Annotated in this window: 42 protein-coding genes (2 of these 42 cut by a window edge); 22 read left to right on the forward strand and 20 right to left on the reverse strand. The window is 60.6% G+C overall.

Going from position 1 to position 57,671, the window contains the following annotated elements:
* Positions 1-425, reverse strand: the beginning of a protein-coding gene (locus B3C38_RS06205) for a glycoside hydrolase family 2 TIM barrel-domain containing protein (RefSeq protein ID WP_286726327.1). Its footprint begins 2,629 nt before the window's first position; only the first 425 of its 3,054 coding nucleotides appear in the window; the start codon lies at positions 423-425; the stop codon falls past the left edge of the window.
* Between the two features lie 21 nt (positions 426-446).
* Positions 447-2,261: a peptidase U32 family protein gene (locus B3C38_RS06210; protein ID WP_087401308.1), complete on the reverse strand. Its 1,815-nt coding sequence runs from the start codon at positions 2,259-2,261 to the stop codon at positions 447-449.
* Positions 2,262-2,465: 204 nt separating this feature from the next.
* On the opposite strand from B3C38_RS06210, the gene serS reads away from it, so the two are divergent.
* The 4 genes from serS to B3C38_RS06230 all read left to right on the forward strand — a co-directional run bounded on the left by serS (position 2,466) and on the right by B3C38_RS06230 (position 5,678).
* The gene (gene serS, locus B3C38_RS06215) at positions 2,466-3,737 is read left to right on the forward strand and encodes a serine--tRNA ligase (protein WP_276655902.1); all 1,272 of its coding nucleotides are present in this window, start codon (positions 2,466-2,468) and stop codon (positions 3,735-3,737) included.
* A 52-nt stretch (positions 3,738-3,789) separates the two neighbouring features.
* Positions 3,790-3,957 carry a DUF362 domain-containing protein gene (locus B3C38_RS06220; RefSeq protein ID WP_018694847.1) on the forward strand — a complete coding sequence of 56 codons (168 nt, stop codon included), beginning with the start codon at positions 3,790-3,792 and terminating at the stop codon, positions 3,955-3,957.
* 67 nt (positions 3,958-4,024) lie between these two features.
* Positions 4,025-4,903, forward strand: a complete 879-nt coding sequence (gene bla / locus B3C38_RS06225) for a class A beta-lactamase (RefSeq protein WP_286726265.1) — start codon at positions 4,025-4,027, stop codon at positions 4,901-4,903.
* A gap of 193 nt (positions 4,904-5,096) precedes the next feature.
* Positions 5,097-5,678 carry a sugar O-acetyltransferase gene (locus B3C38_RS06230; RefSeq protein ID WP_022332910.1) on the forward strand — a complete coding sequence of 194 codons (582 nt, stop codon included), beginning with the start codon at positions 5,097-5,099 and terminating at the stop codon, positions 5,676-5,678.
* 387 nt (positions 5,679-6,065) lie between these two features.
* Here B3C38_RS06230 and B3C38_RS06235 read toward each other — a convergent pair whose 3' ends face one another.
* From B3C38_RS06235 to cysS, 5 genes are all read right to left on the reverse strand, one after another.
* Positions 6,066-7,283: an exo-beta-N-acetylmuramidase NamZ family protein gene (locus tag B3C38_RS06235; protein ID WP_286726267.1), complete on the reverse strand. Its 1,218-nt coding sequence runs from the start codon at positions 7,281-7,283 to the stop codon at positions 6,066-6,068.
* A gap of 243 nt (positions 7,284-7,526) precedes the next feature.
* Positions 7,527-8,639 carry a peptide chain release factor 2 gene (gene prfB, locus B3C38_RS06240; RefSeq protein ID WP_022332908.1) on the reverse strand — a complete coding sequence of 371 codons (1,113 nt, stop codon included), beginning with the start codon at positions 8,637-8,639 and terminating at the stop codon, positions 7,527-7,529.
* 19 nt (positions 8,640-8,658) lie between these two features.
* A complete protein-coding gene (locus tag B3C38_RS06245; protein ID WP_022332907.1) occupies positions 8,659-9,303 on the reverse strand; it encodes an AAA family ATPase in 645 nt (214 codons plus the stop codon).
* Between the two features lie 8 nt (positions 9,304-9,311).
* Entirely contained in the window at positions 9,312-10,715 is a 1,404-nt protein-coding gene (locus B3C38_RS06250) for an MATE family efflux transporter (RefSeq protein ID WP_055210970.1), read from the reverse strand.
* A 202-nt stretch (positions 10,716-10,917) separates the two neighbouring features.
* Entirely contained in the window at positions 10,918-12,393 is a 1,476-nt protein-coding gene (cysS, locus tag B3C38_RS06255) for a cysteine--tRNA ligase (protein ID WP_286726269.1), read from the reverse strand.
* A gap of 182 nt (positions 12,394-12,575) precedes the next feature.
* Here cysS and B3C38_RS06260 point away from each other — a divergent pair, with 182 nt between their 5' ends.
* The 3 genes from B3C38_RS06260 (at position 12,576) to B3C38_RS06270 (ending at position 18,319) form a co-directional block, all read left to right on the forward strand.
* On the forward strand, positions 12,576-14,183 hold the full coding sequence (locus B3C38_RS06260; RefSeq protein WP_286726271.1) for a DEAD/DEAH box helicase: 1,608 nt from the start codon (positions 12,576-12,578) through the stop codon (positions 14,181-14,183).
* A 309-nt stretch (positions 14,184-14,492) separates the two neighbouring features.
* The gene (locus B3C38_RS06265) at positions 14,493-17,726 is read left to right on the forward strand and encodes a DUF2723 domain-containing protein (RefSeq protein ID WP_286726272.1); all 3,234 of its coding nucleotides are present in this window, start codon (positions 14,493-14,495) and stop codon (positions 17,724-17,726) included.
* Between the two features lie 350 nt (positions 17,727-18,076).
* Entirely contained in the window at positions 18,077-18,319 is a 243-nt protein-coding gene (locus B3C38_RS06270) for a helix-turn-helix domain-containing protein (RefSeq protein ID WP_055203540.1), read from the forward strand.
* A 30-nt stretch (positions 18,320-18,349) separates the two neighbouring features.
* Here the strand turns inward: B3C38_RS06270 and B3C38_RS06275 are convergent, their stop codons facing one another.
* Positions 18,350-20,029: an AMP-binding protein gene (locus B3C38_RS06275; protein ID WP_055210967.1), complete on the reverse strand. Its 1,680-nt coding sequence runs from the start codon at positions 20,027-20,029 to the stop codon at positions 18,350-18,352.
* Between the two features lie 99 nt (positions 20,030-20,128).
* On the opposite strand from B3C38_RS06275, the gene queG reads away from it, so the two are divergent.
* On the forward strand, positions 20,129-21,037 hold the full coding sequence (gene queG, locus B3C38_RS06280; protein ID WP_286726329.1) for a tRNA epoxyqueuosine(34) reductase QueG: 909 nt from the start codon (positions 20,129-20,131) through the stop codon (positions 21,035-21,037).
* Between the two features lie 83 nt (positions 21,038-21,120).
* On the opposite strand, the gene B3C38_RS06285 is transcribed toward queG, so the two are convergent.
* The 4 genes from B3C38_RS06285 to B3C38_RS06300 form a co-directional block, all read right to left on the reverse strand.
* Positions 21,121-23,262: a fimbrillin family protein gene (locus tag B3C38_RS06285; protein WP_286726275.1), complete on the reverse strand. Its 2,142-nt coding sequence runs from the start codon at positions 23,260-23,262 to the stop codon at positions 21,121-21,123.
* Positions 23,255-23,377: a hypothetical protein gene (locus B3C38_RS06290; protein WP_022332898.1), complete on the reverse strand. Its 123-nt coding sequence runs from the start codon at positions 23,375-23,377 to the stop codon at positions 23,255-23,257. The genes B3C38_RS06285 and B3C38_RS06290 overlap by 8 nt, the downstream gene beginning before the upstream one ends.
* A gap of 93 nt (positions 23,378-23,470) precedes the next feature.
* The gene (locus B3C38_RS06295) at positions 23,471-24,430 is read right to left on the reverse strand and encodes a hypothetical protein (protein WP_117507025.1); all 960 of its coding nucleotides are present in this window, start codon (positions 24,428-24,430) and stop codon (positions 23,471-23,473) included.
* Positions 24,431-24,527: 97 nt separating this feature from the next.
* Positions 24,528-24,977: a nucleoside deaminase gene (locus B3C38_RS06300; protein ID WP_018694832.1), complete on the reverse strand. Its 450-nt coding sequence runs from the start codon at positions 24,975-24,977 to the stop codon at positions 24,528-24,530.
* 189 nt (positions 24,978-25,166) lie between these two features.
* On the opposite strand from B3C38_RS06300, the gene aspS reads away from it, so the two are divergent.
* From aspS to B3C38_RS06315, 3 genes are all read left to right on the forward strand, one after another.
* Positions 25,167-26,921, forward strand: coding sequence for an aspartate--tRNA ligase (gene aspS, locus B3C38_RS06305; protein WP_018694831.1), 1,755 nt, complete (start codon positions 25,167-25,169; stop codon positions 26,919-26,921).
* A gap of 130 nt (positions 26,922-27,051) precedes the next feature.
* Positions 27,052-28,326: a replication-associated recombination protein A gene (locus B3C38_RS06310; protein WP_022332896.1), complete on the forward strand. Its 1,275-nt coding sequence runs from the start codon at positions 27,052-27,054 to the stop codon at positions 28,324-28,326.
* Positions 28,327-28,401: 75 nt separating this feature from the next.
* Positions 28,402-28,896, forward strand: coding sequence for a metallophosphoesterase family protein (locus B3C38_RS06315; RefSeq protein ID WP_022332895.1), 495 nt, complete (start codon positions 28,402-28,404; stop codon positions 28,894-28,896).
* Between the two features lie 126 nt (positions 28,897-29,022).
* Here B3C38_RS06315 and B3C38_RS06320 read toward each other — a convergent pair whose 3' ends face one another.
* Complete coding sequence (locus tag B3C38_RS06320) at positions 29,023-32,631, reverse strand: glycosyl hydrolase (protein ID WP_286726276.1); 3,609 nt, start codon at positions 32,629-32,631, stop codon at positions 29,023-29,025.
* 692 nt (positions 32,632-33,323) lie between these two features.
* Between B3C38_RS06320 and B3C38_RS06325 the strand changes: the two genes are divergently transcribed.
* The 8 genes from B3C38_RS06325 to B3C38_RS06360 all read left to right on the forward strand — a co-directional run bounded on the left by B3C38_RS06325 (position 33,324) and on the right by B3C38_RS06360 (position 46,093).
* Positions 33,324-35,777 (forward strand): ATP-dependent Clp protease ATP-binding subunit, encoded by a 2,454-nt coding sequence (locus tag B3C38_RS06325; protein WP_117507029.1) that lies wholly within the window; start codon positions 33,324-33,326, stop codon positions 35,775-35,777.
* Positions 35,778-36,027: 250 nt separating this feature from the next.
* Positions 36,028-37,983 (forward strand): tetratricopeptide repeat-containing sensor histidine kinase, encoded by a 1,956-nt coding sequence (locus B3C38_RS06330; protein WP_286726277.1) that lies wholly within the window; start codon positions 36,028-36,030, stop codon positions 37,981-37,983.
* Positions 37,984-38,093: 110 nt separating this feature from the next.
* Positions 38,094-39,452 (forward strand): MATE family efflux transporter, encoded by a 1,359-nt coding sequence (locus B3C38_RS06335; RefSeq protein WP_286726278.1) that lies wholly within the window; start codon positions 38,094-38,096, stop codon positions 39,450-39,452.
* Positions 39,453-39,522: 70 nt separating this feature from the next.
* Positions 39,523-41,034: a PSP1 domain-containing protein gene (locus B3C38_RS06340; protein ID WP_286726280.1), complete on the forward strand. Its 1,512-nt coding sequence runs from the start codon at positions 39,523-39,525 to the stop codon at positions 41,032-41,034.
* A gap of 264 nt (positions 41,035-41,298) precedes the next feature.
* A complete protein-coding gene (locus tag B3C38_RS06345; RefSeq protein WP_051087669.1) occupies positions 41,299-41,676 on the forward strand; it encodes a hypothetical protein in 378 nt (125 codons plus the stop codon).
* 9 nt (positions 41,677-41,685) lie between these two features.
* Positions 41,686-42,432, forward strand: coding sequence for a tRNA (guanosine(46)-N7)-methyltransferase TrmB (trmB, locus tag B3C38_RS06350; RefSeq protein WP_286726282.1), 747 nt, complete (start codon positions 41,686-41,688; stop codon positions 42,430-42,432).
* A gap of 682 nt (positions 42,433-43,114) precedes the next feature.
* Positions 43,115-43,489: a BlaI/MecI/CopY family transcriptional regulator gene (locus B3C38_RS06355; protein WP_018694820.1), complete on the forward strand. Its 375-nt coding sequence runs from the start codon at positions 43,115-43,117 to the stop codon at positions 43,487-43,489.
* Between the two features lie 30 nt (positions 43,490-43,519).
* A complete protein-coding gene (locus B3C38_RS06360) occupies positions 43,520-46,093 on the forward strand; it encodes a M56 family metallopeptidase (RefSeq protein WP_286726286.1) in 2,574 nt (857 codons plus the stop codon).
* Between the two features lie 233 nt (positions 46,094-46,326).
* Here the strand turns inward: B3C38_RS06360 and B3C38_RS06365 are convergent, their stop codons facing one another.
* On the reverse strand, positions 46,327-47,421 hold the full coding sequence (locus B3C38_RS06365; protein WP_286726288.1) for an alkaline phosphatase: 1,095 nt from the start codon (positions 47,419-47,421) through the stop codon (positions 46,327-46,329).
* A 71-nt stretch (positions 47,422-47,492) separates the two neighbouring features.
* Here B3C38_RS06365 and ung point away from each other — a divergent pair, with 71 nt between their 5' ends.
* Both ung and B3C38_RS06375 read left to right on the forward strand, forming a co-directional pair.
* Positions 47,493-48,155: a uracil-DNA glycosylase gene (ung, locus tag B3C38_RS06370; protein ID WP_286726290.1), complete on the forward strand. Its 663-nt coding sequence runs from the start codon at positions 47,493-47,495 to the stop codon at positions 48,153-48,155.
* 34 nt (positions 48,156-48,189) lie between these two features.
* Positions 48,190-49,086, forward strand: coding sequence for a 1,4-dihydroxy-2-naphthoate polyprenyltransferase (locus tag B3C38_RS06375; protein ID WP_286726291.1), 897 nt, complete (start codon positions 48,190-48,192; stop codon positions 49,084-49,086).
* Positions 49,087-49,157: 71 nt separating this feature from the next.
* Here the strand turns inward: B3C38_RS06375 and B3C38_RS06380 are convergent, their stop codons facing one another.
* The 3 genes from B3C38_RS06380 to metK form a co-directional block, all read right to left on the reverse strand.
* Entirely contained in the window at positions 49,158-50,018 is an 861-nt protein-coding gene (locus B3C38_RS06380; RefSeq protein WP_010266169.1) for a sigma-70 family RNA polymerase sigma factor, read from the reverse strand.
* 60 nt (positions 50,019-50,078) lie between these two features.
* On the reverse strand, positions 50,079-51,551 hold the full coding sequence (locus tag B3C38_RS06385; protein WP_022332881.1) for a Do family serine endopeptidase: 1,473 nt from the start codon (positions 51,549-51,551) through the stop codon (positions 50,079-50,081).
* 164 nt (positions 51,552-51,715) lie between these two features.
* Entirely contained in the window at positions 51,716-53,020 is a 1,305-nt protein-coding gene (metK, locus tag B3C38_RS06390) for a methionine adenosyltransferase (protein WP_022332880.1), read from the reverse strand.
* 215 nt (positions 53,021-53,235) lie between these two features.
* Here metK and B3C38_RS06395 point away from each other — a divergent pair, with 215 nt between their 5' ends.
* Positions 53,236-53,631, forward strand: coding sequence for a hypothetical protein (locus B3C38_RS06395; RefSeq protein WP_286726294.1), 396 nt, complete (start codon positions 53,236-53,238; stop codon positions 53,629-53,631).
* A 178-nt stretch (positions 53,632-53,809) separates the two neighbouring features.
* On the opposite strand, the gene B3C38_RS06400 is transcribed toward B3C38_RS06395, so the two are convergent.
* The 3 genes from B3C38_RS06400 to clpP form a co-directional block, all read right to left on the reverse strand.
* Positions 53,810-55,843 (reverse strand): transketolase family protein, encoded by a 2,034-nt coding sequence (locus tag B3C38_RS06400; RefSeq protein WP_286726295.1) that lies wholly within the window; start codon positions 55,841-55,843, stop codon positions 53,810-53,812.
* 62 nt (positions 55,844-55,905) lie between these two features.
* Positions 55,906-57,183, reverse strand: a complete 1,278-nt coding sequence (gene clpX, locus B3C38_RS06405) for an ATP-dependent Clp protease ATP-binding subunit ClpX (RefSeq protein WP_286726296.1) — start codon at positions 57,181-57,183, stop codon at positions 55,906-55,908.
* Positions 57,183-57,671, reverse strand: the 3' portion of a protein-coding gene (gene clpP, locus B3C38_RS06410; protein WP_117507043.1) for an ATP-dependent Clp endopeptidase proteolytic subunit ClpP. The gene runs 180 nt beyond the window's last position; the window shows 489 of its 669 coding nt (coding positions 181-669); its start codon lies beyond the right edge, outside the window; it ends in the stop codon at positions 57,183-57,185. Before clpP ends, clpX begins: the two co-directional genes overlap by 1 nt.

Consider the following 57,671-nt stretch of genomic DNA (forward strand, 5'->3'; position numbering starts at 1 on the left):
ATGTCCTTGCCGCCCCACGATGCCGGGATGTCGAACGTGCGGCGGTAGGAACCCACATGGTTCTCGGCATCGGGCACATAGGGCGGATCGTTCCTGAAATTACCGCGCCAGGCATAGCCGATATTCACATAGACGGGCTCGCCGTAACCGTTCAGCTCCCACATCCCCGGCACGGGCATGCTGCCCCACGCCGCATCGTCGTAGTCGACGGCCCCGATGCCGGACGGACGCTCCGAAGCGTTGCGTACCCAGTGGAATTTCCATACGCCGTCGAGCGACAGGCGCTCGCCCGCGGCGAACGACGAGCGCATCGGCAGGCGGTTGATTTCATTGACGGCAGGATCCTGCCATTCACGCCCGGTCTGGGCGCCGGCAGCCAACACGCCCGAAAGCGCTGCCGCAAGGATCAAAAGAGTTTTTTTCATCATGGAGTTATCGTTTAGGTTTCATAATTTCGTCTTGGTACAGTCCACCAGGCTCATCTCGCACCGATCGCAGTCGAACTCCAGCCGATAGCGCGAACCGCCGCGTTCGAGCCACAGTTCGCCCCGCAGGCGGGGATGCTCCTTCAGGCACTCGCCGATCTCGCGGCGGATGCAGTAGGCCGAACGCATCACGCGGCGCCCCGCCGTCGAAGCCGCGAGATCCAGCCCCCGTTCGATCCGCCCGACCCCGTGGTCGCGGTAAAACGCCTCAGCGAGGCGGTTGGTGACATTTTCCTCCGCCGAAAGGCATTCCGCTGGATATTCCGCCCTGCCTTCGGGCAATATCCGGTGTCCGATGCCGCGCTCCGACCGGGCCTTCGACAATGCATCGAGCCCCTCGCGGCGCAACTCCGCGGCCAGCGACGCCGGGACGAACCAGTCGCCGCCCCGCACTTCGGCCCCGCGCACGGCAAAAACCGTATCGCCGCCCTTCACCGCCTGCGTCCGCAATGCCGCGGTATTGGCCGCGGCATTTTTAGCCCTTTCCAGGGCGACGCTGCGTGCGGCCGAAGCCGTCACCCCCTCACAGTCGGTATAGCTGAACCTGACACCCCCTGCCGTCGCTTCGACCAGCACCGAGGCGGGGATCACGCGGCGCGTACGGCTGCGGGCGAGGAGCTGGTTGAAACGGTGGTCGTAATTGCGGTAGACCTCCGTCCCGGGCACAATACCTTCCATGCGGTTGGGCGTCACACAGTCGCCGTCGGCGGCGTTGACATTGGTGCCTGCGAACCCCCGGTCGGTGAGGAAACAGATGCCGTCGCCCGCGGCGAGCAAACCGCCCCGATCGAGACGGAACCTGTTCTTTTCGACCCGCACCACACGGCCCACATACTCGCCCACCGCCTTCGGCGTATCGAACGACGCCACGCCCGGCCGCTTGCCCGCGAAGAAATATTCCGACTCCCCGCGCGTGAAGCTCTTGGCCGTATCGGGCGTGAAATCCGGGATGCTCTCCCCGGCTGAAGCCCGCCGCAGATGCGGCCTTACGGCCAGCGCCGCGTCGACCTCGCGACGGTAGTAGGCCACAATGTTCTTTATATAACCGACATCCTTGAGCCGCCCTTCGATCTTGAACGAAGTGACGCCCGCGTCGAGCAACTCGCCGATATGCGCCGAAAGGTTCAGGTCGCGCACCGACAACAGGTGTTTCCCGGCAATATAGGTACGTCCCCGGCCGTCGGTCAGGTCGTAAGTCAGGCGGCACGGCTGGCTGCACGCCCCGCGGTTGCCGCTGCGGTCGGACACCGACCGCGAGAGGAAACAGCGGCCGCTGTAACCAACACAGATCGCCCCGTGGACGAAACATTCCACCTCGGCCGCGGTCGCAGCGCAGATGTCCCGTATTTCGCCGAGCGAAAGCGCCCGTTCGAGGATCACCCGGGCGAACCCACACTCGCCCAGGAAACGCGCCTGGGCAGGTGTCATATTGCACATCTGCGTCGAAGCATGCAACTCGACCGGCAGGTTCATGCGCCGCAGCGCCATGTCCTGCACGATCAGCGCATCGACCCCGGCCGCGATCAGTTCGCGGGCCTGCCGCCCGGCGGCCTCCAGCTCGTCGTCGTAGATCAGCGTGTTGAGCGTGGCATGCACCCGCACTCCGTAGCGATGGGCATATTCCACCACACGGGCGATCTCGCCGGCGCTATTGCCTGCCGCATAACGGGCTCCGAACTTCGCCCCGCCGATATACACGGCATCGGCACCGTAGTCCACGGCGGCGACGGCCGACTGAAAATCTTTGGCGGGAGCGAGTAGTTCGACGGATTTCAACGCATTATTTTTTGCAAAATTAACAAAATCCGCGACAAATGCGGACTTGTGACCCCGGAAAAATGTCATCCGGGCTCCCGCACGCGGTGAAACTCCGTTTTTTTATGAAACAGACAAAAAACGGAGCGACAGGAGTGCAAGTTGGCGTGTTTTTTATAATTTTGCAATTTGTAAACACGAATACACACAAAAACACAGGATACCATGCTTACGATAAAGCAAATCCGCGATGACAAGCAGGCCGCGATCCGCAAGCTCGCCAAGAAGGGAGTGGACGCCGCACCGGTCATCGCCAGGATCGAAACGCTGGACGACCGCCGCAAGGCCATCCAGACCGAACTGGACAATACGCTGGCAGCGCAGAACAAAGCCGCCAAGGAGATCGGGGCGCTGATGGGACAGGGCCGCCGCGACGAAGCCGAGGAGCGCAAGCGCTTCGTCGCCGACCTCAAGGAAAAATCCAACCGCCTGCAGGCCGAATCGCACAACGTGCAGGAGGAGTTGCAAGCAGCGATCGTCTCGCTGCCCAATTTCCCGGCCGACATCGTGCCCGAAGGCAAGACCGCCGAGGACAACCTCGTCGTAAAACTGGTCGAAAACTACACCCAACTACCTGAAAACCCGCTGCCCCACTGGGAGCTGGCGCGCAAATACGACATCATCGACTTCGACCTGGGCGTCAAGCTCACGGGCGCAGGATTCCCCGTCTACAAAGGCAAGGGAGCCCGTCTGCAGCGTGCGCTGATCAACTATTTCCTCGACTGCAACACCCGGGCCGGCTACCTCGAAGTGGAACCGCCGATCATGGTCAACGAAGCCTCGGGCTTCGGCACGGGCCAGCTGCCCGACAAGGAAGGGCAGATGTACCACGCCACGGCCGACAATTTCTACATGATCCCGACGGCCGAAGTACCTGTGACGAACATCTACCGCGACGTGATCCTCGACGAAAAGGACTTCCCGGTGAAGATGACCGCCTATACCCCCTGCTTCCGCCGCGAAGCCGGCTCGTACGGCAAGGACGTGCGCGGACTGAACCGCCTGCACCAGTTCGACAAGGTCGAAATCGTGCAGCTGAGCCTGCCCGAAGCGTCGTACGAAGCGCTCGACGGCATGGTGGCCCACGTGGAGTCTATCGTCAGGTCGCTGGGGCTGCCCTACCGCATTCTGCGCCTGTGCGGCGGCGACATGTCGTTCACCTCGGCGCTGACCTACGATTTCGAGGTCTACTCCGAGGCGCAGAAACGCTGGCTGGAGGTCTCGTCGGTTTCCAACTTCGAGTCGTTCCAGGCCAACCGCCTGAAGCTCCGCTACCGTGATGCCGACAAGAAAACACAGCTGGCACATACGCTCAACGGCTCGTCGCTGGCGCTGCCGCGTATCGTGGCCGCCCTGCTGGAGAATTTCCAGACCCCCGACGGCATCCGGATTCCCGAGGCGCTGATCCCCTATACGGGTTTTGATATTATCAAATAAGTTTCTATATTTGCTGACACAACACAACTTTTAACAATAAATTTCAACAAAAATGGCTTACAAAATCACTGATTCCTGCGTTGCCTGCGGCACCTGCATCGGCGAGTGCCCGACCGAAGCGATCTCGGCCGGCGATATCTATGTCATCGATCCCGATAAGTGCATCGACTGCGGTACCTGCGCCGGCGTTTGCCCGAGCGAGGCTATCATCGAAGGATAAGCAACACGGAAAAATCCGAAAAAAAGCACACCCCGAAAAGGTGTGCTTTTTTCTCCTCTGCCAGCTTATGAAAAAACTCCTGCTCCTATGCCTGTCGGTTCTCACAGCGTCTTGCGATACGGCGACACGACAATTCGAATCCCGGCTGGACGAAATCGTGTCGGAGCACAAAGCCTTCGTCGGGGTCGCCGTCCGCACGCCCGGCGGGGAAACAATTGCGCGCAACAACACCCTGTTACCGATGATGAGCGTTTTTAAATTTCCCGTGGCACTGGCCGTGCTCGACCGCATGCAGCGCGAAGGCATACCGCTCACGCAGCCGATCAGCATCACGCCCGACCTGCTCCTACCCGGCACATACAGCCCGATGCGCGATTCGCTGCCCGCAGGCGGCGGCACGCTGACGCTCGGGCAGTTGCTCCGCTACATGGTGTCGGAGAGCGACAACATCGCCTGCGACATTCTGCTGCGGGAAGCAGGCGGCCCCGAAGCCGTAGAGGCCTACGTCCGTTCGCTGGGGATCGGCGGCATCCGCATCGCCGCCAGCGAGGAGGAGATGCACCACGGCATCGGGAACCAGCGGGTCAACAAGGCACGCCCTTCGTCCGTCTGTACACTGTTCGACCTGTTCCTGCAGGGCAGGCTGCTCAAAGGGGAGTACAACGCTCTCCTGCAACGGTTGTTGTGCGGAACGACCACGGGCGCAAACAAACTGAAGGCCGGGCTGCCAGCCGAAATCGTGATCGGACACAAGACCGGCTCATCCGACCGCACGGCCGAAGGCATCCGCATCGCGGACAACGATGCCGGCTATGTGCTCCTGCCCGACGGACGCCGCTACTGCATCGCGGTATTCGTCACCGAATCGGAAGAAAACGACGCCGCAAATGCTGCCATCGCCGCTGCGGTCTCCAGGGCGGCATACGAATATTTCAGCTCGGAATGAGCGGATTATACAACGCGACATAGCAGGAATCCCCGGCCCGGATTTTCGCTTCCGCCCGCTGTTGCCCACCGCCTGTGGCCGCATTGGCAAGCCTGCCCTCCCCTTCCCGGAGGAGAGTTAGCCACGCGGCACGGCAAACCCGGGAAATGCGTCCGACAGGGCATAGAAATAAACAACTACGAAAAATAAAATTATGGACGACCTTGAAAAGATGAAAACCGGCATGTGGCTCTACGCCCGCAAGCCGCAGATCAGGAAGGCACTGCAACGCTGCGAAGAACTGGTCTTCCGGTTCAACAGCCTGCCCTCGAGCCGCGAGGAGGAACGCAATGCGATCATCCGGCAGTTGTTCGGCCGCACGGGCGGCACATTCTGCATCCACAGCCCGTTCCACTGCGATTTCGGGTCGCAGATTTCAATCGGGGAGGACTTTACGGGGAATTTCAACCTCACGATCCTCGACGAAGCACCCGTGACCATCGGCAACCACGTATTCATCGGCCCCAACGTGGGCATCTACACCGTGACGCACGCCCTGCTGCCCGACCAGCGCAACGCGGGCGTCATGCGTTCGCTTCCGGTCACCATCGGCGACAACGTCTGGATCGGCGGCAACTGCGTGGTCATGCAGGGCGTGACGATAGGCGACGGTACGGTTATCGGCGCCGGCAGCGTCGTAACGCGCGACATCCCGGCCGGGGTCATCGCCTTCGGCAACCCGTGCCGGGTCATCCGGCCCGTCACTGAGGACGACCGGATCACGGAGGTCATTTAACGAAAAAGCGTCCCTTTTGGGACGCTTTTATTCGGCCGACCCGACACCCCTGAAAAACTCCTCGCGGGAAATTCCGTAATAATCACAAAGACCGGAAAGCATAGAAACCGAAATATTTTGTCTGCCGGTTTCCGCCCTCGCCACATGGATGTCCGTGTTGCAAGGCAGGCGGCGTGCTCGGGCATGGGAAATTTTTCCGGACAGGCGTTGCAAGACCTACGGGGGAAAGAGTACCCGCACCCTTTCCCCCGTAAAGGGGAGGGCTGGCGGCGATCCGGCGGGGCGGCTGCAACGAAGCAGGCGTCACTATTTCCACGCCAAATCAAGCACCGGCCATCCCGCTTTCATCTGACAACCGCCCCGGAATCATCCGGGGCGGTTGTCAGATTATTCGTAAAGCAGGTAACGCCCGCGCAGCTTCCGGAAGCGCCGCACGTCGTCCGCCCAGCGGGCACGGATTTCGGCCTCCGAAGCTCCGGCAAGGATCATTTCACGGACATACCCCACGCCGATGAGCTTTTCGAACATCGGCGTAAAAAACTTATCGCCCAGTCCCAGGTTGCGGCAGGCTTCGATCACATATTTCAGGGTCAGGCCCTCCGCCCGGGCTTCGCCGAGCGGCATCCGGCTCAAATCGACGCCGTGGCAGCGCCTGCCTTCGAGCGGCGGATGTTTGGCTCCCGCAGTCGGACGGGGCGTAAACGAAAACAGGCAGCCGGTCATGTCGGGATGTCCGTAAACCTCGAACGGTTTATCCGTACCGCGCCCGAGGCTCACGACCGTACCTTCGAAGAGGCACACCGAGGGATAGAGGTAGACGGCCCGTTGCGTCGGCAGGTTGGGCGACGGGGCGACGGGCAACTCGTACGGAGTGTCGTGCGTATAATTGCGGCAACGCACGACTTGCAGGTCGCAGCTTGCGGCCCAGCCTTCGCCGACGGCCATCCGGGCGATTTCGCCCATCGTCAGGCCATGCAGCACGGGGATCGGCAACGCCCCTACGCCCGATTTGTATTTCATGTCCAGCACGGGGCCGTCGACGTGGTGCCCGTTGGGGTTGGGACGGTCGAGCACGATGACGCTGCGGCCGGATTCGGCACAGGCGTCCATCATGCGGAGCATCGTGATATAGTAGGTATAGAACCGCAGACCAACGTCCTGCATGTCGACCACCAGTACGTCGAACGACCGCATGGCTTCGTCCGAAGGGCGCTTCGTATTCCCGTCGTAGAGCGAGCGGATCGGGATCCCGGTCGCAGCATCCACCGAACTTGCGACATGCTCGCCCGCGTCGGCCGTACCGCGAAACCCGTGCTCGGGGGAGAAAATGCCGGTCACGTCGAAGCCCCGACCGTGCAGCAGGTCGACCAGGTGTATCGTCCCGTCGGACGCCGCCCCCGGCAGCCGAACCGCAGTGTCCGCCGCAGCTCCCGGCGCACCGGCGCAGAACCGCGCGACGGCCGTATGGTTGGCCAGCACCGCCACGCGCCGCCCTTCCAGCTGCGGGAAATAAGCCGTCGTGTCGGTCATACCGACCAATACCTGCGCCGTGGCCGCAGCGCAAAGGAAGATAACGGACAACAGGGAGATGACAAATTTCTTCATACGGCAAAGATAACAATTTATAACGCCCGGGCTTCCTGCCCGCCGGATATCGCCCCCCCGGCAGGGAATCCTCCGGCAGCCTGCCCTGCCTCCGCCCGGCAGCGGGTGCGGCGGGACACAAGGGCCGGCGGCACGGCAGAAGTGGACTGGGCAATAAGAACCGGGCACCCGATACAATACGGATCGTCCGACGGGAAATACCGGCCGTACGCGAACCGGTTGTCGGAACCGACCGCGGAGGAGCTACGCCTCGGCGCCGTATTCCATCAGGTAGGCCTTGATGAAGGCATCCAGGTCGCCGTCCATCACCGCCTCGACAGCCGAAGTCTGCACGCCCGTGCGATGGTCTTTCACACGCCGGTCGTCGAAGACATAGGAGCGGATCTGCGATCCCCACTCGATCTTCTTCTTCGAAGCCTCGAGCGCCTGCTGCGTGGCCATGCGTTTATCCAGTTCCCGCTGGTAGAGCTTCGAACGGAGGATGCGCATGGCATTCTCGCGGTTCATCAGCTGCGAACGGGTTTCCATATTCTCGATCAGGAACTCCACCGGCTCGCCCGTATCGGCGTCCTTGCCGTGGTAGCGCAGGCGCACGGCTGTCTCGACCTTGTTGACATTCTGCCCCCCGGCGCCGCTCGAACGGAACGTATCCCACTCGATGTCCGACGGGTTGACCGTAACCTCGATCGTATCGTCCACGGCAGGCGACACGAACACCGAGGCGAAAGTCGTCTGGCGTTTGTTATTGGCATTGAAAGGCGAAAGGCGCACCATGCGGTGCACGCCGTTTTCGCTCTTGAGGTACCCGTAGGCATACTCGCCCTCGAACTCCAGCGTACAGGATTTCACGCCCACCTCGTCGCCGGCCTGGTAGTCGAGCACCTTGACCTTGTAACCGTGCGCCTCGCCCCAGCGGGTGTACATGCGCAGGAGCATCGACGCCCAATCGAGCGCCTCGGTGCCCCCGGCCCCGGCGTTGATGTCCATGATCGCCCCAAGCTTGTCCTCTTCGCGGCGCAGCATGTTGCGCATTTCGAGCGTTTCGATGCGCTCGAGCGTCTGTGCGTAATGGTCGTCCAACTCCACCTCGCTCATGACCCCTTCCTTCACGAAATCGGGCATCAGCCCCAGGTCTTCGACATCCTTGGCCACGGCATCGTAGTCGTCGACCCATGCCTTGATGGCGGCGACCTTGCGCAACTGCTCGCGCGCCTTGTCGGGGGTGTCCCAGAAATCGGGTTCCTGGGTCTTTTCCTCCTCGTTGCGCAGGTCGATGCGTTTCTGGTCGATACCCAGGCATCGTTCCAAAGCCTCGCGGCGCTGCTCCAACTCCTTTATCTGATCTGCAAGTATCATAAGTTTACCGTATTGACAATTAAATCGCCCCGGGCTTCACACCCAGTTTGCGCTCCACGAACTCCAGCACGAAATCCACCGTGCCGTCGATCCCCAGCACGGACGAATCGACGCAGAGGTGGTAGGTCGAAGCCATGCCCCACGTACCGCTGCTGTAATAGTTGTAGTACGCCGCGCGCCGCGCATCCTCCCGATCCATCCGGGCCTCGGCCTCCCCGGGCGTAATGCCGCACTGGCGGCAGAGCCGCTCGCAACGGTCGGCACGGTCGGCCGCGACAAAGACATTCACCGCCCGCGGATGGTCGCGCAGGATGTAGTCGGCACAGCGGCCGACGAAAACACATGACTCGCGCGCGGCGATGTCGCGGATCACGTCGCTCTGGATCTTGAACAGGGCGTCGTTGCTGAGCACGTTGCTCCCGGCATATTCGCTTCCCACGAACGGCGAGCGCAGGTAAGCGACGAGCGTCGAAAAGAGGTTGCGCGACTCTTTTTCGTCGACCCGTTCGAACACCTCGGGACACAGGCCGCTCTGCTCGGCAGCCAGGTTGATGAGCTGCTTGTCGTAGACCCCGATCCCGAGCCTGCGTGCCACGGCCTCGCCGACGGCTTTGCCGCCGCTGCCCAGCTGGCGCCCGATGTTGATGACGAATTTATCTTCCATAATCGGCATTATTGGAGGTTCGTTGAACGGGCCGCATCCATCTGCGCCCGGAATTTTCGCAACTGGTATACCAGCATGAAGAAGGCTACGACCGACGCCATCAGGTCGGACAGCGGCATCGCGCACCATACGCCCCAACTGCCGTCCCAACGGGTATGGACGTCGAAGATATGGGGCAGGAAAATCAGTCCCGGCATCAGGAACAACAGCTGGCGCGAAAGCGACAGGAAGATCGCCTTGCCGGCCATGCCGATGCTCATGAAGAAATTGGTCGCCACCATCTGGAACCCGATGATCGGGAAACAGACGAAGACGATGCGCATTCCCTCGACCGCCAGCCGGATCAGTTCGGGGTCGTTCGTGAAGGCCGACACCGCCAGCCGGGGCGCCAGTTCGCCCATCAGGAACCCGGCGCCCGTGACGCACGTGGCGCCGATGACCGTCAGCCGCAGCACGCGCAGCACACGGTCGTACTGCCGCGCACCGAAGTTATAACCCGCAATGGGCTGCATCCCCTGGTTGATGCCCATGACGATCATCACGAAGAAGAACGCCAGACGGTTGACGATGCCGTAGGCCCCGATCATCAGGTCTCCGCCATATTGCTTGAGCCCCTTGTTTATCAGGATGACGATGAAACACGCCGCCAGGTTCATCAGGAACGGCGACATGCCGATGGCCAGGATGTCGCGCACGATCTTGCGGCGCAGGCGGTAAATGCCGCGCCGGAAATGGAGCAGTTCGCTCTTGTCCGAAAGGATGTGGAACTGCCAGATGAGCGCGATAATCTGCGCCAGCACCGTGGCGATGGCCGCGCCGCGGATACCCCACCCGAAGCCATAGATGAACAGCGGGTCGAGCGCCGCGTTGATGACCACCGTATAGATGGTAGCGTACATCGACTTGCGCGGATGCCCCGAAGCCCGCAGCACGGAGTTCAGGCCCAGATACATGTGCGTGATGACGTTCCCCATGAGGATGATCGACATGTAGTCGCGGGCATAACCGATCGTCGCCTCGCTCGCCCCGAAAAAGTAGAGGATCGGATCGAGCAGCAGCAGCGTTATGAAACCGAATGCCAGGCCAATGATGAGGTTCAGCACCACGACGTTGCCCAGGATGTTCTGCGCCGTTTGGTAGTCTCGCTGCCCGAGGCGCATGGACACCAGCGTCGCAGCACCCACACCCACCAGCGAACCGAAAGCCGCGGCGAGGTTCATCAGCGGGAAGGTCAGCGCAAGGCCCGAAATGGCCAACGGCCCTACCCCGTGGCCGATGAAGATACTGTCGACCATGTTGTAGAGCGAAGAAGCCGTCATGGCGATGATCGCCGGCACGGCATATTGCATGAGCAGCTTGCGGATACGCTCCGTCCCAAGCTCCGTCGCCGCCCCTTTTATCGTTGCAGACATATCATATATTATCAACTCTGCCCGAGCGAAAGCCGGACAAACTACCTATTATTCCTTGATTACGGCGCACAGCGCCTCCGAAACGGGAGCGGAGACACGCCCGGCATATTGCACAAGGCCATCCCGCCACAGCGTCACACCCGCAGGGCGCCCGCCCTGCCCGTCCAGTTCCGCCCGGGATCCGGATCTTCCCTTTTTCCGCTTATTCCAGTTCCCAGTCGCTGCCGTCCTTGCGGTCTTTGACACGGATACCGGCTGCGGCCAGCCCGTCGCGGATGCGGTCGGAAGCCGCCCAGTCCTTTGCGGCACGGGCTTTCAGGCGCTCGTCGAGCAGCATCTCGACCAGCGGGGTCACATAATCGCGCCCCGAAGCCGCACCTGCGGCCTTCTCGTCGCGCAGGCCGAGGATATCGAACGTGTAACGGTAAACCGTGGCTTTCAACTCTTCGAGGTCGGCGGCCGTGATGCTTTGCTGCCCGTCGACCAGCTGGTTGATGATGCGCACCCAGTCGAACAGCGCCGAAATGGCCATCGGCGAGTTCAGGTCATCGTCCATCGCCGCGCGGCAACGGTTTTCCAACTCGGAAGGATCGATAGTCGACGTTTCGGCGGGCTTGACCTTCCCGAGCGCTTCGACGCCCTTCATCAGGCGGTCGAACCCCTTCTCGGCGGCCTGCAAGGCCTCGTTCGAGAAATCGAGCGTCGAGCGGTACTGCGCCTGCAACACGAAGAAGCGGATGGTCATCGGCGAATAGGCCTGCGCCAGCAATTTATGGCTGCCCGTGAAGAGCTCCTCAAGGGTGATGAAGTTGCCCAGCGACTTGCCCATCTTCTGGCCGTTGATCGTGATCATGTTGTTGTGCACCCAGTAACGTGCCGAATCGTGCCCCAGCGCGGCGGTCGACTGCGCGATCTCGCACTCGTGGTGCGGGAACATCAGATCCATGCCGCCTCCGTGGATGTCGAAGCGTTCGCCCAGGTAACGGGTACTCATCGCCGAGCACTCCATATGCCAGCCGGGGAACCCCTCTCCCCACGGCGAAGGCCAGCGCATGATATGCTCGGGCGACGCCTTCTTCCACAGGGCGAAGTCATAGGAGTGGCGCTTGTCGCCCTGCCCGTCCAGCTCGCGCGTGTTGGCGATGATGTCGTCGAGGTTACGCCCCGACAGACGTCCGTAATTATATTTGGCATTGTACTTCTCCACGTCGAAATAGACCGAACCATTCGACTCGTAGGCAAAGCCGTCGGCGAGGATCTTCTTGACGAACTCGATCTGCTCGATGATATGCCCCGAGGCATAGGGTTCGATCGACGGGGTCTCGACGTTGAGCGCATCCATCGCACGATGGTAACGCTCCGTATAGTAGTGCGCCACCTCCATCGGCTCCAGCTGCTCGAGGCGCGCCTTCTTGGCGATCTTGTCCTCCCCCTCGTCGGCGTCGTGCTCCAGGTGCCCCACATCCGTTATGTTACGCACGTAACGCACCTTGTAGCCGCAGGACTTCAGGTAGCGGAACATCAAGTCGAACGTCACGGCCGGCCGGGCGTGTCCCAGGTGCGGGTCGCCGTAGACCGTGGGGCCGCAGACATACATGCCCACGCGGCCGGGAGTCAGCGGTTCGAACACCTCCTTGCGGCGGGTGAGCGTATTGTAAAGTACGAGTTTCGATTCCATAAATTGCGAAAAATTATTGTGCAAAAATAAGAAATTTAATCGAGATGCACCAGAATCGCGGAATTAATCGTACCTTTGTGCCAATAATAGTGCGCGTTGGTCTGACGCTTCCCGTTTTTCCCTCCGTATATTATCAACACCGAATTATCCGGCACACGACGCCGGGACAAAACCGATATGCAATGACATTCCAGGAACTGAACCTGATAGAACCTCTCAAGCGTGCCGTGGCCGAAAAAGGCTACACGACCCCCACTCCGATCCAGCAGCAGGCCATCCCGCCCGCACTCGAAGGCCGAGACCTGCTGGGCTGCGCCCAGACCGGGACGGGCAAGACGGCGGCCTTCACGCTGCCGATCCTCCAGCTGCTCTCGGCCGAGCCGCGCACCAAAGGGCGGCGCACGATCAAGGCACTGGTGCTTACGCCGACGCGCGAACTGGCGATCCAGATCGACGAATGCTGCCGCGACTATGCCCGCTACACGGACATCCGCCACTGCGTGATCTTCGGCGGCGTCAACCAGCGGCCGCAGGTCGATGCGCTGCAACGCGGCATCGACCTGCTGGTAGCCACGCCGGGACGCCTGCTCGACCTGATCGGCCAGGGTTACGTCTCGCTGTCCGACATCCGCTTCTTCGTCCTCGACGAAGCCGACCGGATGCTCGACATGGGTTTCATCCACGACATCCGGCGAATCCTCCCGCTGCTGCCCCGCGAACGGCAAACGCTCTTCTTCTCGGCGACGATGCCCGACGACATCGTAAAACTGGCCAATACGATGCTCCGCAACCCGGCGCACGTCACCGTGACGCCCCCGGCCTCGGTGGTCGAGACCATCCGCCAGAGCGTCCTGTTCGCCGAAAAGGCCGAAAAACGGACGCTGCTGGCCTCCCTGCTGCGCGAACGCCTCGAGAGCTCGGTGCTGGTATTTTCGCGCACCAAGCACGGCGCCGACCGCATCGCCCGTATCCTCACCAAAGCGGGCATCGAAGGACGCGCCATTCACGGAGACAAGTCACAGGGCGCCCGCGAACGGGCCATGAACGACTTTCGCTCGGGGGCCTGCCGGGTGCTGATCGCCACCGACATCGCCGCGCGGGGAATCGACATCAGCGAACTGCCGCTGGTAATCAACTACGACCTGCCGGAAGTGCCCGAGACCTATGTCCACCGCATCGGCCGCACGGGACGCGCCGGGCGCGACGGACAGGCCATCGCCTTCTGCTCGGAGGAGGAACGCCCGCTGCTGAAAGACATCCTCAAACTGACCGGGCTGGAACTCGACCCGGATTCCGGGGAACTGGCTCCCGCACAAAACAGCCGGAAAAAGCCCGCCGGGAAAAAACCGGATACAGCACAAACCGGAGGGCAGAAGCAAGCGGAGGAAAAGCGAGCCGCACAAAAACAGCCCGCACAAAGTCAGGCCGGACAGAGGCCGGGCAGGCGCAAGCCGCAGGGACAGGCTCCCGGCGATCCGAAACCGCAGGGGCAACGAACTGGCGGCAAGCAGACCCCGGACGGGCAACAGCCGCAGGACAAGGACGCCGCGGCACGCCCGGCACGCCGCCGCAACCGTAACCGGGGCAGGCAAAAACCGGACAGGCAAAACGCAGCGGCCGCAAACACGGAACGGAGACAGGATGACCGAAAATCCGGAAGTCAGAAATCCGCCCGGGACAAACGGGAAGCGGTAAGCCCCGAGGCACCCCGAAAAGCGCAGGCGCCGGAGAAGAAAAAATCCGGCATGGGCAGCTGGCTGTCCGGCATCCTCAGGCCGGGCCGCAAATAACCACCGGGCAGCGTGCCCGCCAGCCACACCACCATCTGGAAATGCCGGAGCGTCGCTCCGGCATTTCACATTTTTGCACATCGCGGCCCACCACCTTGTCCTGGCCAGCCATTCGAAAACGGCCACGCCACAAACCCGCACCGGCGTCAGCAGACGCTACGGCAACCGGACGGCAGAACAGGGAAATCCGGCCCGGCTCCGAAAAGCCTTAAAAATAGCAACTTTCCGCCTTCGGCAGGTAATATTGATTGGATTTCGCCGTTAAATGATTACTTTTGCAGGACATAAAGCGAAACATACCGAAAAAATATGACATCCTTCAAACGCTGGAACAACATCGTCGGCTGGGCGGTCTTTGCCATCGCCGCACTGGTATACCTGATGACGATGGAACCGGTTTCGAGCCTCTGGGACTGCTCGGAATTCATTGCAACCTCCTATAAACTCGAAGTCGGGCATCCTCCCGGAGCCCCGCTGTTCATGATGCTGGCGCGCCTGGCGACGCTCTTCGCCGCCGGCAACCCGGACTTTGTGGGCATGGCGGTGAACGGCATGAACTCCATCGCCAGCGCATTCTGCATCCTGTTCCTGTTCTGGACGATCACCCACCTGGCGCGGCGCCTCGTGACCCGCGACGGCAGCCAGCTCACCCGAGCCAACGTGTGGGCCATCCTGGGTGCAGGCATCGTGGGTGCCCTGGCCTACACCTTCACCGATACGTTCTGGTTCTCGGCCATCGAGGGTGAGGTCTACGCCCTCTCGTCGATGTTCACGGCGCTGGTCGTATGGCTGATGCTCAAATGGGAGGAGGAGGCCGACCAGCCCCACTCGTCGCGCTGGATCGTACTGATCGCCTACATGATGGGACTGTCGATCGGCGTGCACATCCTCAACCTGCTGACCATCCCGGCGCTGGTGTTCATCTACTACTTCCGCAAGACGGAGAAGGTGACTTTCAAGGGCATCGTCTACGCCACGCTGATCGCGGGCGCCATCCTGATCTTCGTCAACAACATCATCATCCCCTACACGGTCTACGTCGGGGCGATGATCGACCTTTTCTTCGTCAACACGCTGAGGCTGCCCGTCAACTCGGGCATGGTGCTCTTCGCACTGGCGCTGATCGGCGGCATGGGCTGGGCTTCGTGGTACACACACCGCAAAGGCAAGGTCGTGTGGAACATCATCCTGCTCTCGACGACCATGATCCTCATCGGGTTCTCGTCCTACGCTTCGGTGACGATCCGTGCCGCCGCCAACCCGCCGATGAACAGCAACAACCCCAACAACCCCCACGCACTGATGTCGGTGCTCAACCGCGACCAGTACGGCGACCGGCCGCTGCTGTTCGGCGCTTACTACTCGGCCCCGCCCGAAGGGTACAAGGAAAAGCATTTCTACTACCTCGACGAGGACGGCAAGTACAAGCCCGCATCGGTCATCACGGGATATACCCACGCCCCGGAATTCATCCACTTCTTCCCCCGCATGTGGGATGCGCGCAAAGGAGAGAAGGAGTACAAGCAATGGGCCGCCTACCGCACCAAAACCGAGATCATGCGCGACGAAAAGGGCGAAATCGTCCGCGACTCGCAGGGACGCCCCATGCAGGGCGAAGTGCTCGACTTCGGCACCAAGAAGGTATACGACGACGGGTACGAACCGCGCACGATCGTCGAGCCGACGTTCCTCGAGAACCTCAACTATTTCTTCAACTACCAGCTCTCGTACATGTACTGGCGCTATTTCCTGTGGAATTTCGTAGGGCGCCAAAGCGACATACAGCCCACCCGCGTGACGATCACCGACGGCAACTGGCTGTCGGGCATCAAGTGGATCGACGAGAAATACCTCGGGCCGCAGGACGGCCTGCCGCGCGAGATCGCCGACAACAAAGGCCGCAACACCTACTATTTCCTGCCGTTCCTGCTGGGGCTGATCGGACTGATCTACCAGCTCAACCGCGACCAGCGGAATTTCTCGATCGTCATGTGGCTCTTCATCATGACGGGTATCGCGCTGGTTTTCTATTTCAACACTTCGCCGGGCGAACCGCGTGAACGCGACTACGTCTACGCGGGGTCGTTCTACGCATTCTGCATATGGATCGGGTTCGGCGTACTGGCCATCCGCGACCTGGTCGCATGGCTCACCAGGCGCAACAACGTCACGGCCGCCGTGGCGGCGACGGTGGTCTGCATGGGCGTGCCGACGATCCTCGCGGCGCAGAACTGGGACGACCACGACCGTTCGCACCGCTACATGGCGCGCGATATCGGCTGGAACTACCTGATGTCGACGCTGCCCAACTCGATCATCCTCAACTACGGCGACAACGACACGTTCCCGCTCTGGAACAACCAGGAGATCTACGGCGTACGCCCCGACGTGCGTATCATGAACACCTCCTACCTGGGCGGCGAATGGTACATCGACGAGATGAAAACCAAGGCCAACGACGCCCCGGGCGTACCCTTCTCGCTGCCCAAGAGCAAGTATACCTTCACCAACGACTGGGTGCCGGTGGACAACCGCTTCGACCGCGCGGTGGACATCAAGGACGTGATCGAATTCGTGCGCAGCGAAGACCCGCGCAGCAAGATCAAGCTCTCGGACGGGACGATGACCGACTACATCCCGACCAAACGCATCGCACTACCGGTGAACAAGGAGAACGCCATCGCCTCGGGCATCGTCGCCGAAAAAGACCGCGCCCAGATGGTCGACACGGTCTACATCAACCTGCGGAAGAACTCGATCGACAAGACGCAGCTGATGATCCTCGACATGCTGGCCAACTTCGACTGGAAGCGCCCGCTCTACATGACGCAGGTCTACATATTGCAGGATTTCGGACTGATGGATTACCTCCAGTTCGACGGCTACGCCTACCGTTTCGTGCCGATCCTCACTCCCGTGCAAAACCCCTGGGAAATCGGGCGCATCGACGCGGATTATGCGGCGCCGCTGCTCAGGGAGACATTCCGCTACGGGAATCTCGCCGACCCGAGGGTATATGCCGATTACTTCATCCAATACAACCTGAGCGCCTCGCACGCCCGCGATGCCTTTGCCCGCGTGGCAAAGGAACTGCTGCGGCAGGATCGCGCGCAGGAAGCCGTCGAACTGCTCGACATGGGGCTTGAGAAGCTGCCCCCGTCGCAGATACGCTTTACGGACTCCAACACCTATCCGTTCCTCGAAGCGTACTACGCCGCTTCGGCGATGGGCGTGGAGGATGCGGCCGACAAGGGCGACGCACTGCTGCGCGAATACGCCAGGACACTGATCGAGTACATCGAATATTACCTGCGTTTCGACGGCGTGCAGGGCGACATGGTGTCGCCGATCATCGACGAGAAACTCGACCAGCTGGGCGACGTCTACTACCTGGCTGTATATGCCGGTCGCAAGGAAATCATCGGCGAGATCAACGCCTATTACCGTTCGCTCGGGGTCGAAGAGGAGAACCTCGTGGATGTGGGCGACAAGCCCCACCAGGTCGATACGACCCTTATCCCGCGCAAAGACACCGCGCAATAGCAACTACCACGGACAAAAGGCGAAAGCCCCTCCTTTGCGGAGGGGCTTTCCCCATATTACAGATCGGGGCTTCCGGGCGGAAACAGTGCAGCTGCAACAACCAAAACCGCCTCATCCCGTCCCCGGGCACCCGCCGTAAAAAGACAGGGAACCCCCGCCTCGGTGGGTTCCCTGCGGTCAAAACGGTATCGGCAGCAACGGGTACACATTTTCAGTGACGCCTCATCCCGCACAGTGAGTTGCCAAGCCGTTTTGGCGCGTTTCCTGTATGATGACAAAGATAGGCAAATTCCCCGATAATGATGTATAAATCATTATCAAATATTGGGGAGGTTTGTTTCTTTGTTAATATGAAACAACCTTGGCGGGACATAACATTACTGAAGGCGATCGCAGGTCGGCTCAGGGAACTGCGTGCAGAAAAGGGTGTTTCCCAGGAGACCGTCTACGAGGACACGGGCATCCATATCGGCAAGATCGAGACCGAGAAATACAATATCACGGTGAGCACCCTCGCTCGCCTCTGCCGCTATTACGGCATATCGCTCGGCGCATTCTTCGACCAGGTAGAAGACAGGTCTGACGCAGAATGACAAGACACCCCTCCGCGGAGAGGCGTCTTGTCATTTGGTTTCGGGTTTTCCGGCAGGCTGTTCCCGCTGCGGTTTGTCGTTGTCTTTGCTCCTGTTGTACAGGAACCGTTTGATCTTGTGCGTCGGAGTCTTTGCGAAATCGTCCTTTTCCTCGACCACCTCCGAAATCCGCGAGAAGCGGTTAACCTTGGCATTCACGAAATCCATGATCTCCTTCTTGAGCTGCTCGGTCTTGGCCTCCCAGGCCTCCTTCTTCGTCTCCCACTCCTCGCGCCAGTTGTCGATCATGGCCTCGATCTCGTCGCGGTTGAAATGCACCAATGCCACGAGGCGCCCCTCCTGTTCGGTGACGATCGAATCGGCGATATATACGTGCGAATTGAGTACGGTTTCGATATCCTCAGGATAGATGTTCTCGCCGCCGGGGCCTACGATCATATTTTTCAGGCGCCCCTTGATATAAAGCCAGCCGTCCTTGTCGAACTCGCCCAGATCGCCCGTGCGGAACCAGCCGTCGTCGGTAAAGACCTCCTTCGTCGCCTCGGGGTTCTTGAAATACCCGAGCATGACGCTGGGCGTCAGCGCCACGACCTCGCCCTGCCGGGTGTCGGGGTTGATATTCTCCAGGCGCAACTGCACACCCGGCGCCTGGGGCCCGGTCGAGCCGAGGCGCACCTGCGAAGGTGCGGCGCCCGCAAGCAGCGGCGCGGTCTCGGTGAGCCCGTAGCCGATGGCATAAGGCACTTTCGCCTCCAGCAAGAACTTTTCGGCACCGCCGTCGAGTTTGGCGCCCCCGATGCCGAGGAACCGCAGCCGCCCGCCGAAGAGCTTGAGCAGTTTCTTGCCCGCGACGCGGTGGAGGTAGCGGCGCAAGAATCCCACCTTATAGAGCGTACGCCAGAAACCATTGGAATTGAATTTGGCCAGCACCTGGTGGCGGTAGATCTTCTCGATGATGAGCGGCACGATCAGCATGACCGAGGGACGCACGGCACGCAGCGCCGGCATCAGTGCCGAGGCCGTGGGCGGACGGTCGAGATAAACGACCCTGGCACCCATCGAGAAGGGATAGATCATGCCGATGGAACATTCGTAGGTGTGCGAGAGCGGCAGCACCGAGAGGAATACGTCGTCGGGCAGTACGGGAAAGATGCCCGACGAAATCCCGACCTGGGCGCAGAGTGCCGCGTGGGTCAGCATCACCCCCTTGGGCTTCGAGGTCGTACCCGAGGTATAGATGATCACGGCCAGGTCATCGGGCTTCGGCACGGCCATGGTGCCCTCCCCCCTGACCCGCTGAGCAATGACGCCCAGGTTCTTGGTGCGCACCACGACGTTCAGCCGTTCAATGGTCTGTTTCGAGAGTTTGGTAAAGAGCCGGTCGGAAACGAGCAGGGCCTTGGCTTCGGAATGCGCGATGATCATGTCGAGTTCCTCGCCCGAAAAATCGGGCAGGATCGGCACGGCGACCATGCCTGCCGAAGTAACGGCGAAATAGCAGACTCCCCAGTTGGGCATGTTGCTGCTGAGCAAGGCAACCTTGTCCCCGGCACGGAGCCCCGCACCGGTAAGTATCTCCTGCACTTTTTCGATACGCCGGCCCACCTCGGCATAGGTCACGTCGTCGCCTTCGAACATCGAAAATGCGACTTTCGACGCGAACTTTTCCACGCTGTTGCGGGCCAGTTCGTAAAGTGTATTGATGGTCATAATACGTTTCGTTTTAACTACGTTTCAATAACGCGAAAGTTTGGGGCGAAATTACTAATTTCCGGTTAAAAATCACTATTTTTGAACCAAAATAATAAAATGCTCGACCATCAGTACATCAAAAAACTTGCCGCCGATGCGGGGTTCGACCTTTGCGGCCTGGCCCCGTGCCGCCACCTGGCCGAGAACGAGTCGATGCTGCGGGCATGGCTGGGCAAGTGCTACCAGTCGTCGCTGGCCTATATGGAGCGCAATATCGAAAAGCGTGCCGACCCGCGCAAACTGGTCGAGGGCGCACGCACGGCCGTGGTCTGCGCCGTGAGTTATAAAAACCGCGCGGGCGAGGGTTATCCCCCCGGGCACCGCACGAAAGTAGCCTCCTACGCCTGTGCGGCCGATTACCACACGACGATCAGGGGAATGCTCGGCAGGATGCTCGATGCACTCCGCGCCTCACGCCCCGATCTGTCGGGGCGGGCGTTCGTCGACACGGCCCCGCTGCTCGAAAAACAACTGGCCGTCGAAGCCGGGCTGGGCTGGATAGGCCGTCAGTCGCTGCTGGTGACACCCCGTTTCGGCACCTATGTCCTGCTGGGCGAACTGCTGCTCACGGACGATGCCGACGTCTACGACCCGCCGTTCGAAGGGTCGCGCTGCGGACGCTGCCACAATTGCATCGAAAGCTGCCCGACGGGCGCCATCGTCGCCCCGAAGGTGATCGACACGGGACGCTGTATCTCCTGTCACACGATCGAGAAGGTTCCCTCCGAAGGGATCGGCCTCGACGGCTGGATCTTCGGCTGCGACCGCTGCCAGAGTTGTTGCCCCCACAACCAGAAGGCCCCGATGCACACCAACCCGGCCTTCGACCCCGTGTTCGACCCGCTGGCGATGGACACCGAGGCATGGCTGGCGATGGACGAAGCGGAATTCGAAGCCCGCATGGGCACGACACCGCTGACCCGCAGCGGACTGGCACGCATCCGAAGCAACATCGGCAGAGAATAACCCCGCCCCGGCAACATCGCTGGGAGCAGCACCGTCCCGGAGCAAAGCGACTCGGAAGCAATCCTCATCCCGGGGAGGATGGATCACTCCTTCATGCACCGCACGGGCAACCCGAACCCGCGCGGGTCGGAGTAGCGCTGGTAGATACTGGCGCCCGTAAGGCCGAACACCCATGCCCCGAATGTATCCGAGGGCGCCGGGGCGCTTGACCAGTAATATCCCGACGGCGTAAACGAGAAGGTACCGTATTCGTCGTAACGGTAACCCACACCGGGGTAATAGGTCGTATTCGTACCGTCGTAGACGAAATTCCACCCCTGGACGAAAGAGCCCGTAGTGTTCACGTCGCCGCTGACCACCGTCGCAGTATTGCCTGTCTTGGTAAATGCACTGAAAACATAGGGGTGGGGCATCTTCCATCCCGGCGGACAGGGATCGAAGAGTGTTTTGGTCGTAGTCTGCCCCACGGTATAGCCCGTAGGGTTACCCCAGAGTTCATTGTTGCGGTAATCCGGCCCGTTGCCCTTGCCCCCTCCGTAATACCAGTCATAGGACGTCCCGGCCACGGTCGCGATAAAGAGGTCGGGATGCGCCGTGGCGTACCACGTATTGCCTACGTAGCCCACATACTGGCCGGGGGCACCCGTCGTTTGCACCGGACGCCATCCGTCGATGTAATTATGCGGTACGCTCTGCGCATCGAACACCACCAGCCCCCACGGGAAGGGGTCTTTGCGTCCCCACTGGTAGAGCGGCGCCCGGAACGACCGGGCGTAAGCGCCGTCCTCCTTGAAGATCGCCCCGAGGTTTCGATCCATCATGACGGCCGTTCCGGCTCCGTAAGCCTGTTCATAGGCCGGGTACATCGTATACGTTTCCGCCTGTGCGAGCAGCTCGTCATTGGTCTTGTCGGTAATCCAGATATGCCAGCTCCAGAGCGCCTCCGTAGCTGCGGCATCGGCGAAAAGCCCGATCACGGCATTTCCCCCGAGCGAAACGGGACGCCCCGAGAGGGAAAATCCGATTCTGCCGCCGGCATAGGAGATGCTTCCCGGTTCGATCAGATAGGGGTTGCTCTGCCACAGCAGGCGGGCCTCACCGCCAGAAAGCGAGGCCGAGAGCGTACGTCCCTCGAACTTCTGTACGGCCTGCAGCAAACCGTCGGTAATCACGCCGTTGCCGGCGACCGTCGCATCGAACGAATAGGCCTGCGAGGAAAGCGTGGCAATGTAGCAGTTGGCCGTCTTACCATCCGCCGTCAGGTCTATGACGGGTTGGCGCGCGGTTCCCGCGGCAATATCCTGTGTGATGACTTTCATCTGCCCGGAGCCGATGACCAGTCCCGGCCGCGAATAGGTCGCCGTATAACCGTCGGTCGTATTCACCACGACATAAACCCGGCCGTCGCCGCGCGAATAGTCGGCGGGATTCACCGTAAAATAAGTTTTTACGGGCGACGTCCCGAGTACGGGCGGCTCCGTAAAGGTCAGCCCGCACAGGTTGAGCTGCACGGACGGATAGGTATACGTCGCCGTATTGTTGCCCGCCGGCGCCGTCAGGTCGAACGAGAACCCGCCCGTCATATTGGCCATATCGGTCAGGGCACCGTTCGAGGCGACCGAAGCGGCGTCCGTATTGAAAAGCATTACCGAAGCGATGTTTTTTCCGGCCATTTCTCCCGATCCCGTCAGGTCTGCCTCGATGATGGCAAAAGCGTGCCTGAAAAGCAGGGCACCGAAATCCCCCGTGGCACTGGTCAAGGCATCGGCGACCAGGAAGTCGTAATCCCCCAGGTGCGACGAATCGCCCGTTGCCGCCTGCACCTGCTGCGACGCCAGCGTGAAACCCACGCCGGTCGCATCCGCGGACGTCTGTTCCGAATAGGGATAATAGGCATAGAGCGTGTACTCCGACGCCCCTTCCGCAAGGGTAATGTCTCCGCTGAAAAAACCTCCGGAAGCCGCTTCCTTCCCTTCGAAGGCCAAGGGGACATTCTCCGCAGTAAACGTGTCGCCGCTCTTGACATAGACGCCGATACGGTCGCCCGGCGACCAAAGCACATTATACCCGTCCGGCGCCAGTTCGGTGCGCGTCGACGGGACGCAAGCAGCGATCCGCACGTTGCGCGTCACCGTCCGCGACGGCAGTACATCCTGCAGGCCGTCGTCGGCGCAACCGCTCAGCAGCACGCAATAGGCCGCCACAATCCACGTAAACCTATTCATCCCAGTCCTCCCGGTCGAAACCTTCGACCTTTCCCTCTACCGAAGCCGCGAAACCCAGCCCGACACTGACGTCGAGCACCTCGGTTTCGGGTCGCATATACGATTCTCGTCCCATAATAAAAAGCTGATTTGCGCAGGACAACGCATATTCCGTACCAAAAAGAAGCGGGCCCCTTCCGGAGCCCGCTTACGATCGGCACTTACCCTCTTACTTGGAAAGTTCGGCCAGGGCAGCCTTGGCATTCTCGGCAGCCGGGCCGTCGGTCACCTGCTTGAAGGCGGCGATAGCCTGCGGCTTCATCTCCTTGGCATTGTAAGCGGCGCCCAGCAGGTAGTACATCAGGCTCTTGTCGGCCGGATCGGTCTGTACATCGGCAGCAGCCTGTCCCAATTCGATGACCTTGGCATAGTCCTTCTTGTTGGCATAAGCCTGCAGGCGGACATTTTGCGCCAGTGCGCTCTGGGGATTCTTGGCCAGCAGGTCATCGGCCATCTTGATGATCCCGTCGAAATCGTTGGCAGCCTGCATCTTGGCAACCATATTGTTAGTATAGAGCGCCATATCCTCCTTGGCCTTGGCGGCATCTTCGGCATATTTGGGGTGCGTCTTGGCAGCAACGGCCTCGTAGATTTCCATACCCTTCTCGTACTGCGACATGTCGCCGCTGCTCATGGCCATTTCGCAATAGCTCATCGCCAGGTTGAGCGCCATGCCCGTGTTGTCGGGGTCGGCGGCATAGCCCTTGGCGAAGATCTCCGACGCGGTGGCATAGTCCTTATTGTTGAAAGCGTCGCCGCCCTGTATCTGGTAAATCTTGGCAACCCAGCCGTTCGACTTGGCCATCTGGTTCATGTCGCCGTAAAGCTCGGCCAACTCGGCCGACTTCTCGAAGTTCTTCAGCGCCTCGTCGTAATTCTTGGTCTTCAACGCACCGCCGCCCAGCATGAAATAGCATTTGGGCAGCGTCGATTTTGCCGTAGCCACCATCGAAGCGGCGCTCTCGTTGTCCATGCCCTGGTCGATGACCTGTTCGAACTTGGCAGCTGCCTCGGTGAAATTCTTTGCCCCGAATGCGGCGGCCGCCTCATTGTAAATTGCCGTGACATCCTGCGCCGAGAGCGATACGGCCCCGAACAGCGCAATTACCGATACTAATAATTTTTTCATTCTCCTATTCGTTTTTTAAGTTCATGTATCCCGGGTTGCGGATACGTTGGATGCAAAAGTATGTTTTTTTTCCTTTTTTTCAAAATCTAAATGCGGCCTAATCGCGTAACCCGGCGAAAAAAGAGGTCATCAATGCCTCGCATTCCCCGCCGAGGATGCCGCGCACGACCGTCGTTTTCGGATGGAAGACCGCCTCGGAATAACGTCTGTAACCCTTCTTGGGATCGTCGGCACCCCACACCACACGCCCTACCTGTGCCCAGCCGATGGCTCCGGCGCACATAATGCACGGCTCGACGGTGACATATAACGTACACCCTTGCAGGTATTTGCCGCCGAGGGTCGACGCCGCGGCCGTGAGGGCCTGCATCTCGGCATGGGCCGTAGGATCGGAGAGCGTTTCGACAAGGTTGTGGCCACGGCCCACCACCGCACCGTCGGCTACAACTACCGCACCGATCGGCACCTCTTGTTCATTTAACGCTTTGCGGGCCTCGTTTAGTGCGAGGCGCATGAATTTTTCGTCGGTTTTCCGCTGTTCTTCCATTTCGGGTATTTTCCGCAAAAATAGACAAACTTTTACAAACGGCCTCGTCGGGCGGCGGATTATCCCGCGCAGGAGCCGCCGCGGCACGCCCCGCGCCAAATAAAAATCCCGGCCCGCGTTCCGTATTTCGCTTCTTTTATTTAACTTTGCGGGTTGCAAGGACAAAACAAACAAAAAATACAAACCCCTATGTACAGAACCCATACGTGCGGCTGCCTGAGAGCCGAAAACGTAAACCAGACCGTCACCCTCGCCGGATGGGTGCAGAAAGTGAGGAACCTCGGCGCCATGACCTTCATCGACCTGCGCGACCGCTACGGCATTACTCAGGTCGTCATCGAGGAGCACTCGCCCGCCGAAGCCCGCCAAACGGCATGCTGCGTGGGCCGCGAATGGGTCATCCAGGTGGTCGGCAAGGTCATCGAGCGGCAATCGAAAAATCCCAGGATGGCAACCGGCGACATCGAGGTCGCCGCCCAGAAGGTGACCATACTCCACGAAGCCGAAGTTCCCCCGTTCACGATCGAAGAGGTTTCGGACGGCGGCGACGACCTGCGCATGAAATACCGCTACCTCGACCTGCGCCGCCCGCCGTTGCAGCGCAACATGATCCTGCGGCACAAGATGGCGCAGGAAATCCGCCGCTTCCTCGACGCGGAAGGCTTCCTCGAGATCGAAACCCCCTATCTGGTCAACTCGACGCCCGAAGGCGCCCGCGACTTCGTCGTCCCCAGCCGCATGAACCCCAACCAGTTCTATGCCCTGCCCCAGTCGCCGCAGACCCTCAAACAGCTGCTGATGGTCGCCGGCTACGACAAGTATTTCCAGATCGTGCGCTGCTTCCGCGACGAAGACCTGCGCGCCGACCGCCAGCCCGAGTTCACACAGATCGACTGCGAGATGTCGTTCGTCGAGCAGGAAGACGTGCTGGAAATTTTCGAGCGCTGGGCCAAGCACATGTTCAGGGAGGTAATGGGCATCGAACTGGCTGAGCCGCTGCGCCGTATGCCGTGGATCGAGGCGATGGAGAAATACGGTTCGGACAAACCCGACCTGCGCTTCGGCATGGAGTTCGCCGACCTCACCGACCTTGCGAAAGGCCACGGCTTCCAGGTCTTCGACGACGCAGAATACGTCACGGGATTCGCCGCCACGGGCTGCGCCGCCTACACGCGCAAGCAGATCGACGCCCTCACGGAGTTCGTCAAGCGCCAGCAGATCGGCGCCAAGGGGCTGATCTGGATCCGCGTCGAACAGGAGGGCGTAAAATCGTCGGTCGACAAGTTCTACACGCCCGACGAGATCCGGGAGATGGCCGGCCGCTGCGGCGCCAAGGCCGGGGACATGGTCTTCATCCTCTGCGGCAAGAAGTTCAAAACGCTGACACAGCTCTGCGCCCTGCGTCTGGAAGTGGCCCAGCAGTTGGGACTGCGCGACCCGAAGAAGTTCGCGCCGCTCTGGATCGTGGACTTCCCGCTCTTCGAGTGGGATGACGAAACGCAGCGCTACTACGCCATGCACCACCCGTTCACCTCGCCCAAGCCGGAGGACGTACAGTATATCGACAGCGACCCCGGCCGCGTACGTGCCAATGCCTACGACTTCGTGTGCAACGGCACCGAAATCGGCGGCGGTTCGATCCGTATCCACGACTCGAAGCTGCAGGCCAAGATGTTCGAAGTGCTGGGCTTCACGGCCGAACAGGCACAGCTGCGCTTCGGGTTCCTGATGGACGCCTTCAAATACGGCGCGCCGCCTCACGGGGGCCTTGCGTTCGGCTTCGACCGCCTGTGCTCGCTCTTCGGCGGCTCGGACTCAATCCGCGATTACATCGCCTTCCCGAAGAACAATGCGGGCCGCGATGTGATGCTCGACGCCCCGGGCTGCATCGACCAGGCGCAGCTCGACGAGCTCTGCCTCTCGCTGGTAAAGCCGGAAGAGTAACGCCCGGCCGGGTTCCGTGCGATACAGGGTGCCGCCTGACGGCGGCACCTTTTTTTGCCTGCATCCACGGCACCGCATTTGCCTGTTCCGGGAAAAATACCTATTTTTGGATCATAAAACAACACGGATCATGTCAGCTCCCTTAGCCGAAAGACTGCGCCCCCGCACGATAGACGAATATATCGGGCAGGAGCACCTCGTGGGTAAGAACGGCGTGTTCCGCAAGTTCTTCGAAACGGGCAACGTGCCGTCGTTCATACTCTGGGGCCCGCCGGGCGTGGGTAAAACCACGCTGGCGAAGATCGTCGCCACGCAGCTCGACCGTCCGTTCTTCACGCTCTCGGCCGTCACGTCGGGCGTCAAGGACGTGCGCGAAGTGATCGAGTCGGCCCGCAAACAGCGCTTTTTCGACGCCAAGCCGCCCTTCCTGTTCATCGACGAAATCCACCGTTTCAACAAAAGCCAGCAGGATTCGCTGCTGGGAGCCGTCGAGCAGGGCGTCGTGACACTCATAGGCGCCACGACCGAAAACCCTTCGTTCGAGGTGATCTCGCCGCTCCTGAGCCGTTGCCAGGTCTACATCCTCAAATCGCTGGAGGACAAAGACCTGCAAACGCTGCTCGACCGGGCGCTGACGACCGACACGGAACTGAAAGCACGCCAGATCGAAGTGAAGCAGACGGGTGCGTTGTTCAAATTCTCGGGCGGCGACGCCCGCAAGCTGCTCAATATCCTCGACATACTGGCCGGGGCGACGGAGGGCAAACTGACGATCACCGACCAGTACGTCACCGACTGCCTGCAACAGAACATCGCCCTCTACGACAAGAACGGCGAGCAGCACTACGACGTCATCTCGGCCTTCATCAAATCGGTGCGGGGCAGCGACCCCAATGCCGCGATCTACTATCTGGCGCGCATGCTGGCCGGGGGCGAGGAGCCACGCTTCCTCGCACGGCGGCTGGTGATCCTCGCCTCGGAGGACATCGGGCTGGCGAACCCCAACGCACTGCTGCTGGCCAACGCCTGTTTCGACACGGTACACAAGATCGGCATGCCCGAAGCGCGGATCACGCTGGCAGAAACGACGATCTACCTGGCCACCAGCCCCAAGAGCAACTCGGCCTATATGGCCATCAACAAGGCGATGTCGCTGGTCGAGCACGACACCACGAACCGCCCCGTGCCGCTGCACCTGCGCAACGCCCCGACCAAGCTGATGGACAAGGCAGGCTACGGCAAAGGGTATAAATATGCACACGACTACGCGGGCAATTTCGCCGAGCAGGAGTTCCTGCCCGAAAGCCTCGCAGGGACGAAATTCTACGAACCCAACACCGGGAATGCCACCGAGGCGAAGATCGCCCAGCGCATGCAGGAGTTGTGGAAGGACAAGTATAAATAGTACATCGAAGATTTCCGGCGGCACGCGCGGCATACGCACGATTCCCGGCCCGGCAATCCGCATCAAGACTATAAAATGAAACGCATCGGCATCATATCCGACACCCACGGGACATTCGACGACACGCTGCGCGAATTCCTCAAGGACGTGGACGAAATCTGGCATGCGGGCGACATCGGCTCGCTCGAACTGGCCGACACGATCGCGTCGTTCAAACCCCTGCGCGCCGTCTCGGGCAACATCGACGGAGGGCTCACACGCCGCGTCTACCCTGATTTCCTCGCATTCGAATGCGAGGGCGTGCGGGTGCTGATGACCCATATCGGCGGCTACCCGCGCCATTACGACCCGCGCGCAGCGGCAAAGATACAGGCGCTGCATCCCAAACTCTTCATCGCCGGGCATTCGCATATCCTCAAGGTGGTCTACGATCCGGTTTACGACCTGCTGCATGTCAACCCGGGCGCAGCCGGCGAATACGGTTTCCACAAAGTCCGCACGGCCGTGCGGCTGGTGATCGACGGCGCCGACATGCGCGACATGGAGGTCGGGGAGTGGCCGCGGAAATAATCCGCCCCGAAGACGTACCGAAGACGCCCGCCCGAAAATACGCCGGAGAATCCACGCCGGGGCTTCATCCGATTAAGGCGGGCGCCGCAAAATTGCGGCGCCTGCCTTAACACTCCCGGCCGCAGATTATTCGGCGATCTCGATCCGCACCGGGCCGAGTATTCCGGCCTTCGTATCGCCGCGGTAGACCGTCGGCGAAGAGAGGAAGATATTGGCCGTCGTATTGCAAACCCGGATTTCGATCCGGTTGGCACCTTCCTGCAACAGTCCGGTCACATCGAAACGCCAGGGCGACGTCAGCCTCAAACCGGCCTCACGACCGTTGACCAGCACCCGTGCCGTCGAGACGACCTCGCCCAGGTCGAGTGTCACACGACCCGCGGGTTTCTTCGTCAGCGTAAAGTCCCGGCCGTACCACGCCGCACCGGAATAAGTACGCAAGGCATCATTACGGCACCAATCGCCGGCCGTATAGCGTCCCGCCCCGCAAACCAGCTTCACAGGGCCGTCTATCGCCGCACCGCCGGCATACCCGCGCTCTTCGGTAAGCGTCAGCGACACCTCCGCCGGAAGTTCGGCACGCCGGGGCAACACGGCACTGTAGGTTACGGCGCCGTCGCTGCGGCGTGCGACCTCGGCGACCCGGCATTTCCGGCCGTCGGCACGCACTTCGGGTTTCCGGCCGAAAGCCGTGAATTCCAGCGCCTCCAGCCCGGGCGCCGCCGTAAAGGTGAACCGCGCCCGCGTATCCGCCGTCTTCCGGCTGTCGAACGGCAGCAGCGCCCGGTCGCCGCGGAACTTCATCCGCAACGGGGCCTCGGCCAGCGTCTCGGGCGCGATGTCCGCCGCACCGTCGCGCAGGGCGAACCGCGCCGTGCCGAACGAATCGTAATGCAGCACGATCTCGTTGATGCCCTGCTTCAGGGCGACCTGCGGCGCAGGCTCCCGCCGTTCCCCGCCGACATAGAACCCCACGGGCTGCATCCCGCCCCATTCGGCGTCGTACAACCCGTCGCGCGGGGCATCCACGCAGGTGTAAAGGTAATAATCCTTCATTCCGGATGCCTCGGCCTTGCGAACCATGCCGTTGAAAGCCCGTTCGGTCGCACCCAGGCGGATGAAATCGTCGTACATCTCCGCCTTCAGGCCGTGCCAGCCCTGATGCCCGAAGTCGCCCTCGACGCCCCAGCGCCATGAGAACGCATAGGGCTGCCAGTCGTACCGCACGCCGGCTGCCTCCACGCCCGACGCCGTGCCGGGCAGGTTGTCCAGCACCGTCCGTTCATCCACCGAGGCGGGTACCGCTCCCAGAAGCATGAACCGCTCTCCGAAGGTGAACCGTCCGCGGCCTTTCCGAGCCTCGCCGCCGAGCCGTTCGTATTCGGCATCATAAATACAGGCACTGATCTTTTCGTCCGTCCCCGGCCACTGGTAATCGCCGAAATGGTTGTCCAGCAAGGGTTCCAGCCGGAAATCCCACTCCCCGCCGAGGTCGATCCGCTGCGTGCTCCCCGCGCCGGCGGATTCCGCCCCGACCTCCGCATCGCGGGAAGGGTCGAAGAGGATCAGCTGCATGTCCGTACGCTCCAGCGGCATCACCACCTCGGTTCCGGCATCCGTGACGGCGGCAACCCGCAGCGGGCGTTTCCCGCCCGTCCACGGATCCCACAGCTCCGCGGCTCCCCATGCGCGGAAACGGCACGTTGCGCCCCGCCCGACGTTATAGACCGCAAAGAGGTCGCGGCCGCCGATGCGGCGGTGCATGACGTAAGGGGTCGGATTGCCCGTCTTTTGCTTGGCAGGATGCGCCCCGGCATCCGTTGCCGGGCGGAGCAGCGTGAAATCACGCTGCGTATTGCGGTCGATGAGCGCGATCGCATCCGCCGGGTCGCCGATACGGAAAACCCGGTCGTGCCCGCCCCCGAAGAGATCCGCCACCAGTTCCTTCAACGCCCGGCCGCCGCGCCCCTCCTTTTCAGAGGCCTCCGGCAGCGGGCCGATATTGATGACCATGCCGCCGTCGCGGACGAAGTCGCGCAGTTTTTCGAGCGACAAGTGGCGGATCGCCCGCATGGCGGGAACCACGACCACGCCGAACGACTCCCCGGCCACATGCAACCGACCGTCGCGCACCTCGGCCCGGCCGAGCGATTCGTAATCCATGAAGTCGAAGTCGATGCCGTCGCGGTAAATCGCCTCCCCGGCGGCAAAGGCGGCTTCGACAGCCTCGTTGCCGTACCCGGCCACCACCGGCTCGACGGGATAGAGGATCGCCACGTCGGCGACGTGGTATCCCTGCGACAGGATATAACTCAGGCGCTCGGTACACTCCAGCAACCCGTCCATCTCGTCCCAGTAAGGCTCGTGGAAATGGTTGCAGGGCGCCGCCCACTCCCACCAGCCCCCCATAGTCGTATAGTAAAGCCCGTGCAGGCTCAGCAGGTTCTGCCCCATGGCGAAATTGGCGAAGATCGCATCGGTCAGCTGCGCCGAGTTGGTCGACCACTCGCTGCTGTGAAAACCTTCGAGCCAGACGCGCTGGCGTTCGTAGAGGTGCGAGATCGACGAGGCGACCTTGTTTTTAATAATGTCCTTCTGCAACATCGGCTGGTCGCAGCCCGGAGCCTGGTTCCAACGCTGGGTACGGAAATAGTCGCCGAACTCGCCCACGTCGCGGCCACGGCCGCCGTGGTCGCATCCGAAAAGCAGCCCGCGCCGCTGGTGCCACTCATAGACGGGGATGAAGAAGTTTTCCTCGCTCAGCGCCACGCGCACGTCGTTATAGTCCATGCGTACCTTGACCGAACCGTCACCCAGGTCGACGAACAGCGCGTCGATCTGCGGCAGGATGTCGTATCCCTTGCGGCGCATGAACTCGTCGCGGAAAATATCGTTCCAGATATTGCCCTGCAGGTTGAAGTTCAGCTCATCGGAGAAAAAGAAATTGAGCCCCGTTTCCGATTCCCCGGGGAAACGGTCGGCAAAACATTGGAAAAAGTGCCGCACGTAACTGTGCCCCGCCCGAGGGTGCATCGGATCGAGCGAAGGCAGGCGCCGCTCGGCCTTCACTTCGGCCACGAGAGCCCGCGGCCAGGGGTTCTGCCACTCGACCCCGTCTGGCCCCATTTCCGGCAACAGGTCGACCGGCGCCCCGTCGATCCGGCCCCGGGCATCGAGCGGGTAAGCGTTCAGCGAAAGCGGCCGCTGCGCATAAGCCCGCGAGAAACGCTCCCCGCGGCCGAGTTCCAGGCTGTCGAAATGCAGTTCCGAACCGTTGAGCGTCGGGTCTTCGGCCAGCATCTCGTCCACATAGGAGCCCTGCCCCACGCCCAGCGTATAGTCGCTCAGGCTGACGGTCATACCGCGTTTGCCGGCCTCGGTCATGAACCACCCGAAAAGCTCCCACCACGCCGGAGTGAAGAGGTCGGGCTTCGAACGAAATGTCCTGCCGTAGGTGATGCCGCCCGTATCGGTGTGGCAATAGTTGATCTGCAGGCTGCTGATCCGTTTCCGTGCCAGCATGTCGAGCTGCCAGGCGAGATGTTCGCGCGTGAGCGTGTCGCCGATCCACCAATAGAAGGGCACCTCGCCGTAACCTGCCGGCGGGGTTCGGAACCCCCTTTCGAGGTCTATATTCCCCGAACGGTCGGGATAGCCCGGTGGCAGCGGGCGCGGCGGTTGTGCAAAGGTCATGGCGGCGGCGAGCGCCAGCAGAGGGATCAGTATCCGTTTCATATTCTTTTCGGGTTGAAGTCGGTTGTCAACAGCCCCGGACGGGCCTTTTCCACAAAAATACAAAATTAAAAATACAAATAAACAAGGCCAGCACAATAAAAACACATACGTCCCGTTTTATAGTCGTGATAATAATTATCTTTCAGAGAGATAATACGCTGGAAAAATTTACATCCGGTTTCGGCAGGGTATCGGTACGGCTTTCAGCCATCGTATCAAAAATAAAACATTCCGAATCATAATTGTATAACGGCAACTGACGCCCGGCACCGGCCGGCAACAGGCAACTAATCCCGGCGCAGTCGGTATATCCCGCACAAGAAGCCGTCCGGTACAGAGCCGCCCGGCACCGCAGGCAGCCCCGGTAACCAAAGCCGGCGAACCCCGCCCCCGCAAGAGCTCTTTCCGGCACCGGCCACAGGGAGCCTATCCTGCCTCCGTATACCCTTTCCATAGTACCGGAACTATCCTTCCGGGGGAGCATCTTCTCCCTGCGAAAAAGGCCGGAAACCCGTTCAGAACACATCCAAGCCCGTTTCCAGCATCGCACACCGAGAATTTCAGCCGCACAATCCACTCAGGGACAATGCAATAAATACCGCTCAACAAGTTAACATAATATTTAACAATAACATGCCGTTAGATAGGCGAAGAATCAAAAGTTAGACTATTAAATTTCATGACGACGCAACATGCAAGTAAAAATTTCAAAGACGCTCGAGGGCATCATCGCCCGCGCGGCGTTTAATACGACCAAAGCAGGAATCGACCACTCGTTGAAGGATTTTCTCATGCTGGAGATGCTCCGCGAAGAGGGATCGCTCGCCTACCAGCTTTTATCCTCCCGCCTGAAGGACTGGGAGCTCTACCAGGTACGCCTGCGCATCGAACGCGAGGTACTCGGGGCAGGGCGGCGCGAAAACACGGGCGCCGAAGAGTTTTACCGCGCCTTTACCGACGAACTGTGCGCCGTATCGGGCGCCGTGCGGAGCGTCTCTACGGCCCACGCACTGCGGGCCATCGTCGGCGACCGCTCGACCGCGACATCGCGCGTACTCGAAATGTACGGCATCACGGGTGAAGTCGTATCCGAGGACATCAAGAAATTCGCCGCCGGCGACGATTTCCGCACGGAGATACAGGTACACATGCTCGATTTCAGCGAGGAAAACAAACCCGAAGAGAAAAACACATCGCACGTGCTCGACAAGTTCGGCGTAAACCTCACGCAGATGGCCCGCGAGGGTAAAATCGACCCCGTCGTGGGGCGCGAGCAGGAGATCGAACGCGTAGTCCAGATACTCTCGCGCCGCAAGAAGAACAACCCGATCCTCATCGGCGAGGCGGGCGTGGGCAAGAGCGCCATCATCGAAGGGCTGGCTCTGCGCATCGCAGGCGGCGAGGTGCCCTACACCATCGCCGACAAGACGCTCTTCTCGCTCGACGTATCGTCGCTCGTGGCGGGCACGAAGTTCCGCGGCGAATTCGAGGAGCGCATGCAGCAACTGCTCGACGAACTGCGCAAAGCCAAGGACACGATCATATTCATCGACGAGATACACACCATCGTGGGTGCCGGTTCGACACAGGGCAGCCTCGACACGGCCAACATCCTCAAACCGGCACTCGCACGGGGCGAACTGCAGACCATCGGCGCCACGACGCTCGACGAATACCGCGAGAACATCGAAAGCGACTCGGCGCTCGAGCGCCGGTTCCAGAAGGTCGTCGTCGAGCCCACGACGCCCGAGCAGACGCTCCAGATCCTGCGCAACATCGCCCCCCACTACGAGCAGCACCACAAGGTACGCTATACGGAAGAGGCGCTGCAAGCCTGCGTGGAACTCACCGGGCGCTACATCACCGACCGCTTCTTCCCGGACAAGGCGATCGATGTGCTGGACGAGGCGGGCTCGCGCATACACCTGCAATCGGCGCGCGAACCGGCCGAACTCCGCCAGATGGAAAGCGCACTCGACCAAGTGCGGCGCGAACGCCGCGAGGCGGTCAAAGAGCTGGTCTACGAAAAGGCCGCCTCGGCACGCCTGCGCGAAATCGCACTCCGTTCGAAACTGGGCGAAAGCCGCAACGAATGGCAGCGGTCGCTCGAAACCAACCCCGTGGAGATCACGGCCGAGCATATCCAGCAGGTCATCACCTCGATGACGGGCATCCCCGCCGAGCGCATTTCGGGCGGAGAGATGACCCGCCTGCAAACCCTCTGCCAGCACCTTTCGCAGCGGGTCGTAGGGCAGCAGGAGGCCGTCGAGAAGATCTCGCGCACGATCCGCCGCTCGCGGGCCGGGCTCAAGGACGAGAACCGTCCGATCGGGGTATTCCTCTTCGTCGGCCCCACGGGGGTAGGCAAGACGCTGCTGGCCAAGGAGGTCTCGAAATGGCTCTTCGACGAACAGCGCGGACTGATCCGCATCGACATGAGCGAATACAGCGAGAAGCACAACGTCGCCCGGCTGATCGGCTCGCCACCGGGTTATGTCGGCTACGGCGAGGGCGGCCAGCTCACCGAGACGGTACGCCGCCAGCCCTATGCCGTGATCCTGTTCGACGAGATCGAGAAAGCGCACCCCGAGGTCTTCAACACGATGTTGCAGATCTTCGACGAGGGACACCTCACCGACGGCTCGGGCCGCAAGGTGGACTTCCGCAACACGATCATCATCATGACCTCGAACGTCGGGTCGCGCGACGTGGTCAAGAAATCGGTGCAGGTAGGTTACAGCACCGTATCGAAGAGTGCCACAGCCTCCGCGACGCCCCGGTGCGAATACCGCAAGGCACTCGAGCAGACCTTCGCCCCGGAGTTCCTGAACCGGATCGACGACATCGTATTGTTCCGCACGCTGGAACTGAGCGATGTGGAGCGGATCATCGAACTGGAATTGCAAGGGCTCTTCGAACGCACGCGCCGCCTGGGCTACAAGGTGAAGATCACCGACGGAGCCAAGCGTCGCCTGGCGGCCATGGGCTACGAATCGCGCTATGGAGTCCGCTCGCTCAAACGTACGCTGATGGACAACGTCGAGGAACCGCTTTCGACGCTGATCATCGACGGCAAACTCCACGAAGGCGACACGGTCGTCGTCGAGTCGGACAAATCGCACGGCGTAAAGCTGCGGGTGGCATGACTCCCGGACGGTTCAGACCCGTCCCGTTAAAAGAGACCGGCTTGCAACCGGTCTCTGTTTTTATGTTTGCTATTTTTTAAATGATAATTCCCCGAAAGATTTTTTTTCATAAATTTGTCCGAATTTAATATTGTTTCACGACACCGACATGCGTCAGATTCTCCTGAAAGCCCTTGCGTCAGGGCTAATTATGTCCTTGTTTCCGTACGCTGCAATATCGGCGCCCCCCAAGCCGGCACATGCCGACAGTTTGCTTACGCTCTTACCGAAAACACCCGATGCCGCCGGCCGGGAACGTATATACGTCCAACTTGCCGACCTGAGCGGCGACAGCCTCGAACTGGCCGCACCCTATTGGGAAGCGGCACTCGCCGAAGCGCACAAGGCCGGGGATACCTACGGATGCAAAGATGCGCTGGACTTTCTGGTTCGCAAATTCGCCGACCGCGACGCCCGGCGGGCCGAGAAATACATCGCCCTCGCAGACAGCATTCTCCCGGGTTCCCGTTACGCCCTGTTCCGTTCATCGCTTTACGCCTACTACCTCTGGAAACAGATGAACGACAACAATTCGATCGAAACGGTAACGCGTGCGGTGGAAGAACTCAAAGGCAAAAACTACGATCGGCTCTCGCCCGAGGAGCGCATCGAATGGGAATTCCTGACAGGCCTGGCCATCGACTTTTCGTCGGTCACGACCGAAGCCTACGACAACATCGCCAAGGCGATCCCCTATGTGGAGCGAGCGCTGGAAAACCTCAGGAAATACCCGCTCGAAGAGCGTCTCCACCTGGAAAAGATTTGCCACGACGAACTTTCCGATCTCTATATGCTCTGCAAGGACAAGCGCGCCGAAGAGCAGATCGGGCAATGTATCGACCTGCACCGCAAATGGCTGGCGATGGACGACCGCTTCGAACGGCCCCACCGCGACACGACGGGCTACATGATGCGCGCCTATGCCAAAATGGTATACCTGCGCGACCTGATCTCCCGAGATAAGCTGAACGAGTATTACCAAAAATGCATCGGGCTGGCCCGCGCCAGAGGCGACATGGCGGAAATATACAGCACGAGCGCCCGGTATTATCAGTGTACGGGGGATTACGAACGGGCCGTGGCTTACATCGACTCGACCATAACCGTCTACAAAAGCAAAGGCATAAAAGCGGACTTAGCCCCTATCTATGCCACCCAATCCTATCTGTACGAAGAAATGGGCGATTATAAAAACGCCCTCAAAGCGGTGCGGACAACCAATAACATCCGCTTCAACGAGCGGGTAGAAGAGGCGCAGAGCAGTCTTGCCGAAATGCAGACCTTGTTCGAGGTGGGCAGGCTGGAATTCGAAAAGTCCCGGCTGACCGGCCGCATACGATTCATCGCCCTGCTTGCGGGCGGCATTCTGGTGCTGCTGCTCATCGGCTGGAGCGTCTACCAGTACGTCATGGTTCGGCAGCTGAAGCAGATAAGGCGGCAACTGACCGATGCCAACGAAGAGATAACCCGCCAAAGCCGCCGCGCCATGGAGAGCGAAAAGATGAAAACGGCCTTCATCAACTCGATGTGCCACGAAATCCGCACGCCGCTCAACGCAATCAACGGGTTTTCGGATCTACTGCTCGAAGGCGACCACGACCACGATACCCGGCGCGAATTCCGCGAACAGATATGGGCGAGCACGACCGCGCTGACCACCTTGCTGGAAAACATGCTCGAATTGTCGAGCCTGGTCAGCTCCGAAGAGCCCCTGCCGCTCGCCGAAACCGACCTCGGCCTGCTGTGCGCCGAACGGCTGCAAATCCAGCGCGAACTTTCCCAAAACCCGTCGGTAGAGTACGTCCTCAAGGGGGGGGGTCGCGGCACTTGCGTCATCCCGACCAATGAAACCTACATGACGCGCGTGATCGACAACCTGTTGCAGAACGCCGCCAAATTCACTGCTGCGGGTTCCGTCACGGTCTGCTGCGACAAGGACGACCGCACCCGCAAACTCCGCATCCGCGTAACCGACACCGGCATAGGCATCGCCCCGGACAAGCAGGAATGGGTATTCGACCGTTTCACCAAGGTAGATTCGTTCAAACCCGGGTCGGGCATCGGCCTGTACCTCTGCCGCCTGATCGTCACCCGGCTCGGGGGCGCAATCCGCGTATGCCCCGACTACCGCGCGGGCTGCTGCATCGAAATCACGCTCCCGTACTGACCTCCGGCATGGAATCCGCCCAGAAACGGGCGGATTTTTCATCCCGGGACAGCCCGAGGATTGCAATCCGGACATAAATGGCTATCTTTGCACCCTAATCCGGAAAACCGATGTACAGTTTCTCGAAATACAAAGACCAGTACAAATCCAACCTGCGGCTGGCCCTGCCCGTCGTACTGACGCAATTGGGACAAATCCTCACGCAGGTGGCCGACAACCTGATGGTCGGCCGCTACGGCGGCGACGATCCCGTGCCGCTGGCCGCCGTATCGTTCGGCGGGGCGGTGTTCTTCATCCTTTTCATCGCCGCCATCGGCATCGCGCTGGGCATGACGCCCCTCGTGGGCGAACTCTACGCGCAGGGCGACCGCGAGAAGTCGGCCGGGCTGCTGCAAAACGGCATCCTGTTCTACACGCTGCTCGGGTTCGCGATGGCCGCCGTACAATATGCGGTCATCCCGCTCATGTACGACCTCGGCCAGCCGGTCGAGGTCGTCGACATGGCCATCCCCTACTACAAGATGCTGGTATTCAGCATGCCGTTCGTCATGCTCTTCTTCGCATTCAAGCAATTTCTCGAAGGCGTGGGCAACACCAAGGTCGAGATGGTCGTGACGATCATCGCCAACATGGCCAACATCGGCTTCAACGCGATGTTCATCTACGGCCGCTTCGGGCTCCCCGAAATGGGTGCCGAGGGTGCCGGGCTGGGTACGCTGCTCTCGCGCATCATCGCCCCGATCCTGATGATCGGCTACTTCTACAACCGCCACAAATACCGCGGCTACCTCGACGGGTTCTCGCCCCGCAACTATTCGTGGGCCACGGTGAAGAACCTGCTGCACATGGGGCTTCCGATCTCGATGCAGATGTTCCTCGAAGCCTCGGCGTTCGTCGGCACTGGCATCATGATGGGCTGGTTCGGCAAGGAGACCATGAGCGCCAACCAGATCGCCGTTACGATCGGCAACTGCGCCTTCATGATCGTCATGTCGATCGGTGCGGCCACTACCATCCGCGTGTCGCACTGCTACGGCGCCCGCAACATCGGGGAGCTGTCGCTGGCGGCCAAGGCGTCGTACCATCTGGTGCTGGCCTGGAACGCTTTTGCAGCGCTGGTCTTCATCACCATGCGCAACATCATCCCGACGTTCTTCTCGACCAACCCCGAGGTGATCGCCATCGCTTCGCAACTGCTGGTCTTCGCGGCGCTCTACCAGCTTTCGGACGGCATCCAGAATGTTTCGGTAGGCATCCTGCGCGGCATACAGGACGTGAAGATCATCATGCCGATCGCCTTCGTATCCTACTGGCTGCTGAACCTGCCGGTGGGTTACCTGTTCGGCTTCACGCTCGGCATGGGTCCGACGGGGCTTTTCCTCGGCTTCTCGTTCGGCTTGTCGGCCGCGGCCGTGATGATGATCGTCCGCATCCGGCGCAGCGTCCGCAAGCTCCGCCTGGGCAATTGAGGCAACGATTTAGGCAGAGTGGCCGCCGGATAAAAAAAATTTCGTATCTTTACGCAAATTATGCCCACAAATGGACACCGAAAAACAATATACGAAAAAGTGTAAACCCGAAATAGGCCGCGGATGCAGTTTCTGCGATTGCGGCGCAGAGTGCGAGGCGAAGCTCTGCGACGGGTGTTTCAAGCTTCACGAAACGGCGTGGCTCGAGGAGTACCCCGAGAATATCCCGACCGACATCGTGGAGGTGCGGTTCAAGAACACGCGCCGCTCGTTCTACCTGAACGCCAACAATCTGCAGCTCAAGCGGGGCGACATCGTGGCGGTCGAGGCATCGCCCGGACACGACATCGGCGTCGTTTCGCTCACGGGCGACCTGGTAGCACGCCAGATGCGCCGCACGGGATTCAACCCCTACAACGGCGAGTTCAAGAAAGTTTACCGCAAGGCCAAGCCCTACGACATCGAGAAATGGCAGGAGGCCATCGCCCTCGAACATGAAACGATGATCGCATCGCGCCAGATCGCCGCCGACATGGGACTCAACATGAAAATCGGCGACGTGGAATACCAGGGGGACAAGATAAAGGCTATTTTCTACTATATCGCCGACGAGCGTGTCGATTTTCGCGAACTGATCAAGGTCTTCGCCGAGCGGTTCCACATCCGCATCGAAATGAAGCAGATCGGCGCACGCCAGGAAGCCGGGCGCATCGGCGGGCTGGGCGCCTGCGGGCGCGAATTGTGCTGCGCGTCGTGGATGTCAAGCTTCTCGAGCGTCACGACGGGTGCCGCCCGTGCACAGGAGATTTCGCTCAATCCCCAGAAACTGGCCGGGCAGTGCTCGAAGCTCAAATGCTGCATGATGTACGAATACGACACCTATGTCGACGCCCGCAAGGAGTTCCCGCGCCTGCGTGAGCCATTGCAGGCCATCGACGGCGAATATTTCCTCGTCAAAAGCGACATTCTCGCCGGTACGATGACCTTCTCGTCAAGCAAGGACGCGATGGTCAATGTCACCACGCTGCCCGTGTCGCGCGTGCGCGAAATCATGGCGCTGAACCGTGCAGGCAAGAAGGTCGACCAGCTGCAGCACGCCGACGACATCCGCCCGATAGCCGAGGAGCCGACCTACCGCTCCGAAGAGGACAGCATCACCCGTTTCGACTCGGCCAAACGGCGCAACAAGCGCGGCCGCAACCGGGGCAAACAGAACGGGCAGGAGGGGCAGAACGGGCAGCCTTCCCAGGAAACAGGACAGGAGCGCCGCCAGGCTCAGCCGGGGCAGCAGCCCCAGCAGGAGCGCCCCGAACGCCGCCAGCGGCGCAGCGACCGTTCCCGCAACGGGGAGAACCGTAACGGCGGTGACCGCCGCAACGGGAACCGCAATGAGGCAGCTCCCCGCAACAATGGCAACGGCAACAACGGAGGCAACAACGGCGCAGAGGGCAATACAAACGGCGGGGAACGCCGCGAAGGTGGCAACAGGCGAAACAACCGCAACCGCCGCCGTCCGGGAGGCGAACGCCGCGAAGGGGGCAGCGACAACGGCAGCGGAAGCAACGGGGGTTCAAACGAATAGACGGTGATACGGGCACGTGACATAGCGGCACGTCGCGCAGCAGCCGGAACGCTTCGGCAGACGGCCGGCATTCCGGGTAGCACTGCCACGCAGGCCGGCGCAATGCAGCCCTGTACGACACAACCCGGCACAACGTGGTTCCATACGCCGAGGTCGGGCAGGGCAGCGTCCGGCACAACCGCATACCGGGATCGGACGGGCAGCGCATTCCGGAAAGTCCGTCGGGCAGTACTCCTTTCCACCGCGGCCTTTGCCGCAGGCTGCGTGTCACCCCACGGAGCCGCGGTGACCGATGTGAATGCCTCGGGCTGGGACGCCCCCGCCGCCATCGTCTTCACCAACACAGATACGACGACGCTGCGTGACATGGATTTGTTCCTGCGCTACGACGACCGCATGGACGAAGACACGCTGACGGTACGCATAGCAGTCGTCACACCCGATTCGCTCCGGCACGAAGAGGCTTTCCGGCTCACACTCCCGGCCGCGCACACTCCGGCCGCCCTGTCGCGCGAGGCCGACCTCCCCTATCGCCGCCGCATCCGCTTCGCCCGCACGGGCGACTACTGCATAACCGTCACACCCGGCCGCCCGGTGAAGGGCGTCGAGGCCGTCGGCATAAATATCGTAAAAAGCGAATAAGAGACAACAATGGGCAAGGACAAGCTCCGCAAGTTCCGCGAGAACCTGACTTTCGACTGTTTCATACAACCCGAATTCGACGAGGTATTCCGTTGCGACCACCCGCTCAAGGGGCATTGGCGCAGCGACTTTTTCCATAACGACAACCCGATCGTACTCGAATTGGGCTGCGGCAAGGGCGAATATACCGTAGCGCTGGCCGAGCGCGACCCGTCGCGCAATTTCATCGGCATCGACATCAAGGGTGCACGCATGTGGCGGGGCGCTAAGACCGCCACCGACCGCAAGATGCCCAACGTGGGGTTCCTGCGCACGCGCATCGAGTTTATCAACGGCCTGTTCGCCGAGGGCGAGGTCGACGAGATATGGATCACCTTCCCCGACCCGCAACTCAAGAGCCGCCGGGCGAAGAAACGCCTCACCTCGCCGCTTTTCCTCGGATATTACGCCCGCATACTGTCCCCCGACGGATGGATCAACCTCAAGACCGATTCGAAACATCTTTTCGGCTATACGAACGAGGTGGTGCGCCGCTACGGCCTGCCGTGCGAAGTCTCGAACGCCGACATCTACGGCACGGGCTACGCCGACGAGGTGCTGTCGGTTAAGACCGCCTACGAAAAACGATTCCTCGAAATGGGGCTTCCGATCACCTACACCCGTTTTTCGCTCGCCGGGCGCCATGAATTCCCGTGGTTCGACTGGGGAGAGGACGAGAAGGCGGAGAAGGACAACGAAGAGGCACGGCTGGGTTAGCACGCCGAACAGAGAAGGGTGGTTGTAGCCGCATCGCCTGTAAGGAATAGATAAGGTTCGACACCTCACCCCATACCCGGGACTCTTTACGCACCCCGCATTTTTTGCCGCATAGAGTCATTTGCCCGATCTACCCCATGCCCGGAGCTGGTTACGCACCCCGTAGTTTTGCCCGGGTAGAGCCATTTACCCGATCCCCGCATCCCCCCCCTTCTGCGGGGATTTCCATATCCGAGCCCCGGTTACCGCAACCCGCCGCTCCTCTTCCCGGTAGCCTCCAGGCTTCCGAGTTCCCGCGACTCCCGATCACGCCCTCCCGCCATTCGGCAGGGCCCGCACCTGCGGATCCAGCAGCCCCATCCGCCATGCCGACATACGGTCACGGCCTGCTCCTCCGTCCTGCCTCCGGTGTCTATTTCGCCCTTACCTTCGCAGCCACCTCCCTGCGACGCCCCGGATCAGGCCTGCCCCATCCCTATCTCCGCCCCTTTCTCCGCCCGCCTCGGCTCTCCCGACGCCTCGTCCCGACCCAGTGCTGCATACTCCGCAATCAAATGCTTATCTTATAAACATAGGTACGATCCCCTCCCGCACCATTCTACTAATTTTTTAGAAGGAAAATTTGCATATCTAAAAATTTAGTAGTAAACTTGCTACAGGAACTAAAAAAGCGCTTTTCGATATGGACAAGAAATTAACGGAACTCACACGCGGCGAAGAGGAGATCATGCAGATACTCTGGAGGCTGGGCGATGCGGTGGTCAACGAGATCATCGCCCAGACAAAAGAACCCCGCCCGAAATACACCACAGTCGCGACCTTCCTCAAAATCCTCGAAAACAAAGGTTTCGTCAACCACACGCCCGAGGGCAAAAGCCACCGCTACTATCCGGCCGTAAGCCGCGAAGAGTACGCACGCGGGGTCATGTCGTCGGTACTGTCGTCCTATTTCGACGGCTCGCTGGCACAGATGGTCTCGTTCTTCTCGCGCCATGAGGACATCTCGGTCACAGAGATGGAGGAGATTCTCCAAATCATGCAGAACGCCCGCAAATAACCGCCCGCTCCGCCCCAAGCCCTTCCGACCATGAAAACACTGGCCATATATGCCCTCGAAGTCCTCGCATGCAGCGGCGTGCTGTTAGCGGCCTACGCCATCCTGCTCGAACGCAGGGTGAAATTCCGTTGGTGCCGCCTGTACCTGCTCGCCACGACGGCCGTAGCCGCACTGATCCCCCTGCTCCGCATTCCCGTATGGCCGGGGCGGATCATCGTGGCGACCCCGACCGTAACTGCGCCTGCCCCGGGCGACTGGACGGCCGAAGTGCTGCCCGACGCCGAGGCGCACGCCATCACGCCCGGGCATCTGTGCCTGGTGCTTTACCTGGCGGGCGCAGCCCTGATCCTCGGCATCATGTTGTGGCAGGTATTCCGTATCCGGCGCCTCCGGCGCGGCGCGGAGGTCACCCGTACGGGCAAATACAAGATCGTGCGCACGCGGCAGGAGATCGCTTCGTTCTCGTTTTTCCGCACGATCTACATCTGGGCCGCAACACCCGCCGCGGAGATGGGGGCGATCCTGGCCCATGAATCGAGCCACATAGCCCACCGCCACTCCCTCGAGCGGATCGTCATGGAAACCATGAAAGCCGCCCTGTGGTGGAACCCCTTCGTATGGATCGCCGCACGGCGGCTGACCGAGGCCGAGGAGTTCGAGGCCGACAGCGACGTGCTCACGAGCGGCTACGACAGGGCCGAATACATGCAAACGATCTTCAAGCAGCTTTTCGGTTATAGTCCGGAAATAGCCAACGGGCTGCGTAACTCACTTACTAAAAAACGCTTTAAAATGATGACTACGCAGACAAAAAGCAGGCACAGCCTGCTCCGGCTGGCAGGTACGCTGCCAGCCCTGATCGGGCTCCTGTGCGCATTCTCTTTCACTACGCGCGCCGCAGTGATCGTCGCCCCGGCAACCGGCACCGGTATCGAAACCGCTCCCGGGCAGGAAACACAGCATGCCGGAGATGAAAAAAAGGACAAGACATGCAGGGTGTCGATAGATGTCCGGAACAAGGACAAAGGGGCACTCCAGGGCGCCATCGTACAGGTCGTAGGTACGACACAGGGCACCGTGACCAATGCGGACGGACATGCCGAGATCACCGTCCCGGACGGCAGCAAACTTTTGATAAGCTATCCCGGCTACGAATCGGCAACGGTCGATACGAAGCGGCATAGCCAAAAGGAGGCCACCGTCGTCGTCTTGCAGCGAACTGAAAACAAGGCCGCAACAAGTTCGTCGGACGAAGGAGCGACCACCACCGAGAAACAGGTCGCCGTAACGGTACTAAAGGATGGCGACCCCCTGCCCGGAGCAGTGATAACGATAAAGGACACGCAAAAAGGCGTTGTCACCGATAAATCGGGACATGCGGAAATCTACGCTCCGCAGGGATCAATACTCACAGTCGCCTACGTCGGTTGCAAACCCCACCTGCTGGAGGTCGGAGAGGCAGCCCGGCAGTTTACCGGGATCACGCTGGAATCCGAAACCCCGGGGACACCGGTGCTTTCGGCCCAGACCGGCAAACCGCTCTGGGTGGTCGACGGAATCAAGGTAAACCCGGATTTCATAAACAAGCTCGATCCGAGCCGCATCGAAAACATAACGGTACTCAAAGACCAATCCGCCGTAGCGACCTACGGGCAGGAAGCCCGCAACGGCGTAGTAATCATAACGACCAAAGGTGATACGGCCCTGCCCACCCCGGGGGACGCCCGCCAGGAGACTGGAAACGCCACGACACAGGCCGAGTTTCAGGACGGCAGCATCCGCGAAACCGGGGAAACGGAGGACGACCAGCCGTTCCTGATCGCCGAGACCATGCCCTTGTTCCCGATGCAGGAGGGCGGCAACCCGGGATACGGTGACCTCAACACTTTTCGCGCATGGGTGCAGAAAAACATAAAATACCCCGCCGAGGCATTCAAGAACGGGGAACAGGGGCGTGTCGTCCTGTCGTTCGTCGTCGAAAAGGACGGCTCGGTAAGCAACATCCAGATTCTTCAAACCCCCGGCAAGGCATTCTCGGAAGAGACGCGGCGCGTCGTCGCAGCTTCGCCCAAATGGAAACCGGGCGAACAGCGCGGCGAAAAGGTGCGTGTGAGATATACGCTGCCCGTTGATTTCAGAATAACTGCTACGGCACAGGACACTAAGACCAGTGAAAACAAAAGTTCCGGGGAAGAACCGTTCCTGGTGGTGGATACCCCGCCGCAATTCAACGGCGGTGACATCAACGAATTCCGCCGGTGGGTACAAATGAACGTGAAATACCCGGCGGAAGCCCTCAGCAAAAACATTTACGGGAAAGTCCTGGTCACGTTCGTCATCGAGAAGGACGGCTCGGTGGGCAATGCCGAAATATTCAAATCGCCCGATAAATCCCTTGCGGACGAGGTACTGCGCGTCATCGGCAAATCCCCGAAATGGACGCCCGGCAAACAGCGCGGAGAGGCCGTACGCGTAAAATTCGGCATGCCGGTAGACTTCGCTGTCCAGACATCCGAAGGCATCCTCCACGACAAGGACACCGCACAGCGGGAAGGTGACATGGAAGAGATTTTAGTAGTCGGCTATGGCACCCAAAAAAAGTAGGCTTTCCGAAGCATCGCACCAACCATAAGCAGCAAACGGCGTCCACCCCGAGTTCAGTGGACGCCGTTTGTATTTAATACGGGGCGGAACCGGAGCCGTTTGCCGCCGGGCGGCGCAGCAATTCTCCGAAACAGCATCACCCGTGCAGGCAGGGCGTAATTCCCGGCCCCCGTTCACCGGACAATGGCATGACCTTCCGGTGGGGCCGCACCGGGCGCGCTGCACAAAAACGGCTACTCCTTCCCGAGCAGAGCCATGACCCGCCGGGCGAGTTGCGTGTTGTCCATTATCCCAGCAATATGCCCCGCACCCGTACCATAAAGGTAAACGGGGACGTAGGTCGCCGTGTGGCTTTTGGATCCGAAAACATATCGGATACCGCTCTCGGAGCGGGTAAAATCACCGTCGCAGCTCGGGATGGCGAGCCCCCCGGTTTCATGGTCGGCCGTCACTACGACCAGCGTCCCCGGCGCGCGGTCGGCAAAGTCCATCGCCGCGGCCACGGCACGCTCGAAATCGCGCATTTCGGCCAGTATCTTCTCCGCATCGTTACCGTGCGACGCACCGTCGATAAGCGACCCTTCGACCATCAGCACAAAACCGCGGCCGACCGAGTCGGCATTGTGGGAGAGTATTTCCAGTGCCTTCTGCGTGGCGCAGCACAGGTAATCTTCGCGCCGGATCGTCTTCGGGATATTTTCATCGGTCACGGCACACAGCAACCGTCCCGCACGAACCGGTTCCGCCTCTTCGAGCGAACCGGCGACCGCATAGCCGCGGCGGCCGAACGCATCGCGATACGAACCGCCCTCGGGGGACTCCTTTTCGAGCCGCCTGCCGGCACCTATGAGCACGTCGATATTGCTCGCCAGCAGGTCGCGCGTAATGGCCTTTTCGTCGCCCCGATCCGGGACATGCGCGTAAAATGCAGCAGGGGTGGCATGCTGGAGATGACATTTCACGGCAATCCCCGCAGGCATCCCTTCGGCCACCGCCCACTCGATGAGCGACTGCAGACGCCCGCCCCGGGGATCCAGCCCCAACGTACCGTTATTGGTCTTGCTCCCGCATGCCAGCGCCGTCCCCGCAGCCGCGGAATCCGTCACCCGGTTGTTGGCCGAATAGGTCGAGATCAGGGCAATACCCTGTGCCCGGTCGAAAGCCGTCGGGGCATAGCCGCCTTCGACGGCGAGCATCGAAACATGCGCCAGGCCCATGCCGTCGCCGATCATATAAATCACATTGCGAACACTGTCGACGGGTTCCGCAGCCGCTGCGCGGCCTGCACCGAGCAGGCACAACGCCAGAAACAAAAATGCTTTCTTCATATCCCTGTGCAAAGATAACAGGAATCTGCCAACTTTTTACTACATTTACACCACTTTAACCACCTTGCAACATGGATGTAAAGATCGCCCCCGACTGGAAAGAGCTGCTCGCTCCCGAATTCGAGAAACCTTATTTCGCCGCCCTTACGCAATTCGTACGGCAGGAATATGCCACGCACCGCATCTACCCGCGCGGCAGCAATATCTTCCGGGCCTTCGACAAATGCCCCTTCGACAAACTGAAGGTCGTCATCATCGGCCAGGATCCCTACCACGGCCCCGGACAAGCCAACGGGCTCTGCTTCTCGGTAGGCGACGGCGTGCCGTTCCCGCCCTCGTTGCAAAACATCTTCAAGGAGGTTTCCGACGACACCGGGACACCCATTCCCCCGACGGGCAACCTCGACCGCTGGGCCGAGCAGGGAGTACTGCTCCTGAACGCCGTGCTGACCGTCCGCGCCCACGAGGCAGCCTCGCACGCCGGGCATGGGTGGGAAACCTTCACCGACGCCGTGGTACGCGCCATCGCCCAGCGCAAGCAGGGTATCGTCTACATGCTCTGGGGCAGCTACGCACAGAAAAAAGGGGCCATCGCCGACCCGCAGCGCAACTGCATACTCAAGGCCGTGCATCCCTCGCCGCTATCGGTCTACCGCGGGTTCTTCGGCTGCCGCCATTTCTCGCGCGCCAACGAATACCTCCTCAGCGTGGGGCAGGAACCCATCGTGTGGTAAATCCGGGATAGCCCCGCGCCCACAAACCGAAACGATGACTACAAAAGAGATACGCACCGATTCCCTGCGGGCATGGCTGCTTGCGGCACGTCCCAAGACTCTGACCGGAGCCGCCGTCCCGGTGATGCTGGGCTGCGGCCTTGCGGCGGCGGACGGCGGGTTCGTCCTCTTGCCCGCAGTACTCTGCTTCGCATTCGCCTTGCTGATGCAGATCGACGCCAACCTGATAAACGACCTATGGGATTACCTGAAAGGATCCGACGGGGAAGACCGCCTCGGGCCTGAACGCGCCTGCGCCCAGGGGTGGATCACCCCGAAGTCCATGCGGCTGGGCATCGCCGCAACCACACTCGCCGCCTGCGCCGCGGGCTGCGGGCTCATCGCCTACGGGGGCTGGTGGCTCATCGCCGTCGGCGCCGCCTGCGTCCTCTTCGCATTCCTCTACACGGCCGGGCCCTATCCGCTGGCCTACCACGGCTGGGGCGACATGCTCGTATTGCTTTTCTTCGGATTCGTCCCCGTCGGCTGCACGTACTACGTCCTCTGCGGCGGCTGGACATGGCAAGTGGCGGTCGTCGCGGCAGCCTGCGGCCTGGTGATCGACACTCTGCTGATGGTCAACAACTACCGTGACCGCGAACAGGATGCCCGCAGCGGCAAACGGACGCTCGTCGTCCGCCTGGGCGAACGGGCAGGACAACGGCTCTACCTGCTGTCGGGATTCGCGGCCGCAGCGCTCTGCCTCGGGCTTTGGGGCGACGGGCGGACATGGGCGGCACTCCTGCCGCTGCTCTACCTGCCGCCGCATGTCGCTGCATGGCGCCGCATGGTACGGATCGGCCACGGCCGCGAACTGAACGCCATCCTGGGCGCCACGTCACGCAATATCCTGTTGTTCGGCCTGCTGCTCACACTCGGATTGTTGCTGTAAGGGGAAGCGAAAGGCACAAAAAAATCCCGGACTAACTGATTTAGTCCGGGATTTTACGATCACAATACCGTTTACCCAAGGTAGGATTTCAGCAGTTTCGACCGCGACGAGTGGCGCAGGCGGCGGATCGCCTTCTCCTTGATCTGGCGCACGCGTTCGCGCGTCAGGTCGAATTTCTCGCCGATCTCCTCGAGGGTCATCTCCGACGTCCCGATACCGAAGAAATACTTGATGATGTCGCGTTCACGTTCCGTAAGGGTCTCGAGCGCACGGTCGACCTCGGTCGAAAGCGACTCGTTGATCAGCCCCCTGTCGGCATTGGGCGAATCGGGGTTCACCAGCACGTCGAGCAGCGAGTTGTCCTCGCCGTCGGCAAACGGGGCATCGACCGAGACGTGGCGGCCGGCGACACGCAGCGTGTCGGTGACCTTCTCCTTCGGGAGTTCCAGTTCCGTGGCCAGTTCCTCGGGCGACGGGGTGCGCTCATGCTCCTGCTCGAAGCGGGCGAATGCCTTGTTGATCTTGTTGAGCGACCCCACCTGGTTGAGGGGCAGGCGCACGATGCGCGACTGCTCGGCCAAAGCCTGAAGGATCGACTGGCGAATCCACCATACGGCATACGAGATGAACTTGAAGCCGCGGGTTTCGTCGAACTTCTCGGCAGCCTTGATAAGGCCCAGGTTACCTTCGTTGATCAGGTCGGGAAGGCTCAGGCCCTGGTTCTGGTATTGCTTGGCTACGGAGACCACGAAGCGCAGATTGGCTTTGGTCAGTTTCTCCAGGGCTTCCTGGTCTCCCTTCTTGATCCGTTGGGCGAGTTCCACCTCCTCTTCGACCGTGATGAGCTCCTCCTTGCCGATCTCCTGCAAGTACTTGTCCAGCGAAGCGCTCTCGCGGTTGGTGATGGACTTTGTAATCTTTAATTGACGCATGTTCTTATTTAACTTCCTAAAAAATTAGCTTCTCAAACAAAACCCGCCCGGGTCGTCCTGCTATTCCACAAGCACGTAGCTTGCAGCACGGCCGTTGGGATAGATACCGTCGATCGAACGCACCTTGTCGGTCATGCGCTCCATGTCGGAGAGCGAGTAGACCGGACGGTCGTTGATGTGGGTAATCACAAATCCCTGCTTAACGCGGGCGCGGGCCAGAATTCCGTCGGCCTTGATGCCGACCACCTGCACGCCGCCCTTGATATCGAGCTCACGGCAGAGTTTGGCGCCCGCATCGGCGAACTTACCTCCGAGAACCTCGACCATATCGACGTCTTCTTTGGTAATTAATTCCGTTTTACCTGCTTTATTACGCAATGTAACGTCAATTTGTTTCACCTTGCCGTCTCTTTTTACCGATAATTTAACCTTATCGTTGGGTCGGCGGCGACCGATCTGCTCGGAGAGCGTCGCATTGTCGTTGATCTTCACGCCGTCGATGTCCAAGATGACGTCGCCCTTGCGGATGCCGGCCTCGGAGGCCGAGCCGCCTTCGACGACGCTGCTGACATAGGCGCCGCCCAGTTCCTTGATGCCGGTCTCCTCACCCATGTTGTCGATGAAGTCCTGGTCGACGATGCCATACCGGATCCCCAGCAGCGCACGCTGCACGATGCCGTACTCCTTCAGGTCGACGACCACCTTGCGGACGATCGACTCGGGGATGGCGAACGAATAACCCACGTAGCTGCCCGTCTGCGATTTGATCAGCGTGTTGATACCCACCAGTTCGCCGTGCGTATTGACCAGCGCACCGCCCGAATTGCCCGGGTTCACCGCGGCATCGGTCTGGATGAAAGCCTCGATGCTGAAATCGTTGGGAATCACGCCCAGGTTACGCGCCTTGGCGCTCACGATGCCGGCCGTGATGGTCGATTGCAGGTCGAAAGGCGAACCGATCGCCAGCACCCACTCGCCCAGGCGCAGTGCGTCCGACGAACCGAACGGCACGGTCGGCAGGTCGGCGGCCTCGATTTTCAGCAGCGCAAGGTCGGTCGCCGAGTCCTTGCCGATGAGCTTGGCCTCGAACGTGCGGCCGTCGTTGAGCTTCACTTTGAGCTTCGAGGCCCCGTCCACGACGTGGTTGTTGGTGACGACATAGCCGTCCTCGGAGATGATGACACCCGAACCGCCGGCACGCTGCTCGCGGAACTGCGGCCCTTCGTCATACCCCTGCGGGATACCGAAGAACTCCAGGAACGGGTCGTAACCCCGGCGCCGGGGCATCTCCACCTGCTGCACGGCCTCGATGTTGACGACGGCTTTCACCGCGTTCTCGGCGGCGTACGTCAGGTCGGGGTACTGCTCGGCCTGGTATGACGTAAAATGTGTTCCCAGCGCGGGCGTACGTTCCACCTCACGCTCGATATATTGCACCGAACCCTCGCGGGGCGCGGCAACTTTCCAAGCCGTAAATCCGCCTGCTGCGGCCGACACGGCAACTACTCCTAAAATTAAAAATGCCTTTTTCATAATCACTAATTGGTTCAATAAATTAATCAGAGGCAACTTCCGCCATAGGCTATTAATTTTTTATTTCGTAGGACAAACGAACTAAAACGTCCGGTTAGTATGCGGATATAGGCAAAAATCGGGACATCCGCGCCGAATGTCCCGATCTGCCGTGTCCCGGAGCGTTACAGCCCGAACTCTTTACGGATGCAATCCACCGCGTCGAGCTTCTCCCATCCGAAATACTCGATCTCGCGTTCCACTTCGCGGCCGTTCTCCCAGACCTTCTCGACCTGCTTATAAGGACGGTTGCCGAAATGCCCGTAGGAAGCCGTAGCCTCGAAGATCGGGTTCTTCAGCCCGAAGCGTTTCACGATCGCGGCGGGGCGCAGGTCGAAAAGCCTGCCAATGCGGCGGGCGATTTCGCCGTCGGTCATCCCCTCCAGCGCCGCGGGGCGGGGCGAACGGTACGTGTCGACGTAGATCGACAGCGGCTGGGCGATGCCGATGGCGTAGGACAACTCGACGAGCACTTCGTCGGCGACGCCTGCCGCCACCAGGTTCTTGGCGATATGCCGGGCAGCATAGGCCGCCGAGCGGTCTACCTTCGACGAATCCTTGCCCGAGAAAGCGCCGCCGCCGTGTGCGCCGCGGCCGCCGTAGGTATCGACGATGATCTTGCGCCCCGTGAGGCCGGTATCGCCGTGGGGGCCGCCGATCACGAATTTGCCCGTGGGATTCACGTGCAGGATGTAATCGTCGCCGATCAGACCGGCCAGCTTGTCGCCGGCCCGCTCCAGGCGCGCCTTGACGCGCGGGATGAGGATCGTGCGCACATCCTCGCGGATGCGCTCCTGCATCCGCTCCTCGGCCTCTTTCTCCGTGAGGCCGTTGCCGGGCAGTATAAACTCGTCGTGCTGCGTCGACACCACGATGGTGTGCACGCGCAGCGGTTTGTTCGTCCGCTCGTCGTACTCGATCGTCACCTGCGACTTCGAGTCGGGGCGCAGGTAAGTCATCACCTCGCCTTCACGGCGGATGACGGCCAGCTCCTTGAGGATGACGTGCGAGAGGATCAGCGTCGCAGGCATCATCTCGCGGGTCTCGTTGCAGGCATAACCGAACATGATGCCCTGGTCGCCGGCGCCCTGGTCTTCCTCGGCGGCACGCACGACGCCCTGGTTGATGTCGGACGACTGCTCGTGGATGGCCGACAGGATACCGCACGAATTGCAGTCGAACTGATACTCGCTCTTCGTGTAGCCGATGCGGTTGATGACGCGGCGCGCCACGCCCTGCACGTCGACATACGCATCCGAGCGCACCTCACCCGCCACGACCACCAGTCCGGTGGTGCACAGCGTTTCGCAGGCGACCTTCGAATTGGCATCACGACGCAGGAATTCGTCGAGGATGGCGTCGGAAATCTGGTCTGAAACTTTATCGGGGTGCCCCTCGGACACCGACTCCGATGTAAACAAAAAGCCCATTTTCATACATTTTTAATGGTTAAACGTATAAAATGGGAAAAATTGGCTGTTGGAATAAAAAATAAGCTGTTTTAGCAATTTTTTACTGTGGTTGCAATCAGTCAAATCTTTCCACATTTTCCCGCTTGACAGACGGGACTGCAAAGATACGCAGGATTTTCACAATATGCAAAAAAAACATACCTTTGCATCCGACAATTCTTAACACTCCGTATATGAAAAGATTTTTCCTCGCCGCACTGCTCCTGTGCGCCCCCGTGGCCTTCACAGGCTGCGACAGCGATGACGACGAGCTGTACGACACCCTCTCGGGGAGAGTCTGGGCGGGCGACCTGGGATTCTACCAGGACGGGCGCATCCCCCTGGAAAGCTATGTCTATTTCGGGGCGGACGGCTTCGGCACCGACGAGCTCCGCTACGCCGACACGGGGCGTTACCTCGACACGCTCAACATCCAGTGGGACGCCTACGACGACAAAATCTACATCAGCTACGGGCGGGCCGATTACCCGCGCGAACTGCGCAACGTATACATCCGCCGGGGCAGGCTGACAGGCGAACTTTTCATCGACGGGCAATACTACGACCGGGTCACACTCTACATGCAATAGGGCATTGCCCGGCAAAACCCGGACAGGCACCGATTCCGGGCTGCGCCCGACAGAAACGATCCAGGCAGGTTCCAGACTGCGGAATTCCGGTGCGACAACCGCCTTGCAAACAAGGCCCCGAATATGATTTCGGGGCCTTGTCCATTGTGTATTATTCGGGCGCAGGGAACCCGGACGATTATCTGCCGAGCAATTTCTTGACCTCGGCCGCCACCGTGGCACCATTATAGCCGAACTTCTCGTCGAGCACCGTGTAGGGAGCCGACCAGCCGAAGTGGTCGAGGCCGTGAATCATGCCCTTCTCGCCCACCAGCCCGAGCAGGTTCACCGGAAGTCCCGATGTCAGGCCATAGCGGACGACGCCGGCAGGCAGGATGCCCTCCTGATAGGATTTGGGCTGGTCACGGAACAGGCCCTCGCTCGGGACATTCACCACGCGCACCGAAATACCTTCGGCAGCAAGCAATTCGGCCCCTTCGACAAGCGTAGCGACCTCCGAGCCGGTAGCCACCATGACGACCTCGGGTTTAGCCGAATCCATCACCACGTAACCGCCCTTCGAAACCTGCGCGGCCTCTTCGCGGCGGCTCGTACCCAATGCCGGCAGCGTCTTGATGTTCTGGCGCGAGAGCACGAGCGCCACGGGGCGATGCTCCTCGACGGCCAGTTTCCAGGCCATGACCGTCTCGTCGCCGTCGGCAGGACGCAGCACAAGCATCGAACGCTCGTCGTGATGGTTCTTCAGATGCTCCATCAGGCGTATCTGCGCCTCATGTTCGACGGGCTGGTGCGTCGGGCCATCCTCGCCCACGCGGAACGAGTCGTGTGTCCAGACATAGATCACGTGCAGGCGCATCAGCGCGGAAAGGCGCACGGCGGGTTTCATGTAGTCCGAAAAAACAAAGAAGGTGCCGCAGGCCGGGATCACGCCCCCGTGCAGCGCCATGCCGTTCGCCACGCAGGCCATCGTCAGCTCCGAGACGCCCGCCTGGAAGAACTTGCCGCTGAAATCGCCCTTCGTGAAAGCCTTGGTCTTCTTGAGGAAACCGTCGGTCTTGTCCGAATTGGAGAGGTCGGCCGAAGCCACGATCATATTTTCGATCTTCTCGGCAAAGACGCCCAGCACCGTGGCCGATGCCGCCCGCGTCGCAACGCCGGCCTTTACCTCGATGGACTTATAGTCGATCTCGGGCAGGCGCCCCGAAAGGAACATGTCGAGCTTGCGAGCCAGCTCGCCGTGCTCGCCGCGCCACGTCTTCTCGACTCCGGCCTGGCGGGCAGCCCATGCACGGAGCGCTTCGCGGCGCTCGGCGAAGGCCTCGCGGCTCTCGTCGAACACGGAGAACGGGTTTTCGGGATCGCCCCCGAGGTTTTTCACCGTGGCGGCGAAATCGGCGCCAGCCGCCGTAAGCGGCTGCCCGTGGGTCGACACCTTGTCCTCGAAGCTTCCGCCGTCGGTAGCGCGGGCCCCCTTGCCCATGACCGTATGGCCGATGATGAGCGTCGGGCGTTCCGTTTCGGAATTGGCCGCCACGAGCGCCTCGCGGATTTCATTGATATTGTGCCCGTCGACCGACAGTACGTTCCAGCCCCAGGCTTCGTATTTCATGGCCACGTTCTCGGTGTCCACCTCATCGACCTTGGTCGAGAGCTGAATGTTGTTCGAATCGTAGTACATGATGAAGTTGCTCAACCCCAGATGCCCTGCGATGCGTCCCACGCCCTGCGAGATCTCCTCCTCGACGGCGCCGTCGGAGATATAGGCGTAGGTCTTGTGCGCCATCCACTCGCCGAAGCGGGCCGCCATGAACCGCTCCGCGATGGCAGCGCCCAGCGCCATGGCATGTCCCTGTCCGAGCGGGCCGGAGGTATTCTCCACACCGCGCATCACGTCCACCTCGGGGTGGCCGGGCGTCACGCTACCCCACTGGCGCAGCGATTGCAGGTCTTCGGTCGTATAGTATCCAGCCAGCGACAGCACCGAGTAGAGCATCGGCGACATATGCCCCGGATCGAGGAAGAAACGGTCGCGGTAGGGATAAGCCATGTTGTCGGGATCGTAGCGCAGGAATTCGGTATAGAGCACCGTCACGAAGTCGGCGCCGCCCATGGCGCCGCCGGGATGCCCCGATTTGGCTTTCTCGACCATGGCGGCCGAAAGGATACGGATATTGTCGGCCACACGGGTCAGTTTGGAATTGGTAGATGACATATCAGTCTGTGGTTTTATGGTTTTGTCTTAAGGTTCTCGTTGCAAAAGTAATAAAAAAGATATTATCCAACCTGTTTTAACTCCAAAATATTTGCTTTTTCTATCTTTTTCTTTGCATAAGGCAAAGTGACGGTAAATTTCCGAGCATCCGTCGAGGGAATGTCGAACATCGTATCCATCATGATCGCCTCGCAGATCGAGCGCAGGCCGCGGGCGCCGAGCTTGAATTCGACGGCCTTGTCGACGATGTAGTCCAGCACCGCCTCGTCGAACGAGAGCTTCACGCCGTCCAGCTCGAACAGGCGCTTGTACTGCTTGACGATGGCATTCTTCGGCTCGGTGAGGATCGAGCGCAGCGCCTCGCGCGAAAGCGGCTGCATGTAGGTCAGCACCGGGAGACGGCCCACCAGTTCGGGAATCAGCCCGAAGGACTTGAGATCCTGCGGCGTGATGTACTGCATCAGGTTGCCGCGGTCGATCCGGTCGGCATTCAGACGCCCGTATCCCATGGCGCGGGTGTTCAGGCGCTGGGCGATCTTCTTCTCCACGCCGTCGAACGCTCCGCCGCAGATGAAGAGGATATTGCGCGTGTCGACCTGGATGAACTTCTGCTCGGGGTGTTTGCGCCCGCCCTGGGGCGGCACGTTCACCACCGTGCCCTCGAGTATTTTAAGCAGCGCCTGCTGCACGCCTTCGCCCGAGACGTCGCGCGTGATGGAGGGGTTGTCGCCCTTGCGCGCGATCTTGTCGATCTCGTCGATGAAAACGATGCCCCGCTCGGCCTGTACCACGTCGTAGTCGGCAACCTGAAGCAGCCGCGAAAGGATGCTCTCGACATCCTCGCCCACATAGCCAGCCTCGGTCAGCACGGTGGCGTCGACGATCGTGAAAGGCACCTTGAGCAACCTGGCGATCGTGCGCGCCATGAGCGTCTTGCCCGTACCGGTGGGCCCCACGAGGATGATGTTCGACTTGTCGAGCTCGATGTCGTCGTCCTTGGGGGCGTAGAGCAGCCGTTTGTAGTGGTTGTAGACCGCTACCGACATATAACGCTTGGCGTCGTCCTGCCCGATGACATACTGGTCGAGGAACTCCTTGATCTGCGCCGGCTTGAGCAACTCCTCCATCTTGAAAGGTGCCGCAGCGGCACGCCGCTGCTCCGAGGCCACGTCGTTCTCAACGATGATCTTATAGCCGTTCTCGATACATTTGTTGCAGATATTGGCACCGTCCACGCCCTGGAACATGATCTCCACATCCCCGCGCTTGGCACCGCAGAACGAGCAGCTGTCGCCGCCCGTTCCGCCCCGATGGTTATTGTTGTTCTTATTCTGTGCCATCACTTCACGCGTTTTGAAAGTACCTCGTCGATCAGCCCGTACTCCTTCGCCTCGCGGGCCGAAAGCCAGTAATCGCGGTCGGCGTCCTTTTCGATCTTCCTGACCGAGACGCCCGAATGCGCCGCGAGTATCTCGTACAGCTCACGCTTGGTTTTCATGATCTCGCGCGCCGTGATCTCGATGTCCGACGCCTGTCCCTGCGCCCCGCCCAGCGGCTGGTGGATCATCACCCGCGAATGGGGCAGCGCCGAGCGCTTGCCCTTGGCGCCGGCAGTCAGGAGCACGGCTCCCATCGAGGCCGCCAGCCCGGTGCAGATGGTCGCCACGTCGGAATTGACGAGCTGCATGGTGTCGTAAATACCCAATCCGGCCGAAACCGACCCGCCGGGTGAATTAATATATATCTGTATGTCCTTTTCGGGATCGACCGATTCGAGGAAAAGCAACTGTGCCTGGATGATATTGGCCGCGTCGTCGTAGATCGGCGC

Source organism: Alistipes sp. UBA1686 (assembly GCF_002320215.1).
In the GTDB taxonomy this organism is placed as follows: domain Bacteria; phylum Bacteroidota; class Bacteroidia; order Bacteroidales; family Rikenellaceae; genus Alistipes; species Alistipes onderdonkii.

Coding starts and splice junctions, on each gene's coding strand:
- serS (WP_276655902.1), top strand. CDS start 2,466: ATGCTTACGATAAAGCAAATCCGCGATGACAAGCAGGCCGCGATCCGC.
- B3C38_RS06220 (WP_018694847.1), top strand. CDS start 3,790: ATGGCTTACAAAATCACTGATTCCTGCGTTGCCTGCGGCACCTGCATC.
- bla (WP_286726265.1), top strand. CDS start 4,025: ATGAAAAAACTCCTGCTCCTATGCCTGTCGGTTCTCACAGCGTCTTGC.
- B3C38_RS06230 (WP_022332910.1), top strand. CDS start 5,097: ATGGACGACCTTGAAAAGATGAAAACCGGCATGTGGCTCTACGCCCGC.
- B3C38_RS06235 (WP_286726267.1), bottom strand. CDS start 7,283: ATGAAGAAATTTGTCATCTCCCTGTTGTCCGTTATCTTCCTTTGCGCT.
- prfB (WP_022332908.1), bottom strand. CDS start 8,639: ATGATACTTGCAGATCAGATAAAGGAGTTGGAGCAGCGCCGCGAGGCT.
- B3C38_RS06245 (WP_022332907.1), bottom strand. CDS start 9,303: ATGGAAGATAAATTCGTCATCAACATCGGGCGCCAGCTGGGCAGCGGC.
- B3C38_RS06250 (WP_055210970.1), bottom strand. CDS start 10,715: ATGTCTGCAACGATAAAAGGGGCGGCGACGGAGCTTGGGACGGAGCGT.
- cysS (WP_286726269.1), bottom strand. CDS start 12,393: ATGGAATCGAAACTCGTACTTTACAATACGCTCACCCGCCGCAAGGAG.
- B3C38_RS06260 (WP_286726271.1), top strand. CDS start 12,576: ATGACATTCCAGGAACTGAACCTGATAGAACCTCTCAAGCGTGCCGTG.
- B3C38_RS06265 (WP_286726272.1), top strand. CDS start 14,493: ATGACATCCTTCAAACGCTGGAACAACATCGTCGGCTGGGCGGTCTTT.
- B3C38_RS06270 (WP_055203540.1), top strand. CDS start 18,077: ATGAAACAACCTTGGCGGGACATAACATTACTGAAGGCGATCGCAGGT.
- B3C38_RS06275 (WP_055210967.1), bottom strand. CDS start 20,029: ATGACCATCAATACACTTTACGAACTGGCCCGCAACAGCGTGGAAAAG.
- queG (WP_286726329.1), top strand. CDS start 20,129: ATGCTCGACCATCAGTACATCAAAAAACTTGCCGCCGATGCGGGGTTC.
- B3C38_RS06285 (WP_286726275.1), bottom strand. CDS start 23,262: ATGAATAGGTTTACGTGGATTGTGGCGGCCTATTGCGTGCTGCTGAGC.
- B3C38_RS06290 (WP_022332898.1), bottom strand. CDS start 23,377: ATGGGACGAGAATCGTATATGCGACCCGAAACCGAGGTGCTCGACGTC.
- B3C38_RS06295 (WP_117507025.1), bottom strand. CDS start 24,430: ATGAAAAAATTATTAGTATCGGTAATTGCGCTGTTCGGGGCCGTATCG.
- B3C38_RS06300 (WP_018694832.1), bottom strand. CDS start 24,977: ATGGAAGAACAGCGGAAAACCGACGAAAAATTCATGCGCCTCGCACTA.
- aspS (WP_018694831.1), top strand. CDS start 25,167: ATGTACAGAACCCATACGTGCGGCTGCCTGAGAGCCGAAAACGTAAAC.
- B3C38_RS06310 (WP_022332896.1), top strand. CDS start 27,052: ATGTCAGCTCCCTTAGCCGAAAGACTGCGCCCCCGCACGATAGACGAA.
- B3C38_RS06315 (WP_022332895.1), top strand. CDS start 28,402: ATGAAACGCATCGGCATCATATCCGACACCCACGGGACATTCGACGAC.
- B3C38_RS06320 (WP_286726276.1), bottom strand. CDS start 32,631: ATGAAACGGATACTGATCCCTCTGCTGGCGCTCGCCGCCGCCATGACC.
- B3C38_RS06325 (WP_117507029.1), top strand. CDS start 33,324: ATGCAAGTAAAAATTTCAAAGACGCTCGAGGGCATCATCGCCCGCGCG.
- B3C38_RS06335 (WP_286726278.1), top strand. CDS start 38,094: ATGTACAGTTTCTCGAAATACAAAGACCAGTACAAATCCAACCTGCGG.
- B3C38_RS06340 (WP_286726280.1), top strand. CDS start 39,523: ATGGACACCGAAAAACAATATACGAAAAAGTGTAAACCCGAAATAGGC.
- trmB (WP_286726282.1), top strand. CDS start 41,686: ATGGGCAAGGACAAGCTCCGCAAGTTCCGCGAGAACCTGACTTTCGAC.
- B3C38_RS06355 (WP_018694820.1), top strand. CDS start 43,115: ATGGACAAGAAATTAACGGAACTCACACGCGGCGAAGAGGAGATCATG.
- B3C38_RS06360 (WP_286726286.1), top strand. CDS start 43,520: ATGAAAACACTGGCCATATATGCCCTCGAAGTCCTCGCATGCAGCGGC.
- B3C38_RS06365 (WP_286726288.1), bottom strand. CDS start 47,421: ATGAAGAAAGCATTTTTGTTTCTGGCGTTGTGCCTGCTCGGTGCAGGC.
- ung (WP_286726290.1), top strand. CDS start 47,493: ATGGATGTAAAGATCGCCCCCGACTGGAAAGAGCTGCTCGCTCCCGAA.
- B3C38_RS06375 (WP_286726291.1), top strand. CDS start 48,190: ATGACTACAAAAGAGATACGCACCGATTCCCTGCGGGCATGGCTGCTT.
- B3C38_RS06380 (WP_010266169.1), bottom strand. CDS start 50,018: ATGCGTCAATTAAAGATTACAAAGTCCATCACCAACCGCGAGAGCGCT.
- B3C38_RS06385 (WP_022332881.1), bottom strand. CDS start 51,551: ATGAAAAAGGCATTTTTAATTTTAGGAGTAGTTGCCGTGTCGGCCGCA.
- metK (WP_022332880.1), bottom strand. CDS start 53,020: ATGGGCTTTTTGTTTACATCGGAGTCGGTGTCCGAGGGGCACCCCGAT.
- B3C38_RS06395 (WP_286726294.1), top strand. CDS start 53,236: ATGAAAAGATTTTTCCTCGCCGCACTGCTCCTGTGCGCCCCCGTGGCC.
- B3C38_RS06400 (WP_286726295.1), bottom strand. CDS start 55,843: ATGTCATCTACCAATTCCAAACTGACCCGTGTGGCCGACAATATCCGT.
- clpX (WP_286726296.1), bottom strand. CDS start 57,183: ATGGCACAGAATAAGAACAACAATAACCATCGGGGCGGAACGGGCGGC.